The 42,651-nt window shown below is 54.3% G+C and carries 40 protein-coding genes and 4 pseudogenes (1 of these 44 cut by a window edge); 24 read left to right on the top strand and 20 right to left on the bottom strand.

Going from position 1 to position 42,651, the window contains the following annotated elements; all coding sequences use genetic code 11:
- Window positions 1-40: 40 nt before the first annotated feature.
- The 5 genes from BVU17_18650 to BVU17_18630 all read right to left on the bottom strand — a co-directional run bounded on the left by BVU17_18650 (window position 41) and on the right by BVU17_18630 (window position 5,441).
- Window positions 41-778 (bottom strand): hypothetical protein, encoded by a 738-nt coding sequence (locus BVU17_18650; GenBank protein AUG49590.1) that lies wholly within the window; start codon window positions 776-778, stop codon window positions 41-43.
- Between the two features lie 1,219 nt (window positions 779-1,997).
- Window positions 1,998-2,441 (bottom strand): hypothetical protein, encoded by a 444-nt coding sequence (locus BVU17_18645; protein ID AUG49589.1) that lies wholly within the window; start codon window positions 2,439-2,441, stop codon window positions 1,998-2,000.
- 358 nt (window positions 2,442-2,799) lie between these two features.
- Window positions 2,800-3,012: a hypothetical protein gene (locus tag BVU17_18640; GenBank protein AUG49588.1), complete on the bottom strand. Its 213-nt coding sequence runs from the start codon at window positions 3,010-3,012 to the stop codon at window positions 2,800-2,802.
- Window positions 3,013-3,920: 908 nt separating this feature from the next.
- The gene (locus BVU17_18635) at window positions 3,921-4,289 is read right to left on the bottom strand and encodes a hypothetical protein (GenBank protein ID AUG49601.1); all 369 of its coding nucleotides are present in this window, start codon (window positions 4,287-4,289) and stop codon (window positions 3,921-3,923) included.
- A 414-nt stretch (window positions 4,290-4,703) separates the two neighbouring features.
- A complete protein-coding gene (locus tag BVU17_18630) occupies window positions 4,704-5,441 on the bottom strand; it encodes a hypothetical protein (protein AUG49587.1) in 738 nt (245 codons plus the stop codon).
- A 1,012-nt stretch (window positions 5,442-6,453) separates the two neighbouring features.
- Between BVU17_18630 and BVU17_18625 the strand changes: the two genes are divergently transcribed.
- Window positions 6,454-6,897, top strand: a complete 444-nt coding sequence (locus BVU17_18625; protein AUG49586.1) for a hypothetical protein — start codon at window positions 6,454-6,456, stop codon at window positions 6,895-6,897.
- A 115-nt stretch (window positions 6,898-7,012) separates the two neighbouring features.
- Window positions 7,013-7,249 (top strand): hypothetical protein, encoded by a 237-nt coding sequence (locus tag BVU17_18620; GenBank protein ID AUG49600.1) that lies wholly within the window; start codon window positions 7,013-7,015, stop codon window positions 7,247-7,249.
- Window positions 7,250-7,339: 90 nt separating this feature from the next.
- Here the strand turns inward: BVU17_18620 and BVU17_18615 are convergent, their stop codons facing one another.
- The 6 genes and pseudogenes from BVU17_18615 to BVU17_18590 form a co-directional block, all read right to left on the bottom strand.
- Window positions 7,340-8,161, bottom strand: coding sequence for an IS5 family transposase (locus BVU17_18615; GenBank protein ID AUG49585.1), 822 nt, complete (start codon window positions 8,159-8,161; stop codon window positions 7,340-7,342).
- A gap of 269 nt (window positions 8,162-8,430) precedes the next feature.
- Complete coding sequence (locus BVU17_18610) at window positions 8,431-9,114, bottom strand: hypothetical protein (GenBank protein ID AUG49584.1); 684 nt, start codon at window positions 9,112-9,114, stop codon at window positions 8,431-8,433.
- Window positions 9,115-9,344: 230 nt separating this feature from the next.
- Entirely contained in the window at window positions 9,345-9,548 is a 204-nt protein-coding gene (locus BVU17_18605; GenBank protein ID AUG49583.1) for a hypothetical protein, read from the bottom strand.
- Window positions 9,549-9,590: 42 nt separating this feature from the next.
- On the bottom strand, window positions 9,591-10,868 hold the full coding sequence (locus BVU17_18600) for a hypothetical protein (protein AUG49582.1): 1,278 nt from the start codon (window positions 10,866-10,868) through the stop codon (window positions 9,591-9,593).
- A gap of 53 nt (window positions 10,869-10,921) precedes the next feature.
- Window positions 10,922-11,173 (bottom strand): annotated as a pseudogene (locus BVU17_18595) (hypothetical protein).
- A gap of 95 nt (window positions 11,174-11,268) precedes the next feature.
- Window positions 11,269-11,538 (bottom strand): HicB family protein, encoded by a 270-nt coding sequence (locus BVU17_18590; GenBank protein ID AUG49581.1) that lies wholly within the window; start codon window positions 11,536-11,538, stop codon window positions 11,269-11,271.
- Between the two features lie 1,103 nt (window positions 11,539-12,641).
- Between BVU17_18590 and BVU17_18585 the strand changes: the two genes are divergently transcribed.
- From BVU17_18585 to BVU17_18575, 3 genes are all read left to right on the top strand, one after another.
- Window positions 12,642-13,109 carry a hypothetical protein gene (locus tag BVU17_18585; GenBank protein AUG49580.1) on the top strand — a complete coding sequence of 156 codons (468 nt, stop codon included), beginning with the start codon at window positions 12,642-12,644 and terminating at the stop codon, window positions 13,107-13,109.
- A 1,009-nt stretch (window positions 13,110-14,118) separates the two neighbouring features.
- On the top strand, window positions 14,119-14,463 hold the full coding sequence (locus tag BVU17_18580; GenBank protein ID AUG49579.1) for a hypothetical protein: 345 nt from the start codon (window positions 14,119-14,121) through the stop codon (window positions 14,461-14,463).
- A gap of 6 nt (window positions 14,464-14,469) precedes the next feature.
- Window positions 14,470-14,724, top strand: a complete 255-nt coding sequence (locus tag BVU17_18575; protein ID AUG49578.1) for a hypothetical protein — start codon at window positions 14,470-14,472, stop codon at window positions 14,722-14,724.
- On the opposite strand, the gene BVU17_18570 is transcribed toward BVU17_18575, so the two are convergent.
- Window positions 14,721-15,035 (bottom strand): hypothetical protein, encoded by a 315-nt coding sequence (locus BVU17_18570; protein AUG49577.1) that lies wholly within the window; start codon window positions 15,033-15,035, stop codon window positions 14,721-14,723. The two genes, BVU17_18575 and BVU17_18570, sit on opposite strands and share 4 nt — an antisense overlap.
- A gap of 335 nt (window positions 15,036-15,370) precedes the next feature.
- Here BVU17_18570 and BVU17_18565 point away from each other — a divergent pair, with 335 nt between their 5' ends.
- The 8 genes and pseudogenes from BVU17_18565 (at window position 15,371) to BVU17_18530 (ending at window position 20,981) form a co-directional block, all read left to right on the top strand.
- Window positions 15,371-15,754 carry a hypothetical protein gene (locus tag BVU17_18565; protein AUG49576.1) on the top strand — a complete coding sequence of 128 codons (384 nt, stop codon included), beginning with the start codon at window positions 15,371-15,373 and terminating at the stop codon, window positions 15,752-15,754.
- 132 nt (window positions 15,755-15,886) lie between these two features.
- On the top strand, window positions 15,887-16,414 hold the full coding sequence (locus tag BVU17_18560; GenBank protein AUG49575.1) for a hypothetical protein: 528 nt from the start codon (window positions 15,887-15,889) through the stop codon (window positions 16,412-16,414).
- Window positions 16,411-16,704 (top strand): annotated as a pseudogene (locus BVU17_18555) (hypothetical protein). The gene BVU17_18560 and the pseudogene BVU17_18555 overlap by 4 nt, the downstream one beginning before the upstream one ends.
- Window positions 16,701-16,913 carry a hypothetical protein gene (locus BVU17_18550; GenBank protein AUG49574.1) on the top strand — a complete coding sequence of 71 codons (213 nt, stop codon included), beginning with the start codon at window positions 16,701-16,703 and terminating at the stop codon, window positions 16,911-16,913. Before BVU17_18555 ends, BVU17_18550 begins: the two are co-directional and overlap by 4 nt.
- A 122-nt stretch (window positions 16,914-17,035) precedes the next feature.
- Window positions 17,036-17,314, top strand: coding sequence for a hypothetical protein (locus tag BVU17_18545; protein ID AUG49573.1), 279 nt, complete (start codon window positions 17,036-17,038; stop codon window positions 17,312-17,314).
- Window positions 17,315-17,521: 207 nt separating this feature from the next.
- Window positions 17,522-18,487: a hypothetical protein gene (locus BVU17_18540; GenBank protein AUG49572.1), complete on the top strand. Its 966-nt coding sequence runs from the start codon at window positions 17,522-17,524 to the stop codon at window positions 18,485-18,487.
- 691 nt (window positions 18,488-19,178) lie between these two features.
- Window positions 19,179-20,405, top strand: coding sequence for a cell division control protein Cdc6 (locus tag BVU17_18535; GenBank protein ID AUG49571.1), 1,227 nt, complete (start codon window positions 19,179-19,181; stop codon window positions 20,403-20,405).
- Between the two features lie 240 nt (window positions 20,406-20,645).
- On the top strand, window positions 20,646-20,981 hold the full coding sequence (locus BVU17_18530; protein ID AUG49570.1) for a hypothetical protein: 336 nt from the start codon (window positions 20,646-20,648) through the stop codon (window positions 20,979-20,981).
- 65 nt (window positions 20,982-21,046) lie between these two features.
- On the opposite strand, the gene BVU17_18525 is transcribed toward BVU17_18530, so the two are convergent.
- From BVU17_18525 to BVU17_18515, 3 genes are all read right to left on the bottom strand, one after another.
- Window positions 21,047-21,580, bottom strand: a complete 534-nt coding sequence (locus BVU17_18525; GenBank protein AUG49569.1) for a hypothetical protein — start codon at window positions 21,578-21,580, stop codon at window positions 21,047-21,049.
- An 87-nt stretch (window positions 21,581-21,667) separates the two neighbouring features.
- Window positions 21,668-23,764, bottom strand: coding sequence for an AAA family ATPase (locus BVU17_18520; GenBank protein AUG49568.1), 2,097 nt, complete (start codon window positions 23,762-23,764; stop codon window positions 21,668-21,670).
- Window positions 23,765-23,939: 175 nt separating this feature from the next.
- Window positions 23,940-24,881 carry a hypothetical protein gene (locus tag BVU17_18515; GenBank protein AUG49567.1) on the bottom strand — a complete coding sequence of 314 codons (942 nt, stop codon included), beginning with the start codon at window positions 24,879-24,881 and terminating at the stop codon, window positions 23,940-23,942.
- Window positions 24,882-25,322: 441 nt separating this feature from the next.
- Here BVU17_18515 and BVU17_18510 point away from each other — a divergent pair, with 441 nt between their 5' ends.
- The 3 genes from BVU17_18510 (at window position 25,323) to BVU17_18500 (ending at window position 29,170) form a co-directional block, all read left to right on the top strand.
- Window positions 25,323-27,650 (top strand): hypothetical protein, encoded by a 2,328-nt coding sequence (locus BVU17_18510; protein ID AUG49566.1) that lies wholly within the window; start codon window positions 25,323-25,325, stop codon window positions 27,648-27,650.
- A 395-nt stretch (window positions 27,651-28,045) separates the two neighbouring features.
- The gene (locus tag BVU17_18505) at window positions 28,046-28,630 is read left to right on the top strand and encodes a transcriptional regulator TrmB (GenBank protein ID AUG49565.1); all 585 of its coding nucleotides are present in this window, start codon (window positions 28,046-28,048) and stop codon (window positions 28,628-28,630) included.
- A 9-nt stretch (window positions 28,631-28,639) separates the two neighbouring features.
- Complete coding sequence (locus tag BVU17_18500; protein AUG49564.1) at window positions 28,640-29,170, top strand: hypothetical protein; 531 nt, start codon at window positions 28,640-28,642, stop codon at window positions 29,168-29,170.
- Window positions 29,171-29,372: 202 nt separating this feature from the next.
- Here BVU17_18500 and BVU17_18495 read toward each other — a convergent pair whose 3' ends face one another.
- Window positions 29,373-29,738, bottom strand: coding sequence for a hypothetical protein (locus tag BVU17_18495; protein ID AUG49563.1), 366 nt, complete (start codon window positions 29,736-29,738; stop codon window positions 29,373-29,375).
- Window positions 29,739-29,931: 193 nt separating this feature from the next.
- On the opposite strand from BVU17_18495, the gene BVU17_18490 reads away from it, so the two are divergent.
- The 5 genes and pseudogenes from BVU17_18490 (at window position 29,932) to BVU17_18470 (ending at window position 32,841) form a co-directional block, all read left to right on the top strand.
- Window positions 29,932-30,804, top strand: coding sequence for a chromosome partitioning protein ParA (locus BVU17_18490; protein ID AUG49562.1), 873 nt, complete (start codon window positions 29,932-29,934; stop codon window positions 30,802-30,804).
- Window positions 30,801-31,178 (top strand): hypothetical protein, encoded by a 378-nt coding sequence (locus BVU17_18485; protein AUG49561.1) that lies wholly within the window; start codon window positions 30,801-30,803, stop codon window positions 31,176-31,178. Before BVU17_18490 ends, BVU17_18485 begins: the two co-directional genes overlap by 4 nt.
- 174 nt (window positions 31,179-31,352) lie before the next feature.
- On the top strand, window positions 31,353-31,721 hold the full coding sequence (locus BVU17_18480) for a hypothetical protein (GenBank protein ID AUG49560.1): 369 nt from the start codon (window positions 31,353-31,355) through the stop codon (window positions 31,719-31,721).
- On the top strand, window positions 31,718-32,224 hold the full coding sequence (locus tag BVU17_18475) for a twitching motility protein PilT (GenBank protein AUG49559.1): 507 nt from the start codon (window positions 31,718-31,720) through the stop codon (window positions 32,222-32,224). The genes BVU17_18480 and BVU17_18475 overlap by 4 nt, the downstream gene beginning before the upstream one ends.
- A gap of 32 nt (window positions 32,225-32,256) precedes the next feature.
- Window positions 32,257-32,841 (top strand): annotated as a pseudogene (locus tag BVU17_18470) (transposase).
- A gap of 304 nt (window positions 32,842-33,145) precedes the next feature.
- Here the strand turns inward: BVU17_18470 and BVU17_18465 are convergent.
- From BVU17_18465 to BVU17_18450, 4 genes and pseudogenes are all read right to left on the bottom strand, one after another.
- Window positions 33,146-33,881 (bottom strand): annotated as a pseudogene (locus tag BVU17_18465) (hypothetical protein).
- 288 nt (window positions 33,882-34,169) lie between these two features.
- Window positions 34,170-34,766: a transcriptional regulator gene (locus BVU17_18460; GenBank protein ID AUG49558.1), complete on the bottom strand. Its 597-nt coding sequence runs from the start codon at window positions 34,764-34,766 to the stop codon at window positions 34,170-34,172.
- Window positions 34,767-34,902: 136 nt separating this feature from the next.
- A complete protein-coding gene (locus BVU17_18455; protein ID AUG49557.1) occupies window positions 34,903-37,395 on the bottom strand; it encodes an RND transporter in 2,493 nt (830 codons plus the stop codon).
- Between the two features lie 27 nt (window positions 37,396-37,422).
- Window positions 37,423-39,357 carry a sialidase gene (locus BVU17_18450; GenBank protein ID AUG49556.1) on the bottom strand — a complete coding sequence of 645 codons (1,935 nt, stop codon included), beginning with the start codon at window positions 39,355-39,357 and terminating at the stop codon, window positions 37,423-37,425.
- Window positions 39,358-39,840: 483 nt separating this feature from the next.
- On the opposite strand from BVU17_18450, the gene BVU17_18445 reads away from it, so the two are divergent.
- From BVU17_18445 to BVU17_18435, 3 genes are all read left to right on the top strand, one after another.
- Window positions 39,841-40,440, top strand: a complete 600-nt coding sequence (locus tag BVU17_18445; GenBank protein AUG49555.1) for a TetR family transcriptional regulator — start codon at window positions 39,841-39,843, stop codon at window positions 40,438-40,440.
- A gap of 139 nt (window positions 40,441-40,579) precedes the next feature.
- Window positions 40,580-42,256, top strand: a complete 1,677-nt coding sequence (locus BVU17_18440) for a transposase (protein AUG49554.1) — start codon at window positions 40,580-40,582, stop codon at window positions 42,254-42,256.
- 356 nt (window positions 42,257-42,612) lie between these two features.
- Window positions 42,613-42,651, top strand: partial view of an integrase gene (locus BVU17_18435; GenBank protein AUG49553.1) — the beginning only. It continues 984 nt past the right edge of the window; only the first 39 of its 1,023 coding nucleotides appear in the window; the start codon lies at window positions 42,613-42,615; its stop codon lies beyond the right edge, outside the window.

The following is a 42,651-nucleotide window of genomic DNA, read 5'->3' as shown; positions in this document are numbered from 1 at the left end:
GTTCAGACTGGACGGCGTTCTCAGTACTGACTAACTCTATTCACTTCCGTCTGAGTTCCTCCGCTGCGTCCGATTCTGATGTCGCGTTTATCGCTGCAACGACTTGCTCACGTCCTTCTGCTACCATCTCAGCATCGATCATTCCATTTTCATCCGGGTGGAACGGGCGTACATCAGTACCAAGCACGTACTCGAAGATATTTTTGTACGTAATCATCGCGTCCAGAGCGGACTCTAACCTGTGCGACATTTCTTCATCAACTGCACCAAACTCGGCTTCGTTGAATTCCTCAATTGCTTCCGTCGCCTCAGTCAAGCGGGCACCCATCGCAGCCAACTGGTTGTCTAGTCGCTCAATATCCTCCGCTAGTTCCTCGATACGTTCAGTCGACCCCCCAGCTGGACTACCCTCCTTCGATGTGGACAACGATAGGGTGGAATTTTCCGTAACCTCATCAAGTGCTTCTCGCCCCTTCTCAGTGATTTCGCACGACCGTGGACCCCACCCCTTCTCAGTCATCGATGCACCGTAGCTCTTGATGTAGCCTAGTTGGTCTTCAGTGAACCCACGAGAGTTACCAGCATCACTCTCTGAGTTGAGTCGATACTTCACCTGGGACTTCGATAGCGATGTGTTGTCTGTGATAACAGTCACCGTGGCAGGCGCTTCTCCGAGCTCCGTTCCGTCGTACTCGTCCGGGTTGTCAGAGACATCTCTGACGATAGTTAGAAACTCGATATCTTCGATGCTTAGCTCGGACTCAGTACTCTCGGCCATCTTCTTGCCCCCTTGTTATAATCTTAGGGTGTTATATTTTACCCTATCCTAATAGGATAGCCTAACGCTATTACATCCTGTCCTAATACCTGTCCTAATATTATACTATTCCTGTCCTAATAGTGCCATAATTTTAGGATTCCCTGTCCTAACTTCTGTTGTAAAATTAGCCTACCCCTGTCCTAACCCCTGTCATAGAATTAGCTTACCCCTATCCTAAACCCTACCATAATTATCATACATCCTGTCCTAATAGATGTCCTAATCTTAGGATATTATAACTCTATTCAGCACCGTACCGCAATTAATAGTGGGCACACCCCCCATGAGGTAGCGACGAAAGTGAGGTCACAAGGGGGACGAGTGACCAAGAACTCGCAGCGAAGCCAGTGTGCCCATCGTGTGCGACGAGGGGTGTAGAACTATACACGAAATCTGATAGATAGGGTATGTTGAGAGCGTCGACGACGAGTCCCACACCCGCACACGCGCACATGGCTTCCCATGTGGCGATACACACGAAGTCCATGTCCTGAGTACAAGAGACATCGAGCCACGTCGAGAGCACTCCGAACATCGAGAGCGCGATGAACACATCAGGCCCACTTCGTCTCGAAGAAGGACGCCGTCATGGGGACACGCAGGCGTCATCGCTTCGATAGGCCAGCCTGTCCAGGTGACGGAATGTGCGGTATCCAGAGTGGGACAAGCCATACCCGAATTGTGGCGTTAGAAATCGTGAGCAGTAACTCAGCGGAATCTGGCGGATCACAAACGGACTTTTTTGTAGTCACATACTCTAATATTGAATGAGGACGCAGGACACTCCCTTGCCTTTGTGGCGGGGACTGACCTGGTAAGCATGTGCGGTCACAGCGTACGTATGCTGACGTCCGGCGGTTCATTTCCGTTACAACCCATCAGCAGGTAGTCCCGTACAACATCAGATTGCAACCGATTTGCGAGTGACTGGAGTGGTTGACTGCCCCAGACATCATCTGTTGAGGGGCGGCGTCCTTCGATCCATGCAGTCGCACGGTCGTACCTTTGTTGAGGCTGTCAACAATCGCGGGAACGAAGACTGTATAACGTACAGGGAGGATCGTCTGAGACATTCCAAGAATGATCACCTCTCTGGAGATCATAACCGATCCCCCAATGCCGGCTTCAGGGAGTTGGCTTCTGATGTATCCTCGGTATTCTGACAACGGCTCACGAGTTACGAGAGCAAGTCTTCCAGGTCTTCAGCACTGAGTGCATTCTTTTCTGCTAAGTAGTCTTCAACACTCTCAACATCGTCCATAGATGTCGCCACAGAAAGGAAAGAATCAGCCAGTGGATCGTATGTCGCTAATTCCGACTGGCTATACTCGTGCTTATCGTCGATATAGAGCACAAAGATGAGGTGATACGTTGCGTTGCCTTCTGGAATATTTTCGACGATCTTCGTGTAGAGTCGGCACTGGTCTCCTGCTGTAAGAAGGTCAAGACTACCTATCGTTTCGTGTCTGAATTGACTGGGGAGATTAGCGCTCGCAGCGATGTCCAAGAGCCTGCTCAGTATCTGCTGCTGTTTGCTCCCATCCAGAGATTGGAGGTTTGAAAGAGTCTCCTCTGCAAAAATGACATATGTTTCTTCATCAGACAACGGAACTCGGCTCACAGAGCGAACAGAGACTTAGAATTTCAGAACGTCTTCGATATCCGACTTGCTGGCAGTATCCCCATTGATGATATCGTCCATCCCATCAAGTAGCCCAATGGGCACTTGGGGGAAATCGGAGTCACCATCTGCCTTTCGTGACGGCGAAGGCGACGGCGTCTCCTCATCCAGTTCGGTCATATATGTATACATATAATCCTCAGCTAAATAAGTAGTGGTGGTGGTAGTCCTCCGGCTTTGGTATTGCTGACTGCCTGCCACTAGGGACGCGTAACTCGGGCAGGCAACAGCTGGTCCGTCTGAATACTGCTTTCTCAGACAAGTCGCTGACCGGTCAGTACAGTGAGAGCAAGTTGCGTCAAGTTGTGTTGTTCGGGTCAAGCGCGTAGTAGACGACAGTCATTGAGACGCCCATCGCGATCGGGCCGAAACTTCCATCCCCCGGCAGCAAGCTTCTAACAGCGAATACGGCCGCCGCGGAGATGAGGCCGACGAGCAGAGCGTACGAGAGGCGCGAGAGGCCCCGTACTCGGTTGTCCAGTCTACGGTACAGATGTTGGAGGGCATCCATACGCCCGAATACCGTCAGCGGAGGGATACCTCTTTTTGTTAAACACGCACACTTACTGAGCTGCCAGTCCAGCATCGATGGTGCTGAAATTAACCGTCTTGTGAACTGTTCTTCGACACTCCCCCTGACTAACCAACACTGGGCCGCTTCTACCACCGACTGTTGGTTAGCGAGCTACCACTCCCGGAAGTACAAGGGGGTTTACATACCAGTCACCCATCAACTACGGATACACACTCGCGCCGTCATGGGACCTGCCTCTAACAGGTCCCGGCGCGGGGTCGCAAACTGTCAGGAGTGGTCTCGGAAACCATCGCAACCCATGCCAAACAGCTACGCAAGTCGTCAAAAGGATAGAGTATTGCTGTCGCGCTCAGGCCGTCGCCACGACGTGTAAGCGTGTCATAGAATCGGTCTCACGCAATTGGGCCACTCATCGTCTATCATCATGAGGAATACCACGCGGGATTCCATTTCTTCAGAACTACTGTTACAGCCGTCGCACAGCTAACACTCACGAGGAGAATGATAATAGAGTTGGTCAACCGCTGTATACCAGTCATGTTGGTCCGATACCAAGCAAACACTGCGACAGTTATGCCGATAACTGTGATACTCACGATCTCATCTCTGCTCAAGTTGCGTATCAAGCTGGCAATGGAGGACATGCACGGAAATTGCACAGTTCAGGATGAATAAGCTATTGAACCCAATTAGTATCAACCAGTGGCCAAAACATCATTCCCTTGGCCGGCTGTGAACAGTTCTATGACACGCTGCGTGTTGGTGCTCGTTCTGGACGGGCGTCGGCTGGAGCGTCAACCCAGCCAGCGCCAGCTCCTGGAGGACTTCAGGTGAGTCGCCGTCGGTCTCCCAAAGCGCGGCGTCGAGAAACAGCAAGTCCTGAGTCAATCGATTGTGGTAGCCTGGTCAGTACTGCTGGCTTGGTCCAAATCAGCAATCGCTCCAGCCATGCCGAGAAGCATCAGTCCGTACCCAGCAAACCCCGCCGGGACTGATGCCTGGAGAAGTAGTGAGCCAGTGAATGCTCCAAGGCCACCGATAATAGCTCCTCGTTTCCTTGTTGACCGAGTGGGACTCCCACGGGAAAGAGACACCCACTGCTGCTTATGTGCTAACATCATTGACGTTACCGCCCCATAGAGTGGGAGAAGCGAAAGCATGATCAAGTGGTCCGCTGTGGCGAATGCTACTGCAAGCGCCGTCACTGCGAGTCCAACGCCTACTGAGATGATGTATCGGAGGGCAGGGCGCATACACGAAATTTCCGCGTTGTTTAGATCCGCAATTGAGTCTTTTTGTGCATCGATCCTCCCGATTGATGGGATGCCGCTGGACTTGCCTGTCGCCGACAGTTTCACAGTCCCGGTGGAGGTCTCTGCGGCATCGATACCAGGCCCAGCATTGAGGACGCCAAGGTCCTCAGCAACCTGTGCGCCATTATTCTCGATTGTCAGGCTGATTGGACTGTCTTCGTCGTTTAGCCCCAGGAGATCGTCCAGATAGTCTCCGTCGCCATCCTCGTCAAGGGACCAATCCATTACTGCCATCCCGGCAATCGTCTGGATGAGGGACCGCCGCGTGGTGTCGATACTACCGTCTACTGGATTGTTTGATTTTGACATGAGAAGCTCCGAGGTTTTGACCGACAGTCGCAGTTTTAAAACGAGTTAACAGCGTCCCTGATAAGCGTAAATAAGCGCCTCAGCGCCGTCTTCTTCGAGTGGGACAGTGTCGACGAGTTCGAACGAACTCATGTTGACCTGTCCAACAATGTTTGATTGCTCGTACTCGAACGGTCGAGTGAGATTTGCAGTTCTGGGCGGCTCAGTACCAACAACGAGAGCATCAAACGTTGGCTCACCATCCGGACCAGTGACGGTCCACGACTGTCCGATGTCCCCGTAGTGACCCCCCTGAACAACGATTCCACGTTCTACAGCTGCGAACGATGCTTTCGCAGGACGGACCTGAAGTTTGCCACCCCACGTATGGACGTGTTCAAGCCAAACCTCGTCGCAGCCCTGGGCATCGAGGGCCTGGGCGACAGCGCGGCCCTCGGTAGGTTGTTGCGCACCGAATCCAGCGAATGCGGGTTGTGCGACCATCGTCGTTATCACACAGGCGACGAGCAGGCCGCTTCCGAGTCGGCGTGCGGAGCGGGTTGTTGTGAACTCCGTCTCACGGAGCGCATACACGGTCAGTAGCAGGCAGGCGAACGCTATCAAGTCGGTCGCACGACCCGCAGCACGGAAAATCGAGATGCCAGGAATCTGGTAGATCGCCCAGAACCCAGTCGCGAGCATCGCGCCGGTGACAGCGACACTGAGCATCGCAAGCGCCCATCGTCTATCGGCCCCACCGCGACTGTAGGCAGTCCAAATACCGAGCCCAGCAAACGCCAGCATCGGAATCCCAACTGTTGCATAGCCAGCACCAATTAAATGGCCCGGCACAACTGGAAGAACTGGATGCAATCCGGAGATGACGAGTGCTTGCTGTACTAAATCAAGCGAGTGGGATACCGGCGGGCGTTTTGAGGCGTTCAGCAGCGATGGAATGATAGTTATGACATGTGGGAGCCCAACCAGCGAGCCGAGCGCAACACCCGACCCGAACCGCCATGCCCTGGTCGCTACTATCAACAGACCAGCGAACACGCTAAGGTAGAACGTGTAGTACATCCCGCCCGCCAGGAACGCTGCGCCGATGCCAATGCCTGCGACAACTCCAGCTCGTCGGGAATCTGTGTTTAGGTATCTCGGTAATAACTGATGGACGACGAGTACAGCCCACGGAAACGCGAACAGCTTCTCCAGCTGCCCGCCGGAGTAATGCGGCCAAGCGATAAACAGCCAAACGAGGGCATACGGAGCTGCATGAGCTATCTCCAGATCGCGGCGCGCGCACCAATACGCCACAACCGGAATTGCTGCCAGATGTGCACCTGCCACCACCTCCAACGCGAGATCCAACGGTATTTGCGGGATATACATCGGCAGGGCCGGAGGGTAAAACCCTTTGAACATCGGGTTTGCCCAAATTGGACGACCACCGAACCACGGAGCAGTTAGTGGGAGTTCCCCCGCCGACAGTGCCCTTCGAATGTGTATGGAGGGTATGAGATTGGAAAATACCGGCTCTGTTGAAATCCTCAGCGTATGATACTTCACCGCTGAACCAGTAATTCGGTTCGAGTGCGTCTATTCCACCAAAGGATCGTGGGAATGTCACTCCGAAGACGCCGCGTCATTACACGCACCAGTGCCATCAGTCGTCGAGAACAGCGGAATATCCGACTCAGTTAAGCGTTTGTAAATAGATCACATCAGGCCCTAAATCAGTCGTATATACCAATAATCCTGCTTTCAGTCTGTGTTAGGGGAACTGTTTTGCTTCCTCGTATCCTCACACACACGCATGGCCGAAGAACCCGACACAGATGAGCAAGCCACGTCCGACGCGTCCGCGTCACCCGAAAAGCAGCTACCACCGCCGAGCATTTTGGAGATCGAACCGGTGTACCAAGCGTTGGGACACTCTCGACGGCGTTACCTGTGCTACACCCTCTTGGAAGACACTGAATGGTCGCTGACCGAGCTGGCGACGAAAATCGCCGCGTGGGAGCACGACGTTCCCGAACACGCCGTCACAGAAGCCCAGCGCGAAGAGGTGTACGTCTCGCTCTACCACGCTCACGTCCCGAAGCTAGTTGATGAAGGCGTCATCACGTTCGATGAGACGACGGAAACGATTACGACCGCTGAACACGCCGAGCAGGTCATAGCCGCGCTCGAAGGGATGGGTGCCAGCCTTGACTCGAATCAAGAAACGCACGCACGGAGTGAGATGGATGAGCGATGAGACTAACGGTGGAATAATAAGCGACGACGACCCGACCAGTGGTGCCGATACACACTGGACGCAAGTAACACAGCGTCTCTATGAGCCCGACGGACTGGGTGAACTCACGACAGCAATCGTCTACGCCATTGCAGAGGCCGAAGGCGTCTCCCCGAGCGAGGTGAAGTCGCCACCGCTGTACGAATGTGTGGACGCGGCGGCGCTTGAAGACACGTTCTTCGGGCCTGACGTGACCGGACGGTCACGTCAGGGCGTCGGCTCCGTCAAGTTTCACTACACTGATTACCTCGTCAAAGTCCGCAGCGATGGATGGATTCAGGTGTATGAACCGACCGAAACAGAACTTTCGTAGACCATCGTTCCGGCGATAGGATGTCACTGTCGGTCGGCTACTCGGTCTCACTGTGTTGATCATCTCTGTTAGTCGTCTGATAGTGAACGTTCAGAGTGCCTTGTCGATGTTGTGAGTGAGACAGCCGATAACGAGTTCACGGAACTGCTTCCACCAAAGCTGTGAGCGGACGAATGCGCCATATTTCCGTTTGAGCCGAGAGTTCACCGTCTCGTTTTGACTCCGTTGGCCGTAGAGATCGGCGTCCAATCGGGCGTTCCACGCCTTGTGAAGCGACGAAAACTCGCGGTGCTTGATGAGCGGTCGAACACCAGTCTCACGGGCAAATGCGCGAACCTTCTGGTCGTCGTATCCCTTGTCGCCAAGGAGAACCGCTACTTTCCCGGTATTCCGCTCGATGAGCGACGGCGCAATCTTTGAGTCGTGCTTTCGTGTCGTCGTCACGTGTACGTCGATAATCGCGTTCGACCTCGTGTCTACGAGAAGCGTGACTTTCAGTTGTCGAATGGTCAACTTCGTTCGCTTTGTGTAGTGTTTCGAGGCGTGACTCCGGTCGAAACCAGAGGCATCGATACCAACGACACCGTTGGTCGGAAGGAGTGTGACCGAGAGATTGAGCAGGACACGCCAAACTGCCATATCGAGCCGATTGAACGCCTTACAGAGCGTTGATGGTGACGGGACTTCCTCAAGATCGATGGCGTTTCGAATCCGAGGCATCTCGATGAGTTCTTCAAGAAGCGTCCGGTATGTCGTATTCTTCCGCACCTTGAGACAGAGCAAGACAATGTGTTGGTGAAGTGTGTACCGGCGTTTCGAGAACTTCGATGAGTAGCGAGCGATAGCTCGACGAGCCAAGTGCACCGCTTGCTCAACGAACTGGAGCAATCGTGACTTTGGGAGAGCCTGCATTCGTTCAAACTACTGGTCGAACCTGTAACTCCCTGAGGATTTCAACAGAGCCAAAATACCTCATTCCCGAATGCATAACCTGACTTGAAGAAGGCATCCCTGACGAGAAAGAGTGGGAAAGCCGCTAGTAGGGCAGTGGCAACAGCATCTTTAGGAGAGATAGTCGAACCCTGCGTGAGGTATGTTTTGATTGGGTTCAAATTCATTGCCACATTATTATCTAGTTCCCGTTATAAACGTATCACCCGCCGACTGGTGATCCACGCCGACTAGTCGTCTTCCTTCTCCCGGACGTGTTTGATAAACTGTATAAGCGACCCCAGCGAGTCCTGACTCGGGTCGTGCCAGAGCCGATCGGCGTGCTCGACGTAGCCTTCGATGTTCGTCACCGACAATCCGTCGCCGTCGCCGTCCTGACTACTCCGGTACCGATCCCAGAGGTAGTTGTGGATACACTGCTCGTAGATCTCTTCGCTAAACGATGCGATGCCCGTTCCTGTTGGCTCGCCGTAGTTGATGTAGCCCGTCTCCTCGTTGTACCGGCGGCGGAGCCGGTGTTGTCGGTTCTCGATGGTCCGGCCGCCAGACTCCTGCTGTTTGGGGAGGTGGAAGCACGGATCGGTGAGCTCGACGATCTTGTTGCTCCGATGCATCGCGTCGAGATTGCTGCCCTTTCCCAGCGGCTCCTCGTCGAAAATCAGCGCAAAGTGTGGGGCGAAACCACGGTTGGGGGTGTCACGGAGCGTTGCCGTGCAGATCGGCTGGACGAACTCTAACACGTACCTGCGCGCGAGGTGTTCGGCTTCGTCGGTGCCAGCCTCTTCGCTGTGGCCGCCGTCCTCATCGTCAAGACCGTCGACGTCTTCGCCCCAGAAGTTCTTTCTGGACCCCAGGGCGGGACGGTCGTCTACCTGACCGCTGGAGCGGTCGCTGGATGTTGGTGCATGGCTCATGTTTGTGGATAGAAACGGCTGTTCGAACTCGCCGACTTGTTCCTGTCGCGGGCCCGGCGCGAAGCCGTTCGATAGCCGGCGACAGTGTATCCCTTTCGGGACCCTGACGGCGAGCGAAACCCTCTCGGGTATCCGACCGCCGGAGCGAGGACCGCTCCGGGGTCGCAGTTACACTTTCCTACTCAAGCAACTAGCTTAAACCTGACGACAGTCGAGTAAGATATCCTTACTTATTCTCTGGATGCCTGTGATTCACTCGGATATTCACCTGTAGCTCTGGCAACTTCTAATTTTTTCATCCGTTGCCAGTCGTCAATCACAGCTCGCAGTAAGTTGCGTTTACCCCCCTCCGCAGAGGCAGGGAATTTATTTTGCATCTCCTCGAAGAGTCCCTGAGGGATATCGCCCTCAAGGTGGACGGTCTCATCATCCATGCCCGTCCGTTTTCTGGCGGTCTGAAATAAGCGTGCGGGAGTTTATCTGCGCTCACCACGGCGATCTTGAAGTGTCTCAGCCCACAATTCCCGTAGGTTAGTCTGGCTACCAGACGCTGTGTACAACATCGAGAGCACTGATATCAGCAACACGACTGTGATTAGAGTCCAAGACCAATGCGTAAGGATGGGTTGTGCGGCCCCTTCTGACAATCGCATATCTTGGCCGATGAAATTCGGCATTTTGTATACAGGCATCAGGGCTAAATACGCCAGCGGGCGGATCGAGAGTGTTCCTGCAATAATAGCTACGTGAGTTCGTAACCGATCTGGACCTATCGCAGCGCAATACCCAAGACCCAGCAAGACAGGCAACCATCGATAGATCGGAGCATACGGGTAAACCAATACTGCGGGTATCATGGGTATCACCAGCGCCAGTTCTGGGACGGTAAACTCTCCCCGAATGGCCCAAATTGCAGCTGCTACCGTGGTTACCGGGAATAATTGAAGACCCAGTGTTGTTGATTCTCCGATGAAGTAACTAACCAGAGACTGAGCAGAAAAGGTTGTAATCGGACGATCTTTGAACAAAAATGGGTGTGAGGTGTCCAGGGCTGCTGTAATGCTCTCTGGAGCCATCCAAAATAGGAGGCCGGCAGTCAAGCAGGTGATCGGAAGCGCGCCCAAGATGATTTCCCGGTAGTGCGACCGATAGCGAATGAGCAACACGAGTGCCGCTATTGCCGGATAGATTTTCAGCGATGTCGCAACCGCGGCCGATGCACCGGCAAGGGCCCACCGTTCGTTGTGGACAGCGACGAGCATACTAACCACCGCTAATGCGACCAGAGCGTCAGACTGTCCGAAGAACCCTGTATAGTATATTGTAATAGGAGTCCCCAGCACTAACAGTGCCCAGTGACGCCGATCAATATCTGTCGGGAGGTACACAATAGTAACCAGAGCGCCGACGAATAATGTCTTGAGCGCAAATATAGACAGGTAATTTGGTGGTGTAATCAGATGACCCAGCAGTTGTATCGGGGACAAAACTACGGCAAAAAGCACGTATGGAAGAGGGGCATATGCTGAGTGTGGCAAGGAATATACCGGCGTCCCGGATGTCACAGCTCCAGCTGCCGATAAAAATGCCCCCACATCTGTATCCCCATAAAAGAAACTCCCTCCGAGAATCATCGCCAAAGCGTATGTACCCACGGCGACATCGAAAGCAGACAGATTATCTACACTCAGACGATCGGTAAAACGAGTGAGACCGCGGCCCACACTGTCCAATAATTTGTTTTCACCATCCATATGGATGGCATGGATAAGCAACTGGAAAAGACCAGCGACACTGCCAGTTTATATTATGCCGTCGCGACGACGATCGCCACGTCAGCCTGCGAGGGCTTGGGTCGCAACGTCAGCCCGACGAGTGCCAACTCGCGGAGCACCGCCGGCGGGATGCCCTCCGAGTGTAGCGCCGCGTCAAGCGTCTAGCGGTCGTATTGACTTTCGCTTGGCGGGAGCACGTCGACACCGGCCGTCTCGTGAGTCACTGCAAGCGTTCGGGCCGCCCGGCGGACCTTCCGGCGGTGTTCGGCGGTACAGTTGCTCATTGCTCGTACCCAGCCACGAGGTCGCCGACGAGCGAGCCGCCGACATTTATCAGGACCTTCACGACATCTTTGCCAGAAAACGTACCCAGAGCCATTTACTGCATGAACTCGGGCAGTTCGCCATCTCCGGTCGTGTTATCTTCGGGGTCAACCCCCAACTCTCGGAGTTCTTCGTCGGTGGGTTCGTGGCCGCGTTCGCCCTTGTAGCCCGCGACCGCATCGTCAAGCATTTCCAGAGCGTCCTGACGAGTCTCGCCCTGTGTAGTGACGCCGGTTTCGACATCCGTGATTACCCACGAGTCTCCCTCGCGCCACATCCGAATTTCGTCCTCATGGACATCTCCATCGCGCGTCGAACTGGCCATATCTTTAGTTGCTGTATGAGTGGCATAAGCGTTCGGCCAACACAGAGGGAATGGGGGGTGAGACAACGGGAATCGGTCGCCGTGGTGTTGGGAGGTGGTGGTAACGACCGATTGCCCGCGCGGCAGTCCGGATGCCCTGATAATAAAAGCAGGTTATTCGGTTCGGTCAGGCCGTCGCCACGACGTGCTGATGCTCGTTCTGCGTAGACGTCGGCTGCAACGTTAATCCGGCCAGTGCCAGCTCCCGAAAGACCTCAGGTGGGACGCCCTCAGCCGCCTGAAGCGCGGCGTCAAGAAACAGAGACCCAGAGCCAGTCGTTCATGGCAGTTTAGCCAATACAGGCGGTAGAGTCAGCAAAACAGACCCACCCTCCGGAGATGCTTGCTGAGGCCGCTGTTAACCGCGAATCTGATGGATAGCCGATAGAGAGGGCGGAATTCCGTATTAAGATGCAACTGAAATTTGACCGATATTTGGATTTATTATATCACGGGGATGAGAATCAAATATGTCTCAGGATATACCGACAAGGGTAGTGGTAGGAGTCGGGGCTATCGGGGTTTTAGCAGGATTTCTCCTACTTATCCAGGTGCCAGCCGCCAATCAATATCATGAAACGACACTTTCAGCCACTGGAATAGGTGTTTTGCTCGTTCTGTTTGGTATTCAAACTCTTGCTGAGTCACGGTGGTAGTTTTCTCCGTGTAAGACCCGCACTGTGTATCTTGCACGGATATTAGAACATCTCCTATGACTGTCAGGATAGCAGAGATCAATATACACACCTACTGACCAGCCAATTCACCAGCGATAGTTCGGCAATCAGCCGCTGTGTGGACTGTGCTACGATACCCCCTTCGACTAACCAACACAAGGCTACCATCGCCACCGTGTGTTGGTTAGTGAATCGCGCGGAGGTACAAACTATCATTATTTCATCTCATTCACACCAACCAGAGTGCCACCCAAGCAACGAATCAAATGGTCAAACTACTATACCGGTGCCGAACGTGATGGTCGGTGTCAAAATCGATAGAAGCAGGCGTTACCGCTGCTCCGCCAGTCCAGAATCGTTTTGATTTCCGACACAAGTGTGGCTAGCATGCCCTATTCAGTGTCCCCGCGTCGGTTAGCTGTTGGAACTATTGGCGGGTCCCTCTGCTCACTCGTAGCGACTATCGGTACGATTGTAACGTATGAGCAGTCAGCCTCCGGCGGAACAAGCGTAGCTGGCCTCTTTTTTGGCGTGTTTTTGATTGTCGGACTACTGGGCCTTGGAAGCGGTGGGCTGTTAGCCGCACATACGCACTGGGGACAGTCTGGAACGTGGGCACGGCGTTTGCTATGCGCGGGGGCCGGTGCTGGAGCCGTGGCTTCAGCGGTTCTAATTTTCTGGACGGTGCTTCGGATCCTCCCGGCAACTCTATCCCTCGATCAACTGCTTCCACCACTGGGTGGTCCCCTGCTTGTGATTATCCTGCTGGCAGCAGTGGCGACAGTCCTCTGTGTGGTGCTGGGGCTTCTGGCACAAACCGTACAGATACTCACTGACAGTACTGGATATACGTGAATGGGCTACCGTCGGTCTGGACACTAATGAAATCTTATTACAAGCGGACAGAATCGTCCAGAAGAGGTGACCGAACAGCCTTCTACAAACTTCACTGGACAAGCAACCGTTGAACGCAGGACCGCTCACTCGTTTGCGAGCGCTGCGTAGATCTCTGCGTGACGACATCCATCGAGCTTCCACATTTCAAGCGTACTCTCACGGCGTTCGGCGGCGCTTTCGACCGCCTGATATCGCTCGTACAATTGACGGACTTCCTCGTCGACCATCACACGCCCGGCTTTTGCATGCGCCTCGTTAACCTGTGGAGGTTGACTCTCTCTTTTGGGGCCGAATACGACTGCCCAGACTGCGACTATTACAAGACGGACTAACGACGGGGCCTCAGTCTTATTTTGAGCATCTTCAGGAAGCACACGACTACGATCAGTCGGAAGCACACAGCATCCTGAACGGCTAACAACCAGCCAGGGCTCTACGAACTCTTCTCCCGATCGAATTATTCGTCAGTACGTTATATATGGATGGGAGAACTCATCCAGACGTTAGACCTAGCCGAACAGGTTTGTGAAGTAATCAACACCGTCGTAGAAGTGTATCGCCTCATACGCAACAAGCGGGAGGAGGACCACGTTCGTTACTCAATGAGGTGAGCCGACCAAGTCCATCAGGGTGGTTTGTCTCACGGGTTACTTCTAAAGGGGACAAGGCAGCATCTGCCAAACGACTTCGGATCACAACTCCGCCAGTTCTTCAGGAATTATAGAATGGTGCCGAAAGAAATCCGGCGGTTTTCGCGTCGCTGATGCTTATCGGCCTCGGATAGTCTTTCATTCAGTCCAATGGGTACTGGACATGGGTGGCTGGGCCACATAGACGATCACCGCTCCAAGTGTCCCGAGTGGCCGGCCTTCCGTGCCATATTGTCCGGACCACACGGGATTAAGCGTTATGTTCCGGACCATGTGGCGGGGAAAACATTATCAACCCCCACCGGCTTCTAGGAAATATGAGCAATCGCGCACGGAACGACTCTGGGAAGTACACGGACAAACTGACCGAACAAGACGTGCTGAAGGCGTTCGACTACGAAACCACGCCGGAAGAGCCCATGCTGACTGCCACCGAGATCACCGACGCGCTGGCCGAACACTTCGATATCGAAGTCAGCAGCCAGACGGTTCGCCGTCGGCTGGGAGAGATGGAAGATGCGGGTATCGTCGCAAGCAAGAAGTTCGGTGCCTCTGCTGTGGGTTGGACCGCGCTCGTCGGGCCGCGGCTCGCCGACGACGTGGCTGCCGAGGCCGACCGCCGGCTCGAAGAAGAGGAATTTGTCAGTCTCGACGAGGTCTGAGGTCACATGGCAGATGTGTTGTTGGCCGAATCGGCCACCGACGAGTTAGCGTCGTTCCAACCAGATATGGAACAACGTATCCGCGACAAACTGAAGCAAGCCGGCGAGAACCCAGACCACTACCTCGAACGGCTACAAGGACGAAAAACCTTCAAATTAAAAATCGGCCGCGAATACCGGGCCGAAATCGACTGGGACAAAAACGAATCCGTCCTTCGTGTTCTCCGAATCGGCCACCGCGACGGCTTCTACGATTCTTAGCTGTCGTCCGGCGGGCCTTCTTGGACACGTTGGCTGACTTGCATTACTTCATCGTCCGAGAGGTTTTCAGCCAACAGTCGCTCTCCAAGTGCTGTAATCGCGTAGCGACTACTCTTCTTGTCTTCAAGTTCAACGAGGCCCGCATGTATCAAATTCGGCAAGCGTCTGTGGATTGTCGATTTGGCTATTTCAGTGTCGTATCTAACACGGAGGTTGTACCGAATTGTTCCGGGTTTGACGGCAATCCCGCTATCTGCCAGAAGTTGCAGTATGGACCTGTCACTTTCAGTCAGGCCAAACACGGGACGCATTCACCCCGATTAACGACTGTACATTGTATAGTTTCTCCGGGATTCGGAATTAACTGCCCCATACTGTCCGACATATTTGGGTCTAAGCTGTTTAACACAGGTCCTACTATCTGGACCCACAGTTATAAGTTATCAGGACAGGGTATTGTGAGATATGGCAGTAAGGGCGGATTTCGCCGGCACAAAACGTGTTGGCGACCGCGTCAACCCCGCGGCCGCCTGCTGCCGAACCGCACTATGAAGAACACGCCACACCCGCAAAAAACAATCGACCCTTCAGAGCCGAATAGAACGCTTACTGCCCCTATCCAGTTCCTAAACGGAGGGATGGCGGGATGCTGAAACGCCTCCTCTCCAGCGACCATGAGCCGGAGCCGCCGGCAGTGAGCGTCCCATTCGACGCCCTGCTGGATGTCGCCCAGTCCGAACGCCGACGCCAGTGCCTCCGAGCGGTGAACGAACACGGCCAACTGGAACTCACCGACCTCGCGGAGATCGTCGCCGCTGCGGAAGTCAACACTACCCGCGAACATCTCGAGTCACAACAACGCAAGCGCGTGTACGTGTCGTTATATCAGACGCACATCCCGAAACTGGACGACACCGGACTGGTGCGCTGGTCCCAGGCCAACGGCACAGTCTGTGCGACCACCGAGACGGAGCCGGCCGTCGACGCCCTGGATGACCTCGCCGACCGCACGACAGGAGGTGACTGCTGAGATGGCCATCGAGAAACGCGGGAGCGCGGTCATCACCACGGGGTGTCCGTTCTGTGACAGCGACATCGACCCCCAGCAGAGCCTTGCGAAGCATCTCGACACCGACTGTCCAGAGTACGGAGGGAGCCAATCATGACCACCGGCCACGGCAACTACTACGACGTAGACGGTCGGCGCTCGCTCAACGAGCGCTGGCCGAACGCCGACGGGGTGGCCGTTGTTGGCGGCCCTGTCCGCGAGCTCAAGACTGACGGCGGGAGCGCCGCTGCAACTGATGCAGACATCGAGACGATCCTCGACGAACTCGAAGCGTTCGAAGACGTCAGCCTCCGTGAGGCGGACCCAGACACACTCAGCCGGTACTGGGACGCCCAGGACCGGTTGATCGACGCTATCGACGCCGAGTTGGACGAGGACACTCTCTCAGAGGCGACCCACATCTGGTGGAATGACCAGGCGGAGTTCCATCTCTACTGTAGTTCTCACTATCACCCGATTGCCAGCGAGCAGTGGACCGGCTTCACTGAGGTGACCGACCCACAGGCGGTGAAACAGGCCGCACGAGACCGCCTCGAAAGTGGGGTCCCGTGCGAAAAGTGCCACAGTGAAGCTCTGTTCGAACGACGTGACGAACTCCTTACGGAGCGTGGTCTGGCATGACCGGCAGCGCCCAGTCCACGAAAGGCTCTCGTGTCGGCACCGACGTGCCAACAGCGATCCGCCGCGGTGGCGCGACCAACCCGATGCAGAAGCTCGACCGAGAGGGGACCCTCACCTCGTATCGCGGCCACGCCGTCGGATTCGAGTGCCAGGACTGTGGCAACGTCCAGTGGTTCGTCACCGACCAGTTCCGGATCACGGCGGACTGCCACGAGTGTGGCCTGGGAAGTTGCTTCGAGTTTGACTTCGAACTCGCCCGGTCGGCGACGCGGGGAGGTGCGTCTGAGTGACCCGCCTCGAACTCGTCGAGAAACCAGACACGCCGGAGAGCTTCACCGAGACAATCGAGCACTACGGTGCTGCGATTCCCCACGAGGGCGAACTCGTCACCTGGGACACAGACCACTACCGCGTGACTGAGGTCCAGCATCGTATCCAGCTGGGGACCATCGTCGTCCACCTTCGACCACGCGACCAGGAGGGCGACGATGGCGAATGAGTCCGACGCTACTGTCGACCGTGTCGTCGAGGTCGCCGATCTCGTTGCCGACGACGCAGACACCGACGCCGAGGCGGTGTTGCTCGATGCGCTCGGGCGAGTGCGCAAGCGGGGGTGGGCCGATGAGTAGAGCCAGCCAGGGCGGGCCGGCCAAACGCAAGGCACGCCATGACGAACCCGCCGACGTCGGCACGCCTGTGATGGTCGACCGACTCAGCGGCGATTCGCTGCGTGGGATCGTTCGCGAGCGCTACACCTACGACGAGCATGCTGCCCAAGCACGCGTGCTTGTCGAATCGTCCGAGATGATGGTCAACGTCGCTACTGACCGTGTCAGTATCGCTCGCGGGTCAAACGCCGATGTCGTTCGCAGTCTTGTCGAGGCTGATACCAATGTCTGACGCTGCTGGCGGTTCTAACTCACCGCACGTGCAAGTCGCAGGACAGAGAAGACACTACGAGAACACAACGCACCTGAGAAGGGGCCACCGTTCCCAGTTCGAGCCGACTACCAACAGTGCGATTGCTCCCAATCGCGGCGTGCTGAGTGAAACGTTCGAGGGCATCGTCCACGACACAGTCAGCGGTCCACACACGGGAGGTGCCCAATGAGCGTCGACAGCTCTCCACCTACTGCCGACGAACTGCCCGAGAGTCCGAACGGCCTTCGGGATGTTGTTGCCGACCTCATCGAAGAGGTTTCACAACTACGAACAGAGAACGAACACCTTCGTGAGCGCGTTGACGAACTCGAAACGGAGGTTGCCGAGCAAGAGTCCATCGAGTATCGGGGTGATGCAAAGCAGATCGAGAACCTGTTTGTCGGCGGCGTGCCGGTCGGCAACAGCATCGCCTCAAACAAGACGGGCCGGAAAACTCTCAACCGCTTGGTGTTCGGGAATCCAGAGCCCGACATCGAGAAAAGCGACATCGAGCCGTTCGTCGAGGAGTACGGGACGGTGAAAGAGTCGGTTACGAACGCTCAGCCAACTGCTGAGAATCAGGGCGCCTCGGAGAAGAGCCGGGGGAATATGCTCCCGCTGCACCGGATGATGGTTGATCTGAACTCCGGCGCCGACGCATCGCTCAGCAAGTCACAGAAACGTGCCGCGGCGCTGTACGAGCGGTTCGTGAATAAGGCCAGCGGCGAGACGAACCAGAACGTCACGCCAGACGGCCAGAAGTTCACGATGAACACTGAACAGGCTGTGGAGGTGCTTGAAGACGAAGGCCTGCTGGATGGCGTCAAGCCACAGTCCTATTCCAAGACAGCCGGGCGTGTCATGCGCGATGTCCAGCGGTTCACGATCGTCGATGGTGACGGCCACAAGGACTGCGTTGACATCGACAAGTGCTCCGACCATGGACTGATCAACTTCCGCTCCGGGAAACCACATACCCTGACCGTTCCAAAGCGGAAAATGAAAGCTAGCGTCCACAATGCAGACACTGCTGACGCCGATGTCAGAACCGACAGTGAAAGCGAGAACAAACAGAAGACAGCCGAAGAGCCGACAGACACGATGGACTTGGATCAGCTGAATCAGGCAACGGCGGTGAACGCGGATGACTGAGACGCGTTCTGACAGTGTTGTCAGCACGCTCGCGAGTAGCGTGTCAGATGGAGGTGGTCGACAAGAGCGGTAACGAATTCCCCACTAGACCCCTACAATAAAATCCACACGAATGTGGTGCGTAACTTACGCTTGTTCTCGTTTCGTTAGAGTGACGTGAAACGACTTCCCTTTTCCTTCCCTCTATGAGGTGTAGGAAAAGAAGTCTGAGAACGAACGATTCTATCTGACATCCTCTTTCATCGCCTTCTGACAACACTGTCAGATAGTCCGTCAAGACAGTGGTGCCTGAAAGTCCACAGTCACGGCCATAACTAACCAACATTTCTCCCAACTGACGCCGGATGTTGGTTAGCGTGAGGGTATTGACTTCGAGATGGGACAGCGTGACCCCGGGGAGAGACACACCACTCTTTCACGTGAAGCCGGGAAAGGGTGGAGACCCTGTAGAATTCGAGCAACCAGTCATCTACCACGAAGCGGCTAAAAATGGGAGTTCCAAGACCGTTACCACCAGAATCGGGATTCTGGCCAACTAGACTAATGTCAACGCTTTAGATGAAACAGTGGACTGTTGTTCTAGTAACTACTCTACTCTAGTTCTTCACTCGAAACAGTGGTGTGTGTGAGTGGCTTCACTTGAAACAGATGCAGAGGTGGTTTTATATACCCCTCTTGTGAAAGATTCCCTATGCGTCGGTTCGAGCGGAAGCAAAACATCTTCCGGAACAAAGACGCCCTGGGGGAGTCCTACCAACCGGAACGGATTGAGGAGCGGGATGAAGAAATTGAGGAGTATATGAACGCTCTCCAGCCGGTAATCGATGGGTGGGAACCAAACAACATCTTTCTCTACGGCAATACGGGTGTCGGGAAAACAGCCGTCACCGACTACCTTCTTGACCGACTCCAGGACGACGTCGCTGCGTACGATGATATCGATCTCTCCATTATTTCGCTCAATTGCAAGACGCTCAACTCCTCGTATCAGGTCGCTGTGGAACTCGTCAATGAACTCCGTCCATCCGGTGGCGAAATCAGTACGACCGGGTATCCACAGCAAACCGTGTTTAAAAAGCTCTATCAGGAGCTTGAGGCCATCGGTGGGACCATTCTCATCGTCCTTGATGAAGTCGATTCCATTGGCGACCGAGATGAGCTGCTCTATGAGCTTCCTCGGGCCAGGGCCAATGGGAATCTCGACTCGGCAAAGGTCGGCGTTATTGGCATCAGCAACGATTTCAAATTTCGTGACCAGCTCGACCCTCGTGTCCAGGACACTCTCTGTGAGCGAGAACTCCAGTTCCCGCCATACGATGCCACAGAACTGAAAAACATTCTCGAATCACGAGTTGAGGTCGCTGTCACGGATGGGTCAATCGATACTGGTGTGTTGCAGTTGTGTGCAGCTCTCGCCGCCAGGGACAGTGGCAGTGCTCGGCAGGCGCTTGATCTCCTTCGGTTAGGTGGAGAAATCGCGGAAAACCGGGAAGCTGAGATGATCAAAGAAGCGCACATCGAAGATGCTCGCTCACAACTCGAACAAGAGCGGGTCGAAGAAGGAATGCGCGAGTTGACGACGCATGGCCGCCTTGCACTATTGGCAGTGATTTCGAAAGCAGCCAAAGAGGAAACGCCCTGTCGGACGCGTGACCTCTACGAGGAGTATCGCTCACTCTGTGAGTCCTCTGAAACCGATGCGCTCGGCCAGCGGTCGCTCCATAACCACCTGTCAGACCTTCGGATGTTAGGTATCCTCTCAGCGCACGAAAACCGGAGCGGTTCTCGGGGGAACTACTACAATTACGAGCTTGATGTTCCGTTTACGAGCGCCATTGAGGCGATGTCTGATGTCCTTCATCTCACAACGGAAATCGATACAATCCGTGACATTGCCGCTATGAACAACGTTGGATGACGGGGGACTCCACCCTTTCATGTGAAGGTACGTAGTGGGCGGGGCAACGCGCTTCACTTGAAAGAGTGGTGTGTCTGACGGACGCTGTTTCACTTGCAAGCGTGGTGTGGTCACCAGTGATCCCTTCACTTGAAAGAGTGGTGTGTCCGGCGGTAGGCGTTTCACATGTAACGGTGGTGTGTCCGCTCCAGAATTGGCTCTTGCCACAATCCAGGGTCTCGTCGTCTTCACCGCCGCGCAATGGCGACGTCCTCGAAGGACGTGACGCTCCCTGAGCGAGAACTTCGGCAGGAGGTGTTCGACGACGAAATCTCGAGACCAATGATGCATGAAGTGATGCAAGACGCCGCTGAGCACTTCGGGATCGGGACTGGCAAACCAGACAAACAACAGGTGCTGCGCCTGAATCTGACCGAACTCGAAGTCGAACACTCCGATATGGGTCAGACGATTCGACACTTCGCGAACGCCGATGGCGACTCGAAACTCGCTGATAGCGGCGAGACGACGCTGGGCTCCTATGGTGGCGGTCAGCAACCATCGGCGATGACTGATGGAGGGACTGTCGCGGACTGACTAGCCCAACTGGACCGCTCTCAGTACGCCTGCGGGCACGACATCCGCCCGTCTGTTAGCTTCAGCTATGTCGTTCGGAGATGATCTGTGCGTGGCTCATACACCTCGCCCTTCTGTTTGAGCTTGTCAATTTCGTGTTCAGCCTTCGGCTTATCCATTCCAACTCTTCTGGCATGCCGAATAACCTGCTGAACCGGTGCTCCCCCATCAAATTCATCCTCTAAATCTGCAATTATCCCCTTAATATTCTGAATCCGTTCCCGCTGTGGGCCTCCTCCGCCAACGACATCCTCCCCGATGATGAATTGACGGGGGTGGAGCAGACTAACATCAACGTCATCTACGACAACGTCGTCAACGATTTCTGTGATTTCTTCGTCGTATAGACTAACCACCATCTGCGCATTATCTTCGTCTGCTTTTGCGTCAACATCGATTGTCACTGAGTCAGGCAATTCCTCTGTGAGTGTCTCTTCCAGCTGTTCCTCGGCTTGTTGACTGAGTTCTTTAGCCCGGCGCTCGTGCTCAGCACTGTTCTTAAGATGGTCGGCGGCCTCTTCGACAAGTTCGACAGCAGACTGAGAATCGTCGTCTGACATATTTGCATAAAAACTCGCTTAGAACTTGATAATTTGCAAACCGAAGTTACCAGCTACCAGCAATTGAGTCTATCAACCGGACAAGGTCTATGTAGACCGAAGACCCCCTCCTTCTGGCTTATACACCTTCCCTCGCTGCTTTACATTCTTCAGGGCCTGCTTGACTTCTGTCTCTGATAAGCCGGCCTCTATCCCAGCCGCAAGCAGTTTCTCCGGGCTGGCACCTTGATCGGATGTTTCTAATTCCTTGATCATCGACAGTACCAATTCCTCATTTGATGCATCCTCTACTTCACCCGAAACTATTGTCTCGGCGTCTAACTCTCCACTATCAATCACTGCTCCAGTGTCTTCCAGTGAAGCCTCCATCACCTCAATCGCCCGCTCAGCATCCGCCTCCTCGGCCATGTCGGCTAGCCGGACTCGAGCACTGGCCTCTGTCAGTCGGATTAACGACTCAAGCGTTTGTTCGGTGACCGCTAGTGGCCCTGGCTCATCAGATTGTTCTTTTCGAACTTCGACATAGAATTCAGTCAGCCGCTCTTTTGCAGCATCGGTGATTGCTGGGAAGCAATGCTGGCGCGCGAAGACAGCATACTGACGCAGTTGTTTGGCCTCGACCGGTGGAGCGAACTCATCCGGGGCGGGAAAACTGGCTGTTTCTGACTTTGGCTCCGGAGGCGTGCCGTGCTCATGCTCCATCCCGATGGCCCCTTCAGCTGCTCGAGCCACGTCGATTAGATGGTCGGCGACATCTGCATCATCGACGTCGTCATCGGTGATTGTAAAGACCAGATCAAACTGCGAAACCAACTCGGGAGTGAGGCCGATTTGCTGTCTAAGGGGTTGATACTGATCGAAGCCACCTGACGATGGTGTTCCGGCTGCTAATACAGCAGTGTTTGCACGCAACGATTGTGTCTGGGACGCCTTCGAGACTTGTACTTCTTGTGCGTCCATCGTCCGGCCCAGTGCCGCGAGTGCATCGTTGGACAACGCGCCTGCTTCATGCAGTCCCAATAGTCCGTGGTCAGCCATGACCATCGCCCCAGCTTTCAGCGTCCAAGGATCGTCGCCTGGAGCATCCGAGGAGGGTGTGGCTGCGGCAGTTAATCCTGCAGATGTCGTCTCCGTACCACTGATCGAAACTGCTCGTGGGGCTACACTGGCTCCTTGTTCTACGAGCCGGTCAACCGTCCCATTCGATGGGCCAAGGAGCAGCGTATGGATATTGCCTCGCGACTGTGCACCATCGGGGAATTCCTTGTCTATCCCTCCGAACAGTTGCAGCAGAATACCCAACTTGATCGTCTCGTTGTCGTGAACTGATGGTGCGATGCTGTCGATAAGTTGCTCGTATATATCAGGCTCTGCTGACTGTGAGACAATCTCCTCTCTCGTGTCATCACTGAACGTCACTTCAGCGTACGGATCTGTGTCTGCCTCCAGACTCAGGCCGTCAATATACAGATCGAACCGCGACGACTGTTGCCGGCCATCAGACTGTTGATCCAGTTTCAGAATACCATTAACTGTGACCTGCTCTCCAGCCGTTACCGTTCCTGCTATATCATCTTCAATGTACACATCCACGTACTGTGGGTCCTCACCTCCACGCAACCCTGCGTAGTTTTCCTGTATGCGTAGCTGCTGTCCATCGATGAACTGTGACTGATTCGTATTCAGTCGGAACGGCCCCTGTCGCTCACACCCCTGACACTCATGTGGCTCTTGGAATTCACTGTGTACCTGTGGAATCCGAGTTAGTGTCCCACACCGCTGACACTCAAATGCTGCTTCAATGACTATCGGACGGACATCGGTCGCTCCTCGAACAGTCCCCTGTATCGCGATGAGATTCCCGTGATGTTCGTGGCGTAAATCACGTATTGGCTCCGTATTGGGGAGATTACGAACCCGGACGTGGGCCTGCCCTAATGACACCTCGACCGGTAACTCGTACAGTCGAAGCGCCTCTTCGGCATATTCCTGTACCTGTTCGGGCTTAGTGCGATAATCATCTGCCAAGTCCGGATCAAATTGCTGGAGTTCTTTCCAGTCAACATACAGCGATTTCTGGTCATTGGGATACTGTTGTGCTAACTCGCCGATTTCATTCCGGTAGTACTCGCGGTAAAACTCTCGAAAACGATCAATAAGTTCTGTATTGCCCGCAGTGGCCATGTTTGATGCACAATAGGCTTACAAAAGAAGATTGGTAGTGGGGAGTGAAAGTAAAGCAAGTTAGGTAGAAGACTGTTCGAAAATAGACGATCCGGAAGCAGTGGAGAAATTGAAGCAGTAGCCGTTTCTGTTCCCGAATAGCGCAGTGAGTTTGTCGTATCAGTAGCTAGCCTTCTCACTCCACATCGCTCAGCGCACCTTCTTGAAGAAGGGCGTCCGCTTCCTCGGGGTTGTCCTCGGCAAAGTTCTGGAGTTCAGCTCTCGACGAGATACCATATTCCAGAACTAGATAGTCATGCGTGGCTGGACCAACGTAGAGTTGATCAGTCAAATCCGTTTCTTCAATCGGCGGAATTGCATGTTCAGCTAGCCACTCGTACGCCGTCTCGAGTGCGTTCTCGACATCGATTTCTTCGGCATTGAGAATTACTTCTCTCCCTTTCCGGTAGTATGGGTGTTTCTCGTCTTTTGGTGTGTTTACGACAATCGAGAACCGGTTGCCAGAGGATTTGATAGTCAGATTAAACCGTCCTTCAGTGACCCACTGTACTGCGGAGTCGCTGTCATCCACAGGTCGGAGTGACCATCCAGCAAATGAATCACGAAGCTCTACGTCAGCAAACGGGCCGTCGGTCTCCCGATACTCTGTTCCGGTGGTAAATCCGCCGACAAAATCCTTCGCGATTGCCGCAACGACATCCCGCTCGAGACCGGCATCTTTCGCAATATCGATGTGATCGGCCGACTCAGAGAGAAAATCGCCCGGTGTCCGGTAGCCGGCATCAGCGAGACTAACAATTACTGCACGTGTGACGGCTGGATGATTGTGTAGTTCGTCAGCTATTTCACCGGTTTTCATCTCGTTGAGATATTGGTGTGTAGTCTGGTCTGGAATACGAAACTCAGATTTCTTGAGCGGACCCGGTTGATTTCCTCCAGCTTCTGCAAGGGCATCGGTAACTGTATATCGAGTCTCAAGTAGCCGCTGATATTCTCGTTCCTGTTCATCCGTCGCTGTGGAGACGTAATCCATCACCTCCAGATCAACTGAAGGATCGAAAAACAACTCCCTGTCTGTCTCAGCCGCGAACTTGACCAATTCGTATGCTGTCGACATACCTGTACTTTCATACCAAATTGTATAAAAATCAAGGATAGCGTCTGCTGGTCCCCTCCCTAAAGTGACTGTATCCCAGACTATCGTGTCCAGTTGTGCAGGCTACTGGTGCTCAACATGCTACTCGATATTGGTTCGGCGGTTTCGGAGGCCGGTACGATCCTGCTGTACACCGATGAACCGCTAGATGAGTGCCTTTGCCGACCAGTGTCTCGACACAGGCGGTCCGGCACAACAAGATGTGCTTCGCTGACCCTGTGGCCGCTGAGGAGAAAGCGGCGCTGTTCGATTTCATATCCTCAGACTGGAAACGTGCCTACGACAAGGATGATCATCACGACTACTCGAAGAGGCCCCGGCCAAACTAATGTTGGATGTGTGGGACGACTAACCGCACAACGTGTGGGACATTTTAAATCACGAAACATCATATGAAGCATAATGCCGCCAATTCCAGAATCGATCCCGGAGAGAGACCAGGAGCTTATTCAGGACCTTCTGGACCAGAAACCGCCGGAATTTACTGATCTCACCCTCACGCAGCACGAGGCATTTGCTGACAGCGTGCTTGACGACGGGAACCACCTTTTGATTGCTGAGACGGGGAATGGAAAGACGTTCGTCGCTGAAGCCGTCACAAAAAAAGCCCTTCAGAATGGCGACAACGTGGCATATCTTGTCCCATCAGTATCACTGGTAACTGAAAAGTATCAGACTGTCTCTGCGTGGACACCAGAGGATGCAACAGTCAATAAGGGCCACGGCTATGCGCAGGCAAATATCGTTGTCGCAACGTTCGAGTCCTTCTACGAGGCTGTCGTCCGTGGGTACGCGAATCGATTTGATACAGTCATTCTCGATGACTTTCACGAAATTTATAGCAGCCATCGGGGTGCGAACATCGAGAAGGGGATCAGTGCCGCTCTTGAAAGTGGGATGGAGCTGCTTGGAATCTCAGCGACAGTCGGGAACCCGCATACAATCGCCCGGTGGCTGGATGCAGACCTCACGATCAGCAGTGAAAAACGAGCAGTCCCAATTGAGGAGACTCCCGTTGAGACAACTGAAGAAAAGTACGCACAACAATTAGCTCGACTCATTCGGTCTCACGAGGAGAAGGGCCCGTTCCTCATCTTCAACAACCAGCGTAGCTATACTGAATCCCGTGCCCGTGGATTATCGAAGCTCTATCAGTTTGAGACAGACCACAACGTGGACTTCGAAGCGGATATCAAGGAAGCGATCAGCACTGAACTGACGGACGAACACCGGACACTGATTAGTATGCTCACTGCCGGTGTCGGGTATCACCACGCTGGGTTAGAAGATGGAATCAAGGAACTCATCGAGCAGTACATCGATGAGGGCGTAATTCAGTGTGTATGCTGTACAACAACGCTCAGCTATGGGTTTGACTCCCCGGTACAGTCCGTTATCGTTGCCGATCTCAAGCACTGGACAGGTGAATTCATTGGCGTCTACGAGTACGTGCAGTGGGTAGGCCGAGCAGGGCGTGACGCGGATAAGTACGACCAAGCATATGCGTTCTGCTTGTTCGGTGATGAAAACGCATCTGATCAGTTTCAGTTCGATACACCAATTGAAGAAAAAGACCTAGAGGATGTCGAGACACACCTCTCTGGCCAGAGTACCCTCCGGTGGTTAGTACTGGAGCTCGTCGCCTATGGATGGGAATCTGATCAAGAAGTGATGGAATTCATCCGATCAACGCTTTATTGGTCGGAAACCGTCGAACAAATCCCGCAGCATCTTCGGACTGCGATGGATGTCGAACCTGGTAAGGAGATTACTGACGCTGTGAGCGAGACGCTTGCGTGGCTGACCCGCCAAGGACTAGTCAATCAAATAGTCTCACAACCGCAGGCAGAAAAGACGCGTTACGAGGCGACTGACCAGGGACGTGCGCTCGTCGAATACGAACACAGCAACTGGTTCGATAACACCATTGAGTCGGTACTCAGCCTGTCTGAATGGTTGTCCTCGCAAGAAGGTAAACTCACGCCAGAGGCACTCGTCCAGCGGCTTGCAGCTGAATACTACCACTGCGATGCAGGGTTATCGATGACCGGGGGAGGGACGCTTGGAAACTGGATGTCGGCACACGATCTTGCCGACTCAGAGGGAACGACGGCAGCCCTTGGCTGCTGGCTGTGGTGTGAAGGTATGTCTGTCGGGCAGATTGAAGATCGATTCGGTCTCGATATCAGCGGGTTCGCAGGTACGATGGGGAATCTCTCGACAGCAATCGAGAGTTTGAGCCATCTGTTCACCCCCATTGATATGCCAACCGAACCTGAGTGGTTGGGAACACTGGCCGCCCAAATAGAGGCCGGGGTTCCTGGCCCCGATATGTACCTTCTTGATGCAGCCGATCAATTTGGACGGTACCGCTACAATACGCTGAAAGATCAGATAGACACAACGGGTGGCTCGACGTCCGATTGGGATCCCGGTGTCGAAGCTTATCTGATTGAGCGGCTATCGGCTTTGCTTTCAGAGAACGGTGAATCGCTCTTTCTCGACACCGTCCGTGAGGCTGAGAGTATCGGCCAGGTAACGAGCGAGAATGTCTTAGATGCGGTCAGTGAGTGGGACCCCAGTAACGACAGCCGCGCAGCGGTCCCATTCAGTCAATCGATCCGGTCACGTGATTCGGATGTCGAACTTGTCCGGTATCATGGGGCGGACGAGTCTGGCGGTGAGACGAGTGGAGAGACAGAGCGGACCACACTCGGTGACTTCTCCTGATCTCCAGATTCGAACCGCTGTGAGCAGAGCAATCGAAGTCATGTTGCGCTACCGAATCAGTCAACATCCACTGTGAACTTGTCTGTGGCATAATCTGGATATTGCACAGTGGTACTGCTCGCTACGAACCCGCGAAAACCCAGCTCAGTCAGACACTCGGTAGCTACAGTAAAAAACGAATCTGAAACCGACAGTAAACCCACCCCACAAACACCACTCCGGCGACGATTACCTTTGCTCTGAGCAGCGACAACTATTCAATACTATCCCGAGACTGCGTGGAATTACCCGAAGTGTTGCGCCGGAACTGACCGATAACCGGTAGGTATCAGATACCGCCAGCGCTGAAGACGCCGTCCCAACAGTTATTACCCAATACATGAATTATGAATTGTATGTCGAAAGTCGCCGGGGACCCAGAACGAGCTATCAATGGGCTCCTATCGATTGCACAACTACTGGAAGAGCCACGCTTGGCCCGGCTCTACACGTTTGTTCTCCGTGAGGGCGACGTAACCATCGACGATATCGTCGCTGCGGTAGAGATTCCTCGAACGACAGCGTACTCGGATATGGGAACGCTCGTTGACCTCGGTGTCATGACCCGAGATGAAGACCAGAAGACGCACACGTATTCCGCTGTCCCGATCACGCTGACTGCAGATCTGGACGGTGACGAGTATACCGTCACCCCCACTCTCATCGAGGCGGTCGGTCGCTCACCACACGACCAGGACCTCGACCTCCTCCTAGAACGATACGGGCTCGGCAAACTCGCGGCTGCGCTCACGTATGCCATCCCCTATGCTAACGGTGAGATGTCTGAACGAGTCGCAGCTCGGGAGCTCGATCTGCAGCAGGCTTTCGCGATTGCGGTCCTGCATGCGCTCCGAGATGTGGTTCAGGACATGGAAACCGTTGATCCATACTTCGAAGATATCCGGAACGCTCGCGACCAACCACCGTCAGCAGAGGACTGACGGACACCTATGAGTACGCCATTCGACCCATTTCAGGAGTCCGTGGCGTGGGTCGCAGATACGGGATTCTTCATCGCCTGTGGGCGGCAGCAGAATAATAAATACGCTGCTCTCGAACGCTTCGCCGCTCAGAACGACCTCACGTTCGTGATTCCCCAGCGTGTCTATGCGGAACTCGGCGGAGCACCAGACCGCAGCACACCGGGACAGACGCCGATTAACAGTGCACTCGATGCTGGCTGGGTTCGAGTTGCTGCTGAACCCGACTACGCGAACAGCACAGTCTCTCGGGTAATGGATGACATCCGGTCATACATTGCTCGGTCATCAAATCGAGCAGAGGATCAGATTGAGAAGGCAGATACGGCCCTTGGCGCTGTTGCAGCGACTCTTCTTGAGAGCGACGACGCTCGATACGTCTGCGTTGTGACCACGGATACTGATGCTGGTGAAGGAACTGTCGCCGCACTTGCAGCCAACGGCTTCGAAGATCGAATCCAGTTCAGAGACGGATTCGAGTTGATCGACGAAATTACGTAACCGGGTTGTCGATGAGGTAGGCTCTGTCTTCGTACCTGTTTGCAATATTCCTAGGGGTACGCAGTAGTGTAGAATGTACGTGCCGGTGTCGGATTTATCGCCTTGTTGAACCCTCTCTCGGGGATAACTCCCGCACCCAACAACAAGTTAGACCTACAACGATTTTGACTGTTCCCACACCACTGCCCCCGAAGTAAACACCCTACGCAGGCTTGACCGGCGCAACATACTGACTCTTGACCTTGTCACCCTCGCGCCACTGCAAGTAGTAGTACTCGCGATCGTCGATCGTCTTCACTGTCAGCGTGCCCTTCGAGCGTGGTATCTCAGCCTGCTCGTAGGCGTCGGCTACCTTCTCGTCCCAGTCATCTTCGTCGTCGGCCCATTCCTCGGGCGTGTCCACGCTGTCCTGGTCATCGACTCCGCTGTCGCTCTCCAGCAGCACGGCCAGCTCGTCGACGGCGGCAACCGCGTCCTCGTGCGCATCACGACATTCCTGCTCCAGCGCCTCGACGTCGATTCGTTCCAGCGCCGACAGCGCTTGGTGAGCATAGTCTTCGTCGCTCATGCGCTAACCAACACGGCCGCGCACAATAGCGTTTGTGTTGGTTAGCCCGGTCACACCCTGTTGCGAGTGTTCCCAAACCCCACTGTTTCCGATGTATTACTAACTTTAGTTACTACCATTAGTTACACGCGTTAGTAACAGACGTTACTAACACACGCTAATTATTAGTAGTAGCAACATACAGTAATAACACATGTTGGCATATACGACGTACAGTGAGGCCGGCGGCGTCGGCAAGACAACGACAGCCGCGAACCTCGCGCACGCTCACGCTCAGAACGGTCTGAAAACGCTCGTCATCGACCTCGACCCGCAGGAGGCGTCCATCTCCTACATCTTCGGCGTCGACGACGACCGCGACGACGGCGCTGCGGATAATCTCGTTCGGCACATGGTCGGCCGCGGCAAAGGGTCGTTTGCGGACCTCATCCGCGAGGACACCGGCGTGGAGAACCTCGACGTAATCCCGGCCCACAACATGCTCTCGTCGCTGGATACGACGATGCGGCGGGCGAAAGAGACGGAAGAGCAGATGAATCCCGACGCAGAGTGGGTCGAAGAGGAGCAACTCTACCAGCTACTCGGCCGCAACGGCATCCACGAGCAGTACGACGCCATCATCTGTGACCCGCAGGCGTCCGAGGGGCAGGGTCTCTACAACGCGGTCATGGTCACGCAGACCGTGCTCATCCCGGTCGAACTGTCTGGCAAGGGCTCACTCAGTATCGACGGTCTGGAGCAGCTCGTCGACGGACTGGAGGACAACCTTGACATCGAGGTCGGCGTGCTCGGCATCGTTCCTGTCGCGTTCGGCGATACGACGGGCCAGCAGCAACATCTCGCAACGCTCGAAGAAGATATCGACTACGAGGTGCCGGCGGTATTCCGCAAGCGAGAGTCGCTGATGCAGGAGATGTGGGACGCACGGGCGACCGCCTACCAGGTGGTCGAAGAAGCCTACAAGGATGGCGAGAAGGGCGTCCGACGCGTTCCTGACCGCGAACACGCCACGCTCGAAAAGTACGACGACCTCGCGGCGGAAATCGAGGCGGTGTTCGATGCATGAAGTCCGGCGCTGGCTCCCCGTTCGACGACGACTTCGACCAGGAAGACGAGACTGCCGCCGAGCCTGACAGTGATACCACCCAGGCAGATACGGACCTGGAGACCAACACAAGTGCTGAACCAGCCGACATAACTGAGCAACTACCGTACAAGTATCGGCGCGACGGCGTGCAAGACGGTCGGAACCACGCGAATCTGTTCCTCCGCGACGAAGCCGAGGCCCACGTCGAAGACGTCGTCGACGCGATGGACGAGATCTTCGAGTCTGAGTCGGTCTACAAAATCGACGTACTCGAAGCGATTGTGCTGGCTGCCAACGACGATACCCGAACCGTCGAAGACGAGCTCCGGAAGATGGGCTACGGGATGAAGTAACTCTCGCAAGACTCGGCGATAGCAAACCGCTCGTTTTCTCGCGTCACCCCTTCTCTAGGGCCGATTCATGTCTGGATGGTTATAGCCGACAGTAGTTGAGACCAGTCGTCGCAATGCATATTGTATTCTGACGTAGTTCATAAATAGTATGAAGTCGTAGTCTATGAGAGAACGATGGCACGAATTACCGGTTCTTACCCAGATGACCTCGACCTCCTCATTGAGGGTGCTGTCGAGGCTGGTGTGTTTGGTGGCAAGAGCGATGCGTTGCGCGAGTTCGTGCGTGAATACTTTGAGGCCCACGAGAACGAACGGATTGCAGCTGCGGTCGCTCTCTACGAACGTGAGCGGATCACACTCGGTGATGCTGCAAGACTCGCTGCTGTCGACCGCTGGACGATGCGTGACATCCTCCGCGAGCACGGTGTTGAACTTCGCCTCGGACTCGTTGACGAAGACGACGCAGCCTACGAGGTAGAGGCAGCACGCGAACTCGAATTCGATGATGAGGACTCGTCTGATGAGGAGCCACGTGCTAAATGACAGGTAACGATCTCCCAGCGAACCCGAGCGTCTTGAACACGACTGTCCTCTCGAATTTTGCGCACATCGATCAGCTGTGGATAGTAGCTGACCTTTCTGGAATCTGTACGGTACCAGTCGTTCGTGAGGAGCTCGAACACGGCGTTGCTAACCACCCATATCTTCAGGAAGCACTCGATGCGCTTGACGACGAAATCCCAGTTGCGGCGATTTCGGATACTGTCGCAAACAGAGAAGCCGTTGTTGGGGAGCATCTCGATCCTGGGGAAGCACAGGCGTTCGCCCTTGCCGACGCACACGACGGTCGACTGCTGACAGACGACGGAGATGCTCGGTCGTTTGCGAAAGACCAGGGCGTGACCGTTGTGGGGTCGGTTGGCGTTCTGTTGGCTGCAATCGATGCTGGGAGGATCGACGAAGCCACTGCTGACGAGTGGCTGTCGAAGTGGATCGATGAGATCGGCTACTACGCCCCGTATCGAACGATTTCGGAGTATCGATGACAGGCTTGTTCGAAGTTCAAAACGCCTGATTAGAAATCATCGAAGATCTGCTTAACTCTGCCGAGAACCTCGTTCACGTCGATAACGTGCTGATGGACCGGGAGTTCGACAGCCAGCACATTCTAGAGATGCTTAGCCAGCGTGGACTGTCGTATGTCGTCCCGAAACGGATGCAGACCAGTGGGAAAGCCCAGGCAAAACGGTTGCTCCGACGTGACCAAAACCGGTACGAGACCGACCGCAAGCTCCATCTCGGGGAGAACGAGTGGCACGAGACAACGCTGATCTACCGACGGAAGGAAGACTCTGAACATGATTATAACCGGCAGTACTCGGTATTCATGTCGAACCGCGGCAGTGGATTCCTTACTGAGTACGGCTATCGCTGGGAGATCGAGAGTGGCTACAGGTCAATCAAGCGATTCATGGCCGCCACGACCTCGAAGGACTTTGGCCTCCGGTTCTTCTACTTCGCATTCGCGTGTCTCCTGTACTCGATTTGGCGTGCGGTGGATCTACTCGTACAGGTCGAATTGACCGGTGAATACGAACACTCACCAATTGTGACAGCCGACAACACGCTGACGCTGTTGAAGAAAGAAACCGGAATCGGATAGTGAGGTTCTCCACCCGTAATAGCGCGGTGTCTGAGTGGCAACGCTGTCGGAAGTCGTCTAAATTCGCGAACATGAGTGGCAGTGCAACAAGATCGGGCGTTTGGAGAGCTATCTAAGTCAATTCCCGTTCACTGAATCGGCTAAAACCATGCATCACAGTCCCGCTAAACCCCCTGTAGTCTCAACTTCCACCGGCTCATAGTAGTTGAGACTGGCTCTCTCAATGCATAGAGCTCAGGCCAGTTGCTCAATTTGCCGTCGAGCCGCCTGATACTCAGGACCCCCCCGCGCACGAACGCAGCAGTTACACTGAGGAGAAGTACGACTGACCGAAGCGAAGCAGGTCTCGGTCAAATTCGTCCGGGTCGTCGACTCGATAGTGAAAGAGCTGATTTCGCATATCCCCGATTTCAAGCACTAACTCGCGAATCACGTCCTGTTGATCATCGAAGAGTGATTCAAATTCTGCCCAGTGAAGCGAGATGAATTGGGCATAGTGTGCGTAACTGCAGTGCTCGATTGACGCTGGCGTCAGCAGTGGGTGTTCCTCGTCGAAGGTTTCGGCCAACTGCTCCGACAGCGAATCTCCGAACACTCGCGTGAAAATCTCGCGCAACTGCATTTCGATGGATTCGATTAACAGAAACGGCTCAAGCATCTGTTTCAGCTGCGTGAGGAGATCGTAGTCGGTCAGGATGCGCCACTCGTCATCACGATCCACTGCGATGTACGTGTACTCTGCAAGTGCATCGAATACGGCCAGAAGGTTCTCGTCCTCGCTGATGGTGTGTTGCATCTTCGACTGCTGCGCCGACCGAGATCTTATCGAGCGTTTTGTTTCCGACCTCCAGCTGATGGAATGCAAGGTGTGTCCGGACGACTGACCTGTAGGTGACAATCCCGACTAACTCGCCGCCGCGTTCGATACCGATCTGTGTGTAGCTGTGCTCAGACATCCGACGGAGTGCCGATCCGAGTTCGAGATCGTATTCGGCCGTTTGGAGTGTGTTCTCGATAGGTAAGTCAGCGATTGTGTACATGAACGATTGAATCGTAGGCGTGTAGATAACATGCGTTTCCGTCCGTATCTAGATGACTGTCATCTCCACACGATATCATGATCCTTCACGAGTGGGGTATTTTTACAGTTGTAGCCGGCCGATTGCTCCCCATGCTTATGAAATTGTGAACGCCATTATCAGATCTGTTTGAGAGAGTAATCCAGTGTTTTTGAGCTGTGCCATGTTTCGTTGGAAGCGTACCTGTCAAGCGCTTCTATATTGACGATTTTGTACAGGGCGTTCTTTGGAATATCCTCTGATGAGAGGTTAGGCCATCAAATGCGAGTTAATATAGGAGAATAGAGAGGTCCTTGCTCGTACTGCTGCGGCTTCACGGTTGGTTGTGAGACGAGTGTACATGGTCCCTTTGATTACCGACAAAATGTGTTCGGCCTCTTGCGCCGGGTCAACGTCCTGAAACACGTTTGTGCGTACACCACGGCGGACGGTCCTTTCGATGATTGCTGTGAGTCGGTTGTCGATTTCGGTGAACTGCTCGCGGAACGCCTCCTGATCCAGAGCTTGCGGAGAAATTGCGACTAGTACGGAGTGAAGCTGGCGTTTTTCCTTTTTTAGCTGGCTCGGTAGGAGTATCGTTATGATGTGGTCAAGATCGTCTTTTGGATTGTCGCCGATGGTGGTATTGATTGTCGATTCGAATCGGTCGATAGAAAACCTGAGAAACTCAATGAGTAGAGCGTCTTTTGAGTCGTAGTAGTGATAGATCGTCGATTTAGCCTTGTCGAGTTCGTCCGAGATGAGCGATATCGAGAGTTTAGCGTAGCCACTCTTAACCAGTGCTTGGTGCGTTGCATACATGATTTCTTTCTCAGTGGCACCCAGTGTGTCACTATCCTCAGTCATTTGAACAGTCTCCTCCCTCGTTGGTGGCTACGTTGCCACCGCAGCTCGGTCTCCTCGAACCGCACATCTTTCGGGCCAGAACTGGACCAGTCGATTTGGTCGTAACAGGCCACAAGTATGGGCAAAGGAGAATCCATCAGTTCGGACTCCATGTTGAGCGCGACGAAAGCAGTGAATCGAGCGTGTTCCGACTGTGGTCCCAGATGACAATCGATGTTGGGAGGACCAGTATGGACGCGATGAACGAATAAAGGACGCTGAGGGCAATCAGCAATCCAAACTGGCCCAAGATCGGAACAACCGCAAGCACGAGCACGCCGGTTCCGGACGTTGTGGTGACCATGCTGCCCGCCAGTGCGCCACCTGTTCCCCGGACGCTAATGTCGAGTGCTTCCAGCAAGCCAGTGTCTCCTCGGTACTCCTCGGAGAACCGATGCACGAGGTGTGCGGAGTAATCGATACCAAGCCCGATTCCGATCGATAATGTCGTTCCGGTGAGGACGTTGAAGGGAATATCCAGATACCGCATTGTCGTTGCCAAAGCGGCAATAGTGAGCAGTATCGGCACGAGATTCGCAACCCCCAATCCGGGACGACGTTCAAGTAGCCAGTAGGCGAAGAGAAGGAACGCTGCGGACGCGAGAATGGCGAGAGCCAGGCTGATGTACGCCGATTCTGCGATTACATCTGAGACGGCTTTTAATACCACAACACTACCGGTTGCAGTCGCCTCCATCCGGAACTCATCCGCAACAGCTCTCGTATCGTCCGTCACTTCCTGCTGACTCGCATCGGACTCAACGGAGTACACGATGCGCGTTCGCGTGTAGTCATCAGTCATGTACGACTCCGCGCGGTCGCCGTACGGCGAATCATACAGCGCGTTGTAGATGGTCGGGAGATTCTGGTCAGGCACGCCGTTACCGTTCTGGTCGTTCTGTGCGACGAGTTGACGGAACTCCGGCGAAGTACGCTCGTACCGATTAATCACGGTAAGGATGCTTGTCGTATCTGCACTCCCGCCAGCTGTAACAAAGGAGTCAGGCGGGTCCTGATTCGCCCGGCGGATCTCCTCTAGCGCTGTTCCGTCCTGTAACGACCCTTCAACGTATATCGTTACTGTGTCACTCTCGCCGCTCTCGAAGGTGTCTTCAAGATAATTAATCTGTTTCGTGACGGTGTACTCGCTCGGAGCCACAGCTTCCGGCAGAACCTCAACGTATCCGGGGTTCTCCTCCGGTGGGAGGAAGTCTTCAGTGGTGAACCGGGTATCAATCCCAGTTCCATACGCCCCCATAGCTGCCGTAGACACCAGTACGAGGGCAAAGAATATGTACGGGGCTCGGCGGGCGATTGTCACGCCGACGGTTAGCGACTTGCCGACTGCGGAGTCCTCAGAGCCGATTGGAGCGATACTGAATTCAGGAAGGTTGTATCGCACACGCTGCCGGTCCATGAAGTGCTTGAATGACGGCAGGAAAATACCGAAGATGAGGAACGTGAATATGATTCCGACGCTGGCCACGAACCCGAGGTCGCGGATCGGGCCGAGCTGGCTGGTCCCGTTTGCGGCGAATCCCAGCACTGTCGTTCCTGTCACAATAAAGAACGCTGGGAGCAACTGGTCAGTTGCGGTCCGCATCGCGGGTGTTGGTTCGATGTCCTCGATCCGTTCTTCACGGTATCGGTTCACAGCGTGAATGCCGAAGTCGATTCCGATGGCAAGAAGCAACGGCGGGACTGTGATCAACATCTGCGTGAATGGGATACCGGCCCATCCCATGAACCCGAATGTCCACACAATCGCCATCGCAAGGGAGACAAGGCCAATAAGCAGGTCAAACGGGTCCCGGTACGCGATAATGAGGAAGAACAGAATCAGAACCACGGCGGCCGGGACGACGAGCCCCAATGAGTCGGAGATGACACTGCTCAACTCCGCAGAGATGAGGCCACTTCCAAAGACAGAGATATCACCGTCAACCGAGCTGACAATGAACTCCGCTTCCTGTTGAATGGGCGTCAGTGGTGATGACCCCTCTGTCCCAGCACTGCTTGAGACACCTGAAACCTCGTGTGTGACAGTCGTCAGTGTTGCAGATGCCGACGGCTCCTCTCGGTTTAGATCGTTGCTGAGTAGCCCTGCGACTGCCGGCTGGCGCTCAAGTGTGGTTCGGGTGGCAGACTTAATCTCTGTCTGCGAGGCTGCTTCTACGGCATCGATCTGCTCTGGGAGTGTGTCTGCGTTCGGGTCCAGCGTCTGTGCGACTGCCTGTGCGACGCTTGTCGTCCCGACAACGTCCTGTGATTCACGCTCTGTAAGCCGGTTCTGTGCTTTCAGCATGTTGAGGATAGCTGGCTTCGACAGGACGTTCTGGTCCTTTTGAATAAGCGTTGTAGAGCCAGTCCCCTCACCGAACGGTTCGCGCTCGAAGTTATCGTTGACCTCGTCGAACGCTTCTTGCGCGGGAACGCCTTCAGTGAATTGTGATGTCCCCGAGTCGGTTGCGGTCATACCGAACCCCGCCGACAGAATGAGGGTTGCGATAATGAACACAGCGACGACTGTCTTGTCACGGTTGACAATCCAATCGTCCAGTATGTCGATGTATTTCTGATAATCTAGCATTGTGACATAGATGTTAGCCTCGGACGGTCACTGTCGCCTGTACCAGACGACGCCGCCAACGACTGCAAGGAGTCCAATGCCACCAATCAGCCACAGTGGCGTCCCCCCGCTTCCGGACTGGTTCGTGACGTCTATCGGGAGACTGTAGGTGTCAGAAACCCGTTTTTCTCCATCAGGCGTCTCATACTGGAAGTCCAAGTTGAGCGGATACGTCTTCTCCAGCGCATCGCTGCCCGCCGAAAGCTGGACGGAGACCGTTTCTGACTCTCCGGGTGCCAGTTCAGCGATGAACGTTTCATCGTCACTGCTGCTGAGGGGATCATTGACGAACGCCTTCCCCTCGATGCTTGTCAGCGTCTTGTCCTTTGTGTTGGTTATCGTAAACGTGATTGACCGGTCTTGGCCCACACCGAGCGTCGAATTCTGTATTTCGATGTCAAATTCGTCCTGGCTACCAGCCACCTCTGAGCGGACCTCAAGCGTGTCTGCTTCAACCCTGTCGCCGTTATCATCGCGGTAGCTCACGCCGAAGTCAAACTGCCGAGCACCTGCCTCTGCGCTGTTGGATACATCAACGCCAAAACTGAAGTTGGCTGCTTCGCCCGCATCGAGATCTCCAACAGCGTACTGTGACTCTTTTGGCGACAGTGTTGACTGCTGACTTTCCCATGCGATGACGACGTTCTCAACGTCACGCGTACCAGTGTTTGTGATGGTTGCACTCAGTGATCCGTCTTCACCGGCCTGCAGCGACGTTTCGATGTTGGACACGCCGAAGTTCTGCTCCGGCGCAGGACTGAGGCTTAACTGCACATCATCGTATGTGCTGGTATCGCCTTCCTGGTCGTCATACTGCACGTTGGCCGATAGCGCGTAGCTTCGGTCCTCGGCATCGGTGCTCGCCGTTGTGTCGACGCGGACAGTCCGGACTTCTCCCGGTTCCCATGCCCCCACGTAGGCGGTTGTGGACGAACTCTTTCCAAACGTTATATCGGCGTTCTGTGAGACAAACGTGACAGATGCGTCGTTAACAGTCAACGGGCCCGTGTTGCGGAGTTGCACCTCATACGTGCCTGTGTTACTGACCGCGACAGAACTACTTGAATTGACAACCGAGAACCGCTGTTCTGGGTCAGGTGCGACTGCGACGGACTGTGCTACAGATTGTGTGCGGAGGCCCTCTTCGTTATCGAATGCGACCGAGAGCTCAAATCCGTACGGCTCCGGCTCCGCAGCTTCAGCAGAACTCACGCGATAGTTGAACGTCCGGACTTCTCCCGGTTCCCACGTATCAACGAATCGCGAAGTGGCAGCGCCGCCGCTCACTGTGAGGTCCTGATTCTGTGATTCCAGCGTTACCGCGGCGTTCCGTGCGGCGCTATCTCCAGTGTTTTCGACCCTAACCGCCACTGTGCCTGTGGAGGCGACGCGTGCATTCGAATCAATGTCGGTCACATTAAACGTGGCATCATCGGTGACATCAATTTCGATGTCGACCGTTCGGGTCTCTCTGTCTTCGTCTCGTGCCCCTGTTCCCTCAGAAATGTAGCTTGTATGCTTGTAATTGAGTTTCAGTTGTGCCTCATACGTTCCAGAACTGGCGTCTTCATCCACGCTGATAGTAAACGGCACTGTCACTTTCGGTCCGGCCTGTAGCGTGCCGAGGCTTCGTTTCGAGTTCTTGACCGAGATAGGTGCGTCACCAGATCCGAGTGATACAGTAAGCCCCTTTGCCGTTGTTACCTCGTTGTTCAAAGCTGGGTTTCGAGTGGAGCCGCTGTCAAGCTCCCCGCTGTTGACCAGTGAAATTTCTATGGTCTTTTGTTCGCCCGGGGCAACAGTATCATCTTCAAGCGTTGCCACGATATCGGGGCTTCCAACGACCGCAGCGGTTGCCGTTCCGCTGGTAACGATAATCCCGACTACAGCCAGAAGTAGCAGTTTATACTTTGTAGAGGCCATGTTACTTGAGGTTTCGTTCAAACCGCGTCTCGTTTCTAGCGACACTCCGTCTCGGAATTCTTCGTTTGTGAGTAGCCATTTCCTGATGTTGACTAAACGTTCAATCACATATAGTGCTTTCGTGTCTTTCGGGGAGACGAAAACAGGTACCCAGTCAAAGCCACACTAGCTCACTATCTACCGCCTTTAACACAGTTTCTACAGGTATAATGGGACATTAGACGGTTTGAGGCAGCAGAGAGGTGTCTCTATGAATAGAGCGAACCAGAGTACAGTCCAATGTACTCCGCTGATACAGCGGACGACAATACGCTTAAGTTTATTGAATGTATATTCAAATTTATAGTTATGTGCAACTGTACCCGCTATCCAGTTCAATGATAAAAAATACAACCCAGATTGGTCTTGTGCTCTACAGAGAGAGTAGTGAAACCGTGAGCCATTTGAACCGTACCAGACAAACAGGAAACGGTCGACCTAAAGATGACTAACGAGATATCCTTTTTCCAGAACCCAGATGGAACCCGCGAGGAGATTCTTGAAGCTACATTCTATGCATTACGTCAATACGGGTACGCGGATCTGACTATTTCAAAGATAGGTGACGAATTCGGGAAGAGTCAGTCGCTCATATATCACCATTACGATAATAAGGACGAGCTGTTGGTAGATCTTCTGGATTATATGCTGGAGCAGGTCGAAAATCAGGTCCCACTTCCCAACCAGTCCCCTGAAGAGTATATTGAGATAATCGTCGATGAAATATTTGGCACCAGCAGCAACAGTGATATCGAGTTTTCGCAGGCCGTAATTGAACTGCGAGCGCAAGCAGCACATGACGACGATTACAGCCGTCTCTTTCGAAGGATTGATGATTTCATTCGAAAACAAATCGCGCGTGTCATCCAAGCCGGTGTTGATACAGGCGCATTTGACGTCGAAGACCCATCACAGACAGCCGCGCTATTCCATACAGTTTTAGTCGGGATCCAGGCGGAACGGATTACCAGTGATGAGGAAACTATCGACGATGTAAGAGACGAGTTTCAGCGGTATGTCGAGGACTGTCTGCTCTCCGCGTAGCCTTTCACAGTTGCGTTTCGCTACGCGATTACTGCCACCGTCAACCGTCATGCCGCCACCGGGCATTGACTGGTAGTTCTCTTCGGGTTCTATTACCAGTCAGACGAATTTTTGGGCGTGTCGTTGGCAGCATCTCTTAGTGGTTGCGAGCTGTGATTCTCAACGCAGTGTCTTTCGACGAATCGCCCAGCAGTCATACGCTGAATGGCCAGCGTATGATTCGACGCCACTCTATGACCGGAGTTCTCTCGCCGGCCTCGAAGAAGACATTTGGACCGTTGCGTCCACATGGTTCGACCACGAGGCTCACGACTCCGTTGACGAGTTCGTGTCTCACTACCCAGTAGCGTATGTCGAGTTTGAGCCACATGACCGGTATTCTGGAGCTACTCAGTACGAGATGGCCCAACTGTTCCGACTGTTTCTACTCAAAGAACTTCACGGCTGGACCCACGAAACGGCACTCCTCACGTATCTCCCTCACCATCCTGACCTCCGTGAACAACTGGGCATGGAAACAGTCCCAGACCAGTCGACGCTGTGGCGCAGCTGGGATAATCGGTTCACTGCAGAGCTTCACGAGACAATTGAGGCAGCTGCGCGGACGATTCTGATCAAAGCTCAAGACGCGGACGTTGCTGTTCCACGCGAGCCAGAACGAAACTTTCCATCACGGGATAACGTAGCGGATAAATCATACCCAGACGATCAAGCTATCCTCAATGAAGCCGGATCGATCACGGACCATATCAGTCACGTCGTTTTCCCGGCATTCTCACTGAATCGCGACAATGGCTGTGAAATCCACGAGAACGCTTACTGGGACTTACAAACGTATCTCGGACTTCGTGAGGGGCTGGCTGCTAACGAAGGTGCCCGCAGTTTCGTCTATGAGTCGAGACGGGATCGGACACCGTTGGGCCACGCCCATCGCGAGCACATCCGCGACTTATCGATTGAACAGATTCGGGAGATGTATCGGCAGGCTGTGACTCGACTGTTGGGGGAAGCAGCGGAGACGGAGGAGTTCTTCCGAGCAGGGATTGTTGCTATCGATATTACTGAAGCAGACCCATTCACAGGCGACAGAACCGGACACGAAGATGAGATTATTGGGACAAAAGAAAAGACCGATGAGTACGCGTATCAGTGGGCGACGGTCCAGTTAGTCGGCAATGCCGTCCCAATTGTGTTAGATGCACGCCCGGTTCGGAAAGGCGAGACTCGCAAGGAGATTGTCGAGGATCTACTCGACTCTGCCGAGGATCTCGTTCACGTCGATAACGTATTGATGGACCGGGAGTTCGACAGTCAGCATATTCTAGAGATGCTCAGCCAACGTGGACTGTCGTATGTAGTCCCGAAGCGGATGCAAACCAGCGAGAAAGCGCAGGCCAAACGGTTGCTCCAGCGGGGTCAAGACCGATACGAAACCGACCGCAAACTCCATCTCGGGAAGAACGAGTGGCACGAGACGATGCTGATCTACCGCCGGAAGGAGGACTCCGAATATGATGATCACCGGCAATACTCGGTGTTCATGTCCAATCGCGGTAGTAGCTTCCTCACTGAATACGGCTATCGCTGGGAGATCGAGAGTGGCTACAGGTCGATTAAGCGATTCATGGCCGCAACGACATCGAAGGATTTCGGGTTACGGTTCTTTTATTTCGCGTTCGCGTGTCTCCTGTACTCGATTTGGCGAGCGGTGGACCTGCTGGTACAAGTTGAGTTGACCGACGACTACGAGCATTCGCCAATTGTGACGGCCGATAACACGCTGACGCTGTTGAAGAAGGAAACCGGAATCGGATAGAGAGAGGTTTTACCCGTGTTAGCGTAGCGTCTGAGTGGCAATGCTGTCGGAAGTCGCCGAAATTCGCGCATGCCGTTGGAAGTTCAATAGGAATAGCCGTTTGGAGAGCAATCTGAGCCAATTCCCGATCACTGAAACGGCCGAAACCACGCATCATAGGCCCGCTAAACCCGCTGTAGTCTCAACTTCACCACTAGCCGATATTGGGTATAGCGATATGAACTTTATCAATTCGGGAATTGCCTGACTCCGCACGTTACAGGCACTGAAACGCCATAATTCGACTTTCAGCAGTAGGTTTGTATTATTGCAGTAAGCACCACCAGTTTTACCCGGACCGCCGCTGTACGGGAAGCATGGATCGTCTTCCGCCTGCATACGACGCTACTCCCGGG

The sequence above is a fragment of the Haloarcula taiwanensis genome (genome assembly GCA_002844335.1).
Lineage (GTDB): Archaea > Halobacteriota > Halobacteria > Halobacteriales > Haloarculaceae > Haloarcula > Haloarcula taiwanensis.
This window is presented reverse-complemented; position numbering and strand designations above follow the sequence as displayed.

Bases quoted from the DNA above. Each gene is read 5' to 3' on its own strand.
- BVU17_18650 (AUG49590.1), bottom strand. From the start codon at position 778: ATGGCCGAGAGTACTGAGTCCGAGCTAAGCATCGAAGATATCGAGTTT.
- BVU17_18640 (AUG49588.1), bottom strand. From the start codon at position 3,012: ATGGATGCCCTCCAACATCTGTACCGTAGACTGGACAACCGAGTACGG.
- BVU17_18635 (AUG49601.1), bottom strand. From the start codon at position 4,289: ATGCGCCCTGCCCTCCGATACATCATCTCAGTAGGCGTTGGACTCGCA.
- BVU17_18630 (AUG49587.1), bottom strand. From the start codon at position 5,441: ATGCTGGCGTTTGCTGGGCTCGGTATTTGGACTGCCTACAGTCGCGGT.
- BVU17_18625 (AUG49586.1), top strand. From the start codon at position 6,454: ATGGCCGAAGAACCCGACACAGATGAGCAAGCCACGTCCGACGCGTCC.
- BVU17_18615 (AUG49585.1), bottom strand. From the start codon at position 8,161: ATGCAGGCTCTCCCAAAGTCACGATTGCTCCAGTTCGTTGAGCAAGCG.
- BVU17_18610 (AUG49584.1), bottom strand. From the start codon at position 9,114: ATGAGCCATGCACCAACATCCAGCGACCGCTCCAGCGGTCAGGTAGAC.
- BVU17_18605 (AUG49583.1), bottom strand. From the start codon at position 9,548: ATGGATGATGAGACCGTCCACCTTGAGGGCGATATCCCTCAGGGACTC.
- BVU17_18600 (AUG49582.1), bottom strand. From the start codon at position 10,868: ATGGATGGTGAAAACAAATTATTGGACAGTGTGGGCCGCGGTCTCACT.
- BVU17_18590 (AUG49581.1), bottom strand. From the start codon at position 11,538: ATGGCCAGTTCGACGCGCGATGGAGATGTCCATGAGGACGAAATTCGG.
- BVU17_18585 (AUG49580.1), top strand. From the start codon at position 12,642: ATGCCCTATTCAGTGTCCCCGCGTCGGTTAGCTGTTGGAACTATTGGC.
- BVU17_18580 (AUG49579.1), top strand. From the start codon at position 14,119: ATGAGCAATCGCGCACGGAACGACTCTGGGAAGTACACGGACAAACTG.
- BVU17_18575 (AUG49578.1), top strand. From the start codon at position 14,470: ATGGCAGATGTGTTGTTGGCCGAATCGGCCACCGACGAGTTAGCGTCG.
- BVU17_18570 (AUG49577.1), bottom strand. From the start codon at position 15,035: ATGCGTCCCGTGTTTGGCCTGACTGAAAGTGACAGGTCCATACTGCAA.
- BVU17_18565 (AUG49576.1), top strand. From the start codon at position 15,371: ATGCTGAAACGCCTCCTCTCCAGCGACCATGAGCCGGAGCCGCCGGCA.
- BVU17_18560 (AUG49575.1), top strand. From the start codon at position 15,887: ATGACCACCGGCCACGGCAACTACTACGACGTAGACGGTCGGCGCTCG.
- BVU17_18545 (AUG49573.1), top strand. From the start codon at position 17,036: ATGAGTAGAGCCAGCCAGGGCGGGCCGGCCAAACGCAAGGCACGCCAT.
- BVU17_18540 (AUG49572.1), top strand. From the start codon at position 17,522: ATGAGCGTCGACAGCTCTCCACCTACTGCCGACGAACTGCCCGAGAGT.
- BVU17_18535 (AUG49571.1), top strand. From the start codon at position 19,179: ATGCGTCGGTTCGAGCGGAAGCAAAACATCTTCCGGAACAAAGACGCC.
- BVU17_18530 (AUG49570.1), top strand. From the start codon at position 20,646: ATGGCGACGTCCTCGAAGGACGTGACGCTCCCTGAGCGAGAACTTCGG.
- BVU17_18525 (AUG49569.1), bottom strand. From the start codon at position 21,580: ATGTCAGACGACGATTCTCAGTCTGCTGTCGAACTTGTCGAAGAGGCC.
- BVU17_18520 (AUG49568.1), bottom strand. From the start codon at position 23,764: ATGGCCACTGCGGGCAATACAGAACTTATTGATCGTTTTCGAGAGTTT.
- BVU17_18515 (AUG49567.1), bottom strand. From the start codon at position 24,881: ATGTCGACAGCATACGAATTGGTCAAGTTCGCGGCTGAGACAGACAGG.
- BVU17_18510 (AUG49566.1), top strand. From the start codon at position 25,323: ATGCCGCCAATTCCAGAATCGATCCCGGAGAGAGACCAGGAGCTTATT.
- BVU17_18505 (AUG49565.1), top strand. From the start codon at position 28,046: ATGTCGAAAGTCGCCGGGGACCCAGAACGAGCTATCAATGGGCTCCTA.
- BVU17_18500 (AUG49564.1), top strand. From the start codon at position 28,640: ATGAGTACGCCATTCGACCCATTTCAGGAGTCCGTGGCGTGGGTCGCA.
- BVU17_18495 (AUG49563.1), bottom strand. From the start codon at position 29,738: ATGAGCGACGAAGACTATGCTCACCAAGCGCTGTCGGCGCTGGAACGA.
- BVU17_18490 (AUG49562.1), top strand. From the start codon at position 29,932: ATGTTGGCATATACGACGTACAGTGAGGCCGGCGGCGTCGGCAAGACA.
- BVU17_18485 (AUG49561.1), top strand. From the start codon at position 30,801: ATGAAGTCCGGCGCTGGCTCCCCGTTCGACGACGACTTCGACCAGGAA.
- BVU17_18480 (AUG49560.1), top strand. From the start codon at position 31,353: ATGGCACGAATTACCGGTTCTTACCCAGATGACCTCGACCTCCTCATT.
- BVU17_18475 (AUG49559.1), top strand. From the start codon at position 31,718: ATGACAGGTAACGATCTCCCAGCGAACCCGAGCGTCTTGAACACGACT.
- BVU17_18460 (AUG49558.1), bottom strand. From the start codon at position 34,766: ATGACTGAGGATAGTGACACACTGGGTGCCACTGAGAAAGAAATCATG.
- BVU17_18455 (AUG49557.1), bottom strand. From the start codon at position 37,395: ATGCTAGATTATCAGAAATACATCGACATACTGGACGATTGGATTGTC.
- BVU17_18450 (AUG49556.1), bottom strand. From the start codon at position 39,357: ATGGCCTCTACAAAGTATAAACTGCTACTTCTGGCTGTAGTCGGGATT.
- BVU17_18445 (AUG49555.1), top strand. From the start codon at position 39,841: ATGACTAACGAGATATCCTTTTTCCAGAACCCAGATGGAACCCGCGAG.